Origin of the sequence: Kribbella sp. NPDC050470, assembly GCF_044458365.1 — a bacterium.
Taxonomy (GTDB): domain Bacteria; phylum Actinomycetota; class Actinomycetes; order Propionibacteriales; family Kribbellaceae; genus Kribbella.
Genome location: NZ_JBITHV010000011.1, coordinates 56,763 through 112,762, shown reverse-complemented (window position 1 = coordinate 112,762; position 56,000 = coordinate 56,763). Strand labels below are relative to the sequence as shown.

Genomic DNA, 56,000 nt, shown 5'->3' with positions numbered 1-56,000 from the left:
CCGCTCCGGATCTCGCGGTTGTTTGACGTGGGGATTGAGACTTCTTGACATTCCCCCCTGGCGGTGATCGCGGCGCTGGATGCCTGTCGCTTCGTGTTCTAGCGTCGTCGACAGGTCCGGGCGGATGGTCGCTTGCACACCGGGCCGAGTGGATGCTGCGACGGCCGTTGAGGGGCGTCCGTCGCATGCATCCCACCACAACGCCGTCCTCGGCCTTGTGGCGTTTCGGTCGGCCAACCTGGTGAATCCGCCCCGCCAGACGATGGAATGCGGAGGCGGCGCTTGACACCGACACGATGGCTCGTGCCGGCGGTACTGCTGCTGGCGGCGTGCGGCGTGCCGATGCAGTCGACGCCGGCCCCTATCGACCCAGAAGTCGTCCCGACAGTGCTTCGCAGCCCTCAACAGCCGGCCACTCCGGCGACTGCCGTCCCCGGCATGCCGGCCGTCCAGGTTGATTTCGTCCGCAACGACGCTTGGTCGGATTGTTGCGCGAGGCACCGAGCACTGCGCAGACAGACCGCATCGACACCGTCATCCAGGCGCTGCAAGCCGGGCCCAACGAGACCGAGCAGGCCAACGGAATCACCTCAGCCCTGCCGGACGGCCTGCAACTGTCGGTGGCCGAGATCCAGGGAACTCGCGTGGTGCTCGAACTCGGAGGCGAGACCGAAGGACGATCGAGCACCGAGAACGTGCTCGCGGTCGGCCAGATCGTGTTGTCCTTCACGGCGCTGCCGTCCATCGACCAAGTGACGTTCCAACGCGGCGGCGTCCCCGTCGAGACCCTGCTTGCCGACGGCGCGCTGACAACCGAGCCGCTGACCGCGGGCGACTATGCATCACTTCGTGCGCGCTGATACAACCTCAGTCCCGGCCCGACCAGTGCACCAGCGAGCGGGCCGACAGCCAGTACGCCGTGCAGCCACGCAGCCTCGGCGACTACGGCGGGTTCGTCGACTGCCGCGGCAAAGGCATCGAGCGCCCGGACCAGTTCGCGTCGCCGGTTGGCTGGCATCGACAGCGCGATCCCCGTCAGCTTTCACCTACACATGAATCCGGTCCTGCCGGGTACCAGATCGACACACAGACCCAGGTTCTGCTGCGCTGACTGCCCGTCCGCGGATGGCGCCTGGCAGGCCCGACGGCTTGGTAGCGACAGCACGGCGGTCCGCATCTCCCCACCGATGTCCGTCCAACTCCAGGAGGCACCATGACCACGACACCAGTTCCACCGCCGCCCGATCCACTCGACCCGGACCTGCCCGGTCAAGACCAGCCGGACGATCCGGACATCACGCCGTACCCAGAGCCCGAGGTCGACCCCGACGAGAACCCGGACGAGCAGCTTCCGCGGATCTGATCAGTCGCGCGGCAACTGTTGCCTATTGCAACGATTCCGCTGCCGGACGCAAGCGACGTGTCGGCAAGGTCGTGGGCGGCGACTACTACGGCCGCGCCGCCCCCGACCCGCTCGGCGAGCACGTCGTGGACATGCTGTCAACTGCGCGCACCAAGGGCCACCGACGGCTCGTCCGGCCGCCGCTGAACCAGGTCTGGGCGATCGCTAGTGGCTCGCGGCCCTCCGAGGCAGGAGTGAACGACGCTCGTTGTCTGGAGCTCGCGCAGGTCTGCCGGCCCCCGGCGGGTGATGGTCTCGATGCCCTCGAAGGTCCGCTGGTCCATCTGCATCACGACCCGCGGCTTGCCGCCCAGCTGCCCGTCCTCCCCACTCAGCGGCTCGTGCAGCACCAGGCCCGCAGCCATTTCGGCCGCTGTGCCGGGTCCTCGAGCAGCCCGACCACCTTCTCCCGCGGCATGGCGATCTCGATGGAGAATGTGTACTTGATGGGCGGCACCAAGCCGTAGAGGCGTGGTCAATGTGCGTGCAACTTCCGCATAGCTCTACAGGTCGCGGACCCGTGAATCACACCAGTCGATGACCGCGCGAGCGTAATCGGACGGAACCTCGAGCGGCGGTGCGTGGCCCACGCCGTGCAGGACCACCAGGTCCCAGTCAGGCCGCCGCGCCGTCCAGTCATCGATCGACGCGCGGGAAGTGAGACGATCCTCATCGCCCCAGACAAGGAGAGTCGGCGATGCAACCCGGCGCATCACGTCGAGCACGAGTCGCCGCCGGACGAACATCAGCGACATGAGCGAGGCATACACCCTGACCGCGCCTCCCAAACGCCTCGGCTCAACCGCCGCCATCTCATCCCGCATCAGACCGGCGATCTCCGGGGACATTCTCGTCAAGTCACCGCCCGTGCTCCATCGGCTGTCCGCAATCGACGCAGGATCATCCAGCACCCTCAGCTGCGCAGCGAGAATGCGCCGCCCTGAAACGCGGACCAACACAAGTGCGACCGGTGCGCCGATGGCCAACCCAGCTCTGCCGAGCGTTTGCCACATGCGCGCCTCGCCGTCGCTCACTGGGGGAGGAAGTGCAGGCACCACCAATACGAGCCCGGCGACCCGTGCGGGTGCCTGGTCGGCGAACAGCAAGGCAACCATCCCACCCGCGGACCAGCCGTGAACCACAACCCGATCGAGCTCGAGTGCGTCAGCAAAATCGCGCAGGAACAGTGCGCTGGTTTCGATGCTCGCCGCGCGCCGGTTCGGCGTCGCGGTGTGGCCGGCGATCGTGCCGGGCAGATCTACCGCGATCGCGTTCGAGTGTGGTCGCAGTTCCGCGAGTACGTCGAGCCAGTTCGAGGCGCTGTTGGCCGGATTGGGAACGAGCAGGTGCACGGGCACCTCCGATGCCCGCGTCTGATCAGTTGCCAGGTAGTGCACCTTCGTGCCGTGCAGATCGACCGTCTCGCTGCGAATTCCAGACCAGCGAGCGGCACGCTCACCCCAGTCGGCGTACTGCACGATCCCAGGCTATGCCCCGTAGTGGATTGCCGAAGTCGCAACGGCCTTCACCAGCGCGTGTGAGGGGTGAGTGCGTCTACTGCAGCGGGCCCTTTGGTGCGCCGAGTCCGCGCGCGACATGGCGAAGGACGGCGTTGTCGTCTGTCGAGCGCCAGCGCACGACCGCGGCACGTTCTCCCACGCTGGACCGTACGGCATCTCGCCGGAGCGGACCCGGGTCGCCGGGCGCCAGCCGCTGCCGTAGGCGACCGGTCTCAGGGCCGGTCGAGGCCGGACGCCAGGACGCCGCCACCTGTCGGTGTGGCCCCAGCGCGGCCCAGGCTGCGGCGGCCCGGCGAGCTTGGTGAAGAACAGGACCACCTTCGCGTTCCGGGTCGCCGCCGACAGGAACATCTGCAGGTCGCGGGTCCAGCCGACGCATCGCGTTGCGGGGAGTCGGTCGGGCTCGGCCGGAAGTTCGCCGTTGGCTCCAGACGACGATCTGGTGCATGCGGGTGATGCCCGCGTCGGAGGGTGCGAACTTGCCCGCGGCCTCGACGTCGGAGCCGATGACGACGGCCTCGAAACGACCGATCCTGGGCTGCCCCGGGTATCCGCTCAGCGGCGCGTTGCGGACGCCAAGCACGGCTTCCTGAACTTCTGGACCGACCTGGGCGACGCGATCGCCATTCCGGCGGCGTCGGTGGCCGGCCACGACGGCGTCGTACCGACATCTTGCGCCGAACCAGACGGCCGGATCTGGACGCGCGGCGACCATCCGGCGGATCGTCGGACATAGTGGAAGGAGTCGAAACATGAAGATCCACGCGAACTGTCTCGACCACGTCGTACTGAACGTCTCCGACCTCGACGCGAGCCGCCGGTGGTGGTCCACCCTGACCGGCTCACGGGCCACGCGCGACCACGAGGGCGAGGTGTCCTTCGTCGTCGGCGGACAGGCCATCCGGCTCCGCGAGGGCACCCCGGCACGCCGCGGATCGATCAGCATCTGTCTGATGACCGACGCGTCGATTCACGACATCTACGAGCGCGCCGAGGAACTGCACGCCGTGCACGGGGACATCCATCCCCGGACCGCGGCCACCGCCCCGGCGCAAGCACTCACCCTGGAAGACCCCGACGGCTACCAGGTCGAACTGGCGACCTACACCCCCGAAGGCGCCCCGATCCGGTAACCGTACCGGCCGTCGGATCGACTGCGAGCGCGTTCTTTTCCGGACGGCAAGCGGTTGGCATCGGCAACGATCAGCACGCGGCCGTGCCCTTGCGCAGCGCCGTACCTGCTCGCCGGGTTGGCCCCGTCGGCCGGCTCGCTCCCGACTCACCAGAAGTCGCTGACGGCCCACGCGTCGGCGGCGCGAGCCTGGCCGTCCTCACCAAGGCTGCATCCTGGACACTGCTCTACCCGGCCGGCGGCCCGACCGGATCGTCGGTAGCCCGGCCCTCGAACGCAGGCTGTCAACCTCGCTCGGCGGCACCACCCCACGACATCCTGGTGGTGGCTCGCCGTATCCGGTCCGCACTCAGGAACGCCGCTCGACCTGCTGCACACCATCGGCACAGCAGTCGCCATACTCGGCCCCTGTCTGCTTGTTGCCCGCCGCGCAGCACCCGTACTGCGGCCACTGATCGCCGCCGACAGCATGACCCTGACGCTCTACAGTTCGCACGTCGTCGCGCTCGGCGCGGCCGGAGACGGCGCGTACCGGCCAGCGCTTCTGACGATCCACATCGCCGCCGCGCTAGCGTTCGCGCTGGTCTTGCAATGCCCCTCCGCCTCACGGTGTGCTACCGAGTAGCACACCGTGTCACAGCCGAGTTATCATGATTACCATGACGGGACAGCCGGAGATCACCCAGCGCGATCTGCGCACCAAGTCCAAGGAGATCATGGACGCCGTCCAAAGCGGCCAGTCCTTCACCGTCACGCGCGACGGCCACCGAATCGGCGAGTTGATCCCGCTGCGGCGTCGGCGGCGTTTCGTCCCGCGCGCCGAATTCGCCGCCATGTCCCGGACAGCGCCAGACATCTCCGTCGACGCCTTCCGCGCCGACCAGGACGCCACGTCCGACCAGCAGTTGGACGACCCCTATGCCCGCTGAATACCAGCAGGGTCTTCTGGACACCAACATCATGATCTTGCGCAAGTGGGTTGATCCGGCCGAGCTCCCGTCCGAGGTCGCGATCAGTGCCATCACGCTGGCAGAACTGTCCGCCGGCCCCCACGAGGTCCGCGGCAACGACGAGCAGAATGACTACGACGAGCACGCCGAGCGCGCCCGACGGATGGACGTCCTCCAACGCGCCGAGAACGAGTTCGACCCCATCCCCTTCGACGCAGACGCCGCCAGGATCTACGGCAGAGTCCGCGCCGCCGTCGTCAGCGCCGGCCGCAAACCCCGGCGCCGAGTCGCCGACCTGATGATCGCCGCGACCGCCATCGCCGAGGACATCCCGCTCTTCACGACGAACCCGGACGACTTCAAGGGCCTCGACGACCTGCTCACCGTCGTCCCGGTCACCAGACCGGCACAGCACGGATAGCCGCAACGCATCGTGCACAATCACGGTGTTCGATCTACCCCGTCACCGCCGAGCTCGAGGCGTGTGGTCAAGGTGCGTGTTCCTCCTCGGACACCAAATCACTCGTTTCACTCCAGGCACGCGGCACTCAGGTGGGCCGGCGAGCGAAGTGGGCTGACGTCGGCCCGTCGAAGGATCGTCACATGGGTGCGGGCCGTGAGGTGCTCAGCGGGTGAGGTCGCGGTGGGTGAATGCTGTGGCGGCCAGGAGCAGGGCGACTGGAGGGATCACTGCGAGAACAAGCAAGTCGGCTGTGGGCGCATTCGCGGCCAGCAGGTCGATGGGCCGGAAGTAGTGGAACGGCGAGGCGAACCGCAGGCCGCTGACGTCGTCGATGAGCAGGGCGATGAAGTTCATGAAGAACCACGCGACCACGATGCCGACGGTGATGCCGATCGCCCGCCCCCGCAGACTTGACCGGGCGGACACGAGCATGGCGACCATGGCCACCGCGGTGAACAGCAACCATGACCCGGTGAAGGCGCGGAGGATGGCCCCGATCGGCAGCTCCCGGACGCCATCGATCGTCTGTCTGGCGACCAGTACGCCGGCCAGGCCACCCAGCTCGGCAGCGGTGACAGCCACGATCGAGGCGAGCGCCTTCGCCAGCAGAAAGGACACGCGACCGACGGGCCGGGCGAGCACAAGGTCGATCGTGCCCCGCTCGACCTCGGCGGCGACCGATCCGGCGGCGACCAGCAGCGCCGACGAGGTCAGCAAGGCGAGGATGACGGGATGGGTCATGCCGGCGCTCAACCATCCGTCGGCGTGGAAGAAGTCGGCTGAGCCACCGAGAAACGCCGTCATGGCCTTGGGCGGCGTCTGGAAGAAGGGCACGTTCGGCGCGTCCTTGGTGAACGACGACGAGGCGAGCAGTACCAGGTAGAAGAACGCTCCGACGCCGAGGCTGAGGACGCCGAGTGTACGGCGTACCTGCCGCAGTGTCTGGCGGAGTACGACGGAGCTCATTGCGTCCTCCCCTGGCCGGGATCTCCGTAGATCTCGAAGAATGTCTCGGCGAGATGCTCCGGCTCGGAGACGAACTCCCGCACAGGCAGTGCACCGAGCCGTCTCATCAGCGGTTCCATGTCGCCGCGGAATTCGAAGCGGTGGATCAGGCCGTCGCTGTCCAGGCCCGAGACGCCTTCGATATCGAGTCCGGCCGGCCCGATGAGCGGCTGCTTGAGCACGAGCGTGCAGTGGAGCACGCGCTCGCCGGTGAGGTCAGCGGTCGTCCCGGTTCGAACGATCCGGCCGGCCCTGAGCACCGCGACCCGCTCGGTCGTCTGCTCCACCTCGGAGAGGATGTGGGACGACAGGAAGGTGGTCCCACCGGCCTGACGGTGCTCGGCAAGCAGCCCGACGAACCGCTCCTTCATGACGGGGTCGAGGCCCTCGGTCGGCTCGTCGAGTACCAGGACGCGGGGCTCGTGCTGGAACGCCTGGATGATGCCGACCTTCTGCTTCATGCCCCGCGAATACAGCCTGACTTGTCGCCGCAACTCGGCCTGCGACAGCTCCAGCCGGTCACACAGCTCGCGCCTGCGGACAGGCGGCCGTCGCTGCAACGCGCCGAGATACTCAAGGCACTCGGCGCCGGTCGACTGAGGCCACAACCCGAACTCACCCGGTAGGTGCCCGACATCGGCCAGCACTGCGTCGAGGTCGGTGGCCACGTCGTGTCCGAGGATGCGGATCGTGCCGGCGGTCGGCCGGACCAGCCCGAGCATGCACCTGATCGTCGTCGTCTTGCCAGCGCCGTTGGGGCCGACGTACCCGAAGGCCTCGCCCTCGGCAACCGCCAGCGACACCTCACTCACTGCCAGTTTGTGGCGGTACTGCTTGGCCAGTCCCTCGACTTCGATCGCCGTACCCATCGACCGACCTCCACTCGGTCCCGAACCGCCTGGTTTCGTGCGGCCCCGACAGCGGGTCACGCGACTCCCGGGAGTGATTGCAGCGTACCGGCACCATGTCCCGGGCCTACGATGAGCGCATGGCCACCAGCTCACTGCGTGGGTGGCAGGGCGGGCTCCAGGAGGCACTCGCGGCGCGCCTTGGACAAGCGCGTGCCATCGCCACGATGGGTCGGTACGCACGGGCGTTTCCGGAGGGGTTTCACATCACGCACCCGCCCGCGATCGCCAGCGCCTGGGTGGCAGCCTTGGAGGAGTACGCCGGGGTCCGCGAACCGCTGTTGCGTCTGGTGGTGCCCGACCAGCTGGCCGCCGAGGAGCTCGACCTGGATCTGGACGACGGCACCCGGCTGCTGCTCCTGTGGCCGAGCCCGGCACCGGCGTTGTTGGCGGACGTGTTCCCGGTGCTGGAGAACCTTGCCCTCCGGATCGCCGGGCACGAGGCCTACGAGGTGCGCCCTGCCGGGCGGGCACCGGTGCGCGTCGAGGAGTTCCGGCTGCTGCCGCGTGAGGTCGCGGTGCTCAAGGCCGATCCTGCGCTCCGCAACGAAGTGGCCGACGCCTTTGGATCCGTGTGGTCAGGGCACACCGAGAACGACGCCTTCAACCAGCTGGTACTGCGGGCAGGCCTGTCCTGGCGCGAGGTGTCGGCACTACGCGCCGCCTTCGCATACCTTCGCCAGGCGGGCCTCGCCTTCAGCCAGGGCTACGTTGAGCGGACACTCCTGACGCACAGGCGTGTGACACGGCTCCTGGTTGCACTCTTCCATGCACGACTGGACCCCGCGTACGACGGCATCGCGCGGGAGGAAGAGGCGCTGGCCGACATGGAAGCGGCACTGGCGATTGTCGAGAACCTGTCGGAGGACCGGCTACTGCGCTCGTTCGTGGAGCTGGTCTGTGCGGTTCTCCGCACCAACTACTACCAGCCCGATGCCAACGGAGTCCCGAAGCCTTACCTCGTGCTGAAGCTCGACTCGACCGCCCTCTCGTTCCTTCCCGTCCCGCGGCCGATGACCGAGACCTTCGTCTACTCCACGCGAATGGAAGGGCTGCACCTGCGCACGGCCAAGGTGGCGCGAGGTGGCCTGCGCTGGTCGGACCGGACGGAGGACTACCGCACCGAGGTGCTCAGCCTGATGAAGGCACAGCGGGTGAAGAACGCGGTGATCGTTCCGCACGGCGCGAAGGGCGCGTTCGTCGTAAAGCGGCCGCCTGCCGCCACGGATGCCGAGACGATGCGGCAGGCGGTGCGAACGGCGTACGAGACCTTCGTCCGTGGGTTGCTCGACGTCACCGACAACCGCGTCGATGGAACGGTAGCCCAGCCGCCGCGGGTGCGGTGCCGCGATGATGCGGACGCGTACCTGGTGGTGGCCGCGGACAAGGGCACCGCGACGATGTCGGACCTCGCCAATGAGATCGCCCGGGAGTACGGCTTCTGGCTGGGCGACGCGTTCGCCTCCGGCGGTGCCACCGGCTACGACCACAAGGCTCTCGGAGTCACGGCCCGAGGCGCCTGGGAGTCGGTACGACGGCACTTCGGCGAGCTCGGGCTGGACCCGGCGAAGGACCAGATCACCGTGGTCGGTATCGGCGACATGTCCGGCGATGTCTTCGGCAACGGCATGCTGCTCTCGGACCGGATCCGGCTGGTCGCGGCGTTCGACCATCGGCATGTATTCCTCGACCCCGATCCAGACCCGGCGGCGTCGTACGCCGAACGGCAGCGACTCTCCCGGCTGCCCGGATCCTCGTGGGCCGACTACGAACCCGGGCTGATCTCCTCAGGTGGCGGGGTGTTCTCGCGGATGGCGAAGTCAGTGCCGCTGTCACCACAGGCGCGTGCCCTGCTGGACGTGCAAGCAGAGCAACTCCCCGCCGATGAGCTGATCCGTGCGGTTCTGCGGACCCGGGCCGATCTGTTGTTCAACGGCGGCGTCGGCACCTACGTCAAGGCCTCGACCGAGTCGCACGCCGACGTCGGCGACCGTGCCAACGACGCGGTCCGTGTGGACGCCTCCGAGCTGCGGACCCGGGTGGTGGTAGAGGGTGGCAATCTCGGCGTGACCCAGCGCGGGCGGGTGGAGTACTCACTGGCGGGTGGCCTCATCAACACCGACTTCATCGACAACTCCGCCGGGGTGGACATCTCCGACCGCGAGGTCAACCTCAAGATCCTGCTCGACGCGGCGGTCAAGGGCAGGCGGCTGTCCCGGTCCCGGCGCGACGAACTACTCCGGCAGGTTGCTCCACAAATCGTCGAGCAGGTACTGGCGAACAACGCCGCGCAAGCCCGGGCGATCAGCGTCAGCCACGCGCTGGGCGCCGGGTGGCTGGACAAGCAAACGGAGATGATCCGGCACGCCGAGGACCTGGGCTTCCTGGAGCGCGCGCTCGAGTCACTGCCGGATGAGGAGGCAGTCGCGCAGCGGCAGGCCGGCGGCCTCGGGCTGACCCGCCCTGAGATCGCGGTGCTACTCGCAGTCAGCAAGGACGTGGCCACTCACTTCCTCCTCGAGTCGGGCGTTCCGGACGACGCGTACATCGGCTCCGCCGCGCTCGCACGATACTTGCCGCCGGCGTTGCGCGCCGAGTTCAACGATCTCCTCCCCCGCCATCCCCTCCACCGCGAGATCGCCTGCAGCGTCCTCGCCAACGAGGCGTTCAACCGGATGGGCTCCGGAGCGCTGCTACGGGTGCAGGAGCTCACCGGCCGGGACCGGGAGGACCTCGTCGTGTCCTACGTCGCCGCGCGTGACGTGTTCGCTCTTCCGGCTGTCTGGACGGAGATCGACCGCCTGGACGTCGCCCGGCACGCCAATCTGCAGACCCGGCTCCTGGGCGAGACCAGGCATGTCGTCGAAAGCGCCGCCCGCTGGTTCATGCGGCATGGGCACGCCGTGGATCCCGCGATCGAAGTGGCCCGACTCCGCCCTGGCATCGACAAGCTGAGTGGCTGCCTCGACCAGCTCATGCCGCCACTCCCCCGGCGGCGCCTCGACTCCCGTATTGCCGACCTGGTCGCGGAGGGCGCACCACCCGAGCTCGCCCGTGCGGTCTGCCTCCTGGAGCCGCTCACCCTGACGCTGGGCGTGGTGGAGGCCACCGAAGCCACTGGCGCCGACCTCACCTTCCTGACCAGCATCTTTACGCTCGTGGGAGAGCAACTCCAGATCGACTGGCTGCGCGAGCAGGCCGCAGAGCGGCCCACCGACGACCATTGGTCGATCCTGGCAAGGGTCGCGTTCGGCGACGACCTGGTCGTCGAACAGCAGCACATGGCGCTCGCGATCCTCCACGAGGTCGATACCGCACCATCACCGGAGCAGGCAGTCGCAGCGTGGCTACAGCATCGCCCGCGCCGCCTCGCGCTCCTGGATCACACGTTGCAACAACTGCGCGGAGCGGCCGACGTCGGGGTACCCATGCTCGCCGTCGCCCTCGAAGGCCTACGCAGCCTTCAGGGCGCAGACCCAGGCCCAGGCGCTCGCCTCACCTGATGCCCGGGCACGCCGGCCGAGGCTCACCGACTCCGGTAGCGGGATAAGTTGCCATCAGCAACCGTACTGCGAGTTCGCAGTACGGGCCACGTCGCGGCCACCCGGGCAGCGGTTTGGGCGAGGAGGCGGCAAGGATGGCTGCCATGAAGCATCCGTACGAGTCGCTGCCCTAGAACCCGCAGCAGCCGTCACGATCATGACCACCGAGCACTTCAACCTGCAGGCGGCACGGTCAGCGGCAAGCTGACATTCGGCCTGGTGCTGTTCCCGGTGCTGTCCTTCCTCGGCCGTCACGTTCGAGCGTGTGCTGCAGTCCTCGATCGAGGACACGCTCTGCCTGCAGCGCATCAACCGGATCCGGCGCTTCTACCACGAGGCGTCCCCGGGGCTCAGCGACTACCTCGGTGTAGCAGCCCCCACCGACGACATCGCCGCGGTCCTGGCACTCGACGGCTACCTGCGGTCGCATCGCCGCCGTGGCATGGAAGAGTTCTCGACCGCGGCGTCGCGGCGGCTGGTGTCGATGGTCGTGGTCATGGTCACTCGCCTCCAGGTCCGCGCTGCCCAGCCAGCACCGGCTTGAGCGCCACGACCGCGCCGATGACGAAGATGGCCGTGGCCAGGTAGATCAGGCCGAGGTGGCCGCCGTACGCCGAACCAAGCCAGCGCAGCGGTCGCATACCCGGTCGCCGCGATGAAGCCCGCCACGGCAACGTGCAGGTGGGACACGTAACGGTAGCGGTCGTCGCTGAAGGCGCGGATTTCGTCCCGCCGTACGTCGACCTGCTCGGGGCCGATGTCGAGCTCGAGAACAGCGCCGGTGAAGTTGCGGACGAAGAAGATCACCGTGTGCCACTCGCCCCAGAAATCCAGTGCTTGTTGACGTGCAATCGTTACCATTCACCGCCTCTCGGATCGAGGACTGTACCTAAGCTGAAGGTGCCGCCTTCACCTCGAAGCCTGCGGTCCCCCTCCCTGGCTCGGTGAAGGCGGCCGGCGCTCGGGCGCAGGGAAGGTGTGGGCGACCTGGTCGGTGGGTGAACTACCACCTGCTGGTCCCTAGCAGAGTTGCTGGAGCTACCGAATACAGGCGCCGGCTACGGGGTACTGGGAAGGATCCCTGCACTGGAGGCTCCTCATGGGTGCGGCTATCGCGATTCCGCTGATCGTCATCGTGCTGGTCGCGGTCGGCTACGCACTGTGGACCCTGTATGTCGTCGGTCTCGAAACAGTGACCGCCGCCAAGTCCTCGCGACGTCATGGCCCGAGTCAGACCGCGGCGCACTACGACCCAACAGACCATCAACATGTCTCCACCAACCCACCACCGGGGTACGACCAGACACCGACAGACCGCGTCGATTGACCCTGACCTCTCCGGTGCCACCTGCCCGGCCGGCTTCCGACAGGGCAGGCTGGCCTGGCTGCTGATGCTGGCTGGTGCCGGCGCGTTGGCCGTCATGTGGCTCAGCACGGACCCGGTGGACACAGCGCAAATCATCGGCACGGTCGTGGCGGTGGTTGTCATGATTTCCGGCGGCTGCGCCGTACTGTGGCGATGGTCCAGATCGGCCGTAGCGCGGCTGCCCAGGCTCGACGAGGTCGAGCTGACCTACCTGGGGGGTGCGTGTCCAACGGGATGATCTTGCGGCTGCTCGGGGTTGACGGTGTGATCATCGTCGCCACCATCCGCGCGGCCGCGTACGAGCAGGTCAAGCCGCAAGGCACCACCGGCTTGCCGTGCCGGTCCAGCGCGACCGCCGTGCACGCCCGCACCGAGGCGGCGTTCCCGGCCGCGGCGGCCACGGTGGCCAAGATCTTGCGGGAGTGGTCATCGATCACCCGCACGATCGCGACCCCGGCATCCCAGCCCTCGACGACCAGCCGGTGATGCATCGCCACCAGCACCTCGACACATACCGCCGGCACGACTCCGTCACCGACACCGACGGATCACCCAACGCCGCGAACGCGCCGATCGCGAACCGAACCTCCATCGAGACCACCAGATCCGCCACGACCCACACCTGAGCCACGGCCATCAGGCGTCCGACATCTCCCTACACACCCTGTCAGACATGTCCCTTCAGAACACATGTCGAATCGGGTGCACGACGCTCCCCAGGTCAACGCCGTCGGCGGCGGTCGCGAACTCGAAGGTCACCTCCGTCTCCGCCTCGACCGGGTTGAACTCGGCGAACGGGGGTTCGTCTCGCCTGGCACGGAGCGGCCGGACGACGCGTGGCGCTCCTGCCCGTTCACTGGCGGCGACTACCACGGGGCTCCGCTCAGGCGAGCAGACCCGTAGTCTGGCCGACCTCGATCAGGTGGCCGTCCGGATCGCGCACGTACGCACGGATCTCGCGCCCATGGTCCTTCGGTTCGGTGAGGAACTCGACCCCCTTCGCCGTCCAGTCCGTGTAGATCTGTTCGATGTCTGCCACTCGGACGTTGAGGAAGGCGCTCGTACGGTCGGGGTCGGGCGGAGTCTCGAGCGTGACGGTGGGCTTGTCGTCCGTCGGGCCGCCACCCGCGTTGAGGATCAGCCAACTGTTGGCGACCTTCATGATGACCGGATCACGCTCGACCAGCACCTGCCCGTCGAACAGCGAGCGATAGAACTCCCGGGAACGTTCCTGGTCGGACACCACCAGAAAGTGGGTGAGCACAAAACCCTCCGCGGGAGCCGGGAAGTCGTCGGGATTCACCAGTTCCTCCTTCCGATCGGTTCAGCGGTGCCAATTGTCCTCCCACCGACTGCCGGCCGACCTACCGCGTTGCGTGTGTCATTCAGAGCGGCCGAACGCCTTGACCTCTGCGGCTTCCTCCGGCGTCAGTTCGCGAGGCACCTCGCCTTGCTCCAACTTCTGGCTCTGCACCCGGTGCCGGATGTGATCCACGATCTCGGGGTTCGCCAGCGTCGAAACATCTCCGACGTCGGCGAAGTTCGAGATCCCGGCGATCACTCGCCGCATGATCTTGCCCGAACGCGTCTTCGGCATGTCGCTCACGATCCAGACGTTCTTGGGCCTGGCGATCTTGCCGATCTCGCGGACGATCGCATCGGACACCTTGTTCTCGATGTCCTTGCTCGCCTCGTTGCCCGGCTTGAGCGCGACGTACATCTCGACCGCTCGGCCCCGGACCTCATCGACCACAGGTACGGCGGCGGCCTCGGCGATCTCGGTCACGGTCAGGCATGCCGATTCGAGCTCTTTCGTGCCCAGCCTGTGTCCGGCCACGTTGATCACATCGTCGACCCGGCCGAGGATGCGGAAGTAGCCGTCGGCTGCCTGTACGGCACCGTCGCCGGCGAAGTACGGCCAGTCGCGCCAGTCCTTGCTCTCGGGATCGCGGCAGTACTTCTCGTAGTAGATCTGTACGAACCGGTCGGGCTGACCCCAGATCGTCTGGAAGATTCCCGGCCAAGGGTTGCGGATGCAGATGTTGCCGGCCCGATCGCTGCCGGCCTCGACCACGTTGGCGTCCTCGTCGTAGATCACCGGATAGATACCGAGGACACCAGGCCCGCAACTGCCAGGCTTCATCGGCTGCAGCGCGGGCAGAGTGCTACCCAGGAATCCTCCGGTCTCCGTCTGCCACCACGTGTCGACGATCACCGCCTCCCTCTTGCCTGCGGCCTCGTAGTACCAGCGCCACACCTCGGGTTCGATCGGCTCCCCCACCGTGGTCATGTGCTTGAGGTGGTAGTCGTACTTGCCCGGTTCGTCCGGCCCAAGCTTGCGGAGCATCCGGATCGTGGTCGGAGCGGTGTGCAAGATGTTCACGCCGAGCCGCTCGGCGATCCGCCACACCCGCCCGGCGTCCGGGTACGTCGGAACTCCCTCGTACATCACGCTCGTCGTCCCGAGCGCCAACGGACCGTAGACGATGTACGAATGCCCCGTGATCCAGCCGATGTCCGCCGCACACCAGTAGGTGTCCTCAGGATGGATGTCCTGGTAGTACTTCGACGTACCGGCGACGTAGGCCAGATAGCCGCCCGTCGAGTGCTGGCATCCCTTCGGGCGTCCCGTCGTACCACTCGTATACATCAGGAAGAGCGGAGCCTCGGCAGGCATCGAGACCGGGTCGACGACCGCGCCGCGGTATTCGCGCAGCAGCTCGTCGACGAAGTAGTCACGGCCGGCGACCATCGGGGTCTGCGACGCATACTCGCCGGGGTGGCGCCTCCAGACCAGGACCTTGTCCACCTCGTGGCCGAGTTCGTGGGCGGCCGCGACCGCCTCATCGGCCTTCACCTTGTGATCGACCAATTCGCCATTGCGGTAGTAGCCGTCCATCGTGACCAGGATGTTGCTCCCGGAATCGGCGACGCGGCCGCCGCACGCCGTACCGCTGAAGCCGCCGAACACCTCGGAGTGAATGACGCCCAGCCGCGCACACGCCAGCATGGACACCGGCAGCTCCGGAACCATCGGCAGGTGGAAGGTCACCCGGTCACCACTCCGCACGCCACAGAAGTCGCGCAACAACGCGGCGAACTCGTTGATTCGCCGGTACAGCTCCTGGTAGGTGATCGCCTTCGTCTCTTCGGATTCCGGCTCGGGTACCCAGATGACGGCCGCCTTGTTGCGGCTGGTCGTCAGGTGCCTGTCGACGCAGTTGTAGCACGCGTTCAAGCGCCCACCGACGAACCACTTCCAGAACGGCGGGTTGCTGCTGTCCAGTGTCGTGTGCCAATAGGAGTCCCACGAGAGCAGGTCGGCGTACTCCCTGAAACAGTCCGGGAAATGCTGTTCGCCGAACCGCTCGCTGACATCCGGGTCGGCCGCGTTCGCCTGGCCGATGAAACGGGCCGACGGACGGTAGTACTCCTCCTCCCGCCAGTGCACGGCGATCTGCGCCTCGGACAACTGACCCTCTGGTCGTGCAGTCATCGCTCACCTCCGATAGAAGATGGCCTAGTCGTCGTCCAGCAACTGAGCGCACACGCTGAATTCATGCAGCCTGGCGGCGGCTTCAGCTTGCTGGCTGAACGACGCAGTGTCGCCCCTGGCGATCGACTCCCAGCAGATCCGGTCGGCGAGCGAAATCGCTCGACTCGCCACGGACGCCAGCGCTGTCGGTGGCAGCGTCTCCGCCTCGCGGCGCAGCACAACGACCTCCTGCGCGGAGTCTCCATCCGTGGCCACCGCCCGCAGCTGCGCCAGGAGCAGCGACAACTCACCGGCCAGGTACTGCTGAGTCATCACCATCGCCGCCCGTCCGCTCTCCCCCATCGGCAATGAACAGGGGCACACGCCGCCCTCCGTGCGGGCAAGAACCTCGCCCGTCGCAGTCCGATCGCTGACGTCACCATGTCGCGGCATACCCAAAACCCGTAACACTTCAGCGTATCCCCGCCATCAGGAATACGCGGCCCACTTGTACGGCGGGCAGAGGCGGCGCCCTGCACCACGGGCCGAAGCCGGCCGGACTCAGCGGGTCAATTCGCGGTGGTTGAACTGCGCGACAGCCGCGGCGCTGACCGTCTGCTGGCGTGGTCGCCCCGACCAGAGGCCAGGGCAGTCAGGGCTCATTCGGTTGGGGCGCAGGCTGGGGCTTTCGCAACGTCGCCCATCGCGGCCCGGTACGCCGAGATGTGAGCGGGCGCCGTACGCCAAGACTCCTCCCACAGGTGTTGTGCGTGCTCCGCGGTCATCTCTCCGGCGGCGTGCCGTGTCATGTTGGCCAGGTGGGTCTGCCAATCCGTCATGGCCGGCCGCGACGCCGCGATCGCGCGGGTCACGACCGCAGCCCGGGTCTGGCACGCGGCCGCCGCCGCCCGGAATCGTGTGTTTTCAGTGGTCGGCTCGAGTCCCGCGCACTTCGACGAGTGTGGGTTCCAGGCGCTGAGTGCCGCGGCGTACTGCTGCTGATCGCCCGGTCCGGCCAATCGGGTCCGCTTCCAGATCGCCCTCGTCACGGCCTCCGTCTGCAGTCCGGCCAGCAGGTCGGTGCGTGCTTGCACGTGCTGACTCCAATGGTCGACGCCGATCCGCGCAGCCGACAGCACCGGGTCCCCGGCCGTCAGCGAACCCGCGCAGGCAGCCAGCGCTGCACTCGGCGACAGCTCGGCCGCCGTACCCGCTGGTGTCGGTGGACCAGTCTCCGCGGCCTGCGAGGGCACCTCGGTCGCCCGAACTCCCGTCGACACGCCCTGCGCGTCGCGGCCCGCGGTACCCGAATCCCTGCCGGCCAACTGCACCGCGAGCGCGCCACCACCGGCCAAACCAAGGACCACGGCTGCCACGACGACGCGTCGCGCGGTACGCCGCCGAACGGGCCGGCTACGCCTCGCCTTCACCATCATCGTGCTCCCCTGGTCCGGTCAGTCGGCGTTAGCCCCAATAGATTGCCCGTTCCCACAGGCAGTTCGATCTGGCGTCCGCGACCCGGGATCCATGATCAACAATGCGCAATCAAACGGTTGCACGCCGCTACGACGATAGTGAAAATTCGGCGCTGTCCACAGGGTGAGCCGTCTTCGTACCCGCGGAGTAGGGACTGCGTTACGCTGCGGTTGCTGCCCTCGGGGGCCGCGGCGGCCCGCCATCGAGGGTTGTGCTTCGTGACCAACCTTGTCTTCCGGCACGCCGGATCCGGAATCGGTTCAGGAGAGGCTCAGCGTGCTCCGGCGATCCGGCTGGCGACGTGTGTCGGCTGCGCCTCGCTCGCGGCTCTGGCCGTACTGCGACCCGGCGTGCTGCCGTCCGCACCGGTTCCGGTGCTGACCGATACGGCCAGAGTGACCGGGTACGCCGGTGTCGCCTTGTTCGTTGGCACGCTGGGGTTCTGGCTGCTGGTCTGGCCGTCGGGGCGCAGCGATCGCAACCTGATCAGGCTCGCCTGGCTCGGGCTCGGTCTGGTCGCACTGTCAGGCTTGGTCGGCGTGGCCACGACGATGGTTGGCGCCGGCTTCGGTGCCGAAGCCGTCCCCCCAGCATCGACTTTGCTATTCGCCCGCCCAGCGATAGCAATGCTGGCCAGACTGGTGATCTGCGCGGTTGCACTCATGTGGCTGAGGGACCTCGCGCGGGGGCGCGGGGCCAGCGGGGCGGTCGGCGTGATGCTGGTGCTGTCGCTGGCCATGACGGTCGTCGCCGCCCGGCCAGGCCATCTTGAGGTGCCGGCGATCGCGCTCACTGAGCTCCACGTTCTCGCTTCGGCCGGCTGGGTGGGCGGGCTGGCGGCCCTCGCTGTGGCTGTAGTGCCGCGACCTGACCCGATCGTCCTGCACGGCATCCTCGGAAGCTTCTCGTGGCTCGCGATCGCCTGCGTCACGACCCTCGCACTCACCGGTACGGCGCATGCGCTGCTGCACGCCGGGGGCTTCCAGCCACTGATCACCTCCGCGTACGGCGCCGCACTGTTCGCCAAACTGCTGGCCATTGCCGGCATGCTCGGCGCCGCCACCGGCAGCCAAGCCTACGTACGCCGATTGCAATCAAGACCGGCGCCCGTGCAACTCATCGCGCTGTTCATCGGCGCCGAACTCGCCCTCGGCGCCGCGACACTCGTCCTCACCGCAGCCCTTGCCCGGGCTGCCACCTGACTCGGCATCTCGATCGGCCGCCGTGCCCAAGCCGGTCGGCGTGGCTCGCCCTCAGCTCAGTCATGGGGTACTCGCCGAGTCGGAGAGTGGGTTGGCCGCTCGGCCTTCAGTGCTCAGCAGCAGCACCGTTGCATCCGCCGGTACGGCGATGTCGTCGCGGTACCGTGTCAGGCCGACCCTGCTGGCCGCCAGGGTCGCCGCGCCGCATGGGCCGGCGTCGATGCCGACCGCGTCGAGGTCGTGGACCGCGGTGGCCGCCTGTTGATCGCTGACGGTCACGGCGGCGTCGAGGCCGGAGCGCAGCATCAAGGGCCGATTGGTACACGGTTCGGGTGAGAAGCACCACCGGCGCTCAATTTGGTACCTGAGATGTCAAATACATAGGGTCGTGGCTGTGCAGCTCACCCGATTCACCGACCTCGGGCTTCGCATCCTGATGCGGCTCGCGGTGCCGGCCGCCGATGGCTCGGCACCGACCACGCAGTGGGTGGCGGATCAGATGGCGGTCAAGTACACGCACGCCGCGAAGGTCGTGGCGCGCCTGCAGACTCTGGGCGTCGTCGAGACCCGTCGCGGACGCCTTGGTGGGCTGCGCATCACCGAGCACGGCCGAACGAGGTCGATCGGCCGGCTCGTTCGTGAGCTCGAGGGCACGGCGGAGGTCATCGAGTGCGAGGGAGCGAATCCCTGTCCGCTGCGCTCGGCCTGCCGCTTGCGGAAGGTACTGCGGGACGCGCAGGAAGCGTTCTTCAGGGAGCTCGATCCGTTCACGGTGACCGACCTCACCTGGTCGCCGACCGCGGACGTCCTGCACTCGCTCCCGGTCCGTACCGCCGGCTAGCCCACCCGTCCAACCAGCCTGTGGAGGAAATCCATGTTGTCAGCCCAGTCGACCGAGGTGGTCAAGGCCACGCTGCCGGTCATCGGCGCCGCGATCGACCGGATCACGCCGATCTTCTACCGACGGATGTTCGGCGCGCACCCGGAGCTCGAACGAGACCTGTTCAATCGCGGCAATCAGGCCCAGGGTGACCAGCAACGTGCGCTGGCCGGTGCGATCGCGGCGTACGCCAGCCTCCTGGTCGACGACAACGCCCCCGCCCCCAAGGACCTGCTCGCCCGGATCGCGCACAAGCACGCGTCCTTGGGCATCTCCGCGGACCAGTACGCGATCGTGCACAAGCACCTGTTCGAGGCCATCGTCGAGGTGCTCGGGGACGCGGTCACTCCTGAGATCGGGGCTGCCTGGGACGAGGTGTACTGGCAGATGGCCAACGACCTCATCGCGCGCGAGAAGCAGTTGTACGCCCAAGCCGGTGTCGAGCCCGCGAAGGTGTGGCGCACGGTCGTCGTGCGAGCGCGGGTCCAGGAGTCGCCGGACACGGTGTCGTTCGTGCTCGCCTCGCCGGACGGGGCTCCGCTTCCGGCGGCGCGACCGGGTCAGTACATCTCGGTGGCCTGCACCCTGCCCGACGGCGCCCGCCAGATTCGCCAGTACAGCCTGACCCGGGCACACCGGACCGACGAGTGGGCGATCAGCGTCAAGGCCATTGCCGCCGCCCAGGCCGACGACGGCTCGCCGATTCCCGAGGGCGAGGTGTCCAACTTCCTGCATCGCAACGTCTTCGAAGGCGACGAGCTCACCGTCTCGCCACCGTTCGGTGACCTGGTCCTCGACGACTCCGACGCGCCGCTGGTGCTGATCTCGGCCGGCATCGGGTCGACCCCGATCATCGGCATGCTGCACTACCTGACCCACACCGCCTCGGCGCGCGACGTCATGGTCCTGCACGCCGATCGCGCCCCAGCCCGGCATGCCCATCGCCAAGAGCTCAAGGAACTGGTCGACCGGCTGCCCGCCGCAACCCTGCACCGGTGGTACGAGGACCTCGGCGTGCGACCGGCACGCGACAACCTCCTCGCCGGTCTCGTCGACCTCGACGCCGTGGACATCCCCGCCGACGCGCAGGTCTACCTCTGCGGACCACTGCCCTTCATGGAGTCGGTGCACCGCAGCCTGATCGTCCGCCAGTTGCCTGAAGCCAACATTCGCTACGAGGTCTTCGGCCCGGACAAGTGGCTCGCCGGCGTCTGACCGCGTCAAGGACCTGACCGCGGGTCGACCTCGTTGTCGCCGAGCCTGACCCGTGGGACCTGGCCGGTCAGCGCGACCACGGCGAAGAAGAGTCCGGCGGGCCAGGCCGCCGCCGTACCGACCTCGTTGTCGGTCGTGAAGATGGCTACGGCACCCCGCCGCCGCTGATCACTGCGCCGGCCGTCGCACCGCTCGACTCCGTCGCTGTTGCGCGCTCCGCGTGACGGTTGTGCGCCGACGGCGGTGGGAGACGGTGTCGCGTTTCATGGTTGCGCTGGTGGGCCGGCCCTTCACATGCTGCGGCGCGCCTTGCTGACTGCGATCACGTCTGCTGAGCAGCTCTGGACTTCGTCGTACGGCGGTGTGAGGCTGGCGGTAAGGGGTGAACCGCGGACCAGCTGGGGCGCGGGACGGGAGTTCGCGGCACACGCATCGGACACCCGAGGGGGCGAGCATGAAGAGATTGTTGTGCGCCATCGCATCGACGGCCGGGCTGTTGGTAGCGAGCCTGGTCATCTCGAGCGGGTCGGCCGCGGCCGCACCGATCGAGCACGAACGGTTCCAGGACGTGAGCAGCGAGGTGGTCGATCCGTTCTGCGGCGACCTGAGAGTGCGGATCGACACGGACATCCGGGGATCGCTGCTGATCAAGTCGCAGGGGCCGGAAGGGCTCGTCTACTTCCTGGAGTCGCTCCACGGCACGTTGTCGTTTACGAACCTGGCGACCGGAAAGTCGTTCACGAGTGTCCTCACCATCATCAACAAGGACCTCAAGGTGATCGACAACGGTGACGGGACGCTGACGGTCCTTGCCTTGTCCACCGGAGTCGTCAAGAACTACGGACCGGACGGCAAGCTGCTGTTCGTGGACTCCGGGCAGATCAGAGTCGAACTCCTCATCGATCACAGTGGTACGCCGACTGACCCAGAAGACGACGTGATCCTGGATGAAACGCTCGTGAAGGGAAGCACCGGCCGGAATGACACCGAGAACCGCGACTTCTGCGAGGACATGCACCTCTTCACCAGTTGACCCGGCACACGAAGAGTTGCCAGGGGCACAGCTGAGCGTCGCCGCAGGTTCGTGACCGCGTCCCGCCGACGCCAAGCCGTACCCGAGATCCAGTGCGATCCGGTCGGCGTACTTCTCGACGCGCACGAGGCCTATTGCACGACAAGGCGCGGCGAGCGGTGACAGCATGAACACGATGCAGTGGTTGGACCCCAGCGCCAACCACACAACAAGCATGCCCAGCAGCAAGAACCCGATCACGCGACGGTTGCGTCTCCCGATGCACATGGCAGCAGCACATCGGCACGTTGACGGACTTCGAGCGGGCGTGGCGCCGGGAGCGGAACCCGGAGGGTATGCGACGCGCATACGCGTACTGGTCCGAGGACGAACAAGAAGTAGTCGGTGTGTCGTTTTGGGACTCAAAGGAATCGTGCGACGCGTGGCGCGCCTCCGAGGCCGAAGCGCACCGGCGTCAGGCGATGGCTCCCTACCTTGTTCACGAGGAAGAGCACTTCTACCGCGGCCGCGAGCTCGCCATCCCACCGCGGTAGACGGGCTGCGTCGACAGGACGCGTGCTCCAGCCCGGCGACGCCGGAGAGCAGCTTTGACCGTGCGAACCAACTCGAGCGTCCGATCCAACTCGGATCGCGGCAGCGGCGGACGGCGCCACGGCCGGGTGCCACACGCCACACTCACGTCTCGATCCAGGCTGTGCCGCTGGACAGGGCGCCGGTTCAGCCGGTCCCGTTCGCCAGGGTCGTCGGCTAGCGTGTAAGGGAGTCCTGCTGTTCATGACGTTATCCGATGAGCGATTGCATGCAGAACCAGCGCCGGGCACCGAAGATCACCACCTTGTCGTGGGGGCGGATCGCCACTGAGGCCGGCGTGTTCCGGGACGCCAAACTGTGGCCTGGAGGTGGGCGCAACTGGGACTGGACCGAGACCGGCACTGATCATGACGTCGGCCTGCAGCCGGCGGACATTCAGGAAGTGCTTGACCACGGCGCCAGGATCATCGTGGTCGGGCGAGGCCAGCACGAACGCCTATCGGTGCCCCGCGGGGCAGTCAGCACAGCCGAGCACGTCGGCGCACGGATGGAGGTGTTGCCGACCAAGGCGGCCGTGGAGCGTTACAACGCCCTCGCCGGACAGGGTGAGCTGGTGGGCGCGCTCATCCACACCACCTGTTGAGTAAACCCAGAGCGGCAGGTGAGTGCGTTACGACAGCACAGACCGGCGCTGACCAGGATGCGAGTGTGGGGTTCTCGATGACATGCCTCGACCGGCGGGCCCAGGTGGTCAGCCAAGGCTCGGTCGAACGCTCCGCTTCGTCGATCGCCGCCGCGATCCGTGGGTAAGTGCGGTCTGTATGACCGACCGTGCAGTACAGGCTCGCCAGTAGCTATCGTCGCGCAGGGCAGGCCGGATCTTCGACGAGCCGAACGAGTACTTGTACACGGGATCCACCATGGCACGTCGGTTGATGACCAGGAGGCTCGGTCTGCGTCATGAGAGGGCGTCTCAGGCACGCGCGTTGGCGTCGGCAGCTAGGAGGGAAAGTGCCTCCAATGCCCTTCTGACACGACCTCGACGGTGCCATCGACCACCTTGATGGCCGTCTCGTCGACGATGCCCAACGTGGTGTCGTCACCGGTCGGCGGTCTCCACTGGACGAAATCCTCAGCTCGGCTGGCGTTGCGGCTGCGGACGCAGCAGTCACACAGCTTCGGGGACAGTTAGCCGGGTCTTCAGGTTTCTGATGGTGAGGTGGCCGCCGACGACGCCGCCGACCGCGAGGACGACCACCAGCCACGCAGGCGCGCCGAGATCGATCGCCGCCACGATGACGAAACCCTCGAACAACGCGATCAGCGTGAACCCGAGGTGCTCGAGATACGCACCGGACGGCGGGCCGCCGTCCACCGGGCGCGTACGCGAGGCCTGGATGCCGCGCCACATCATGTATCCGCCCAGCACGATGAGCCCCGAGAACACCACCTGGGACGTCGTGCTCATGTCGCGCCACCCGACCGCGACCGAGATCACCATGAAGATGTCCAGGAGCGCGAGCGACCAGAAATAGTACGGAAACAGAGGCTGTCGCCGGACTGCAGCGCAACCGGTGCCGAATGCAACCACTCCGGAGGCGGCGTGCAGCACGATGAACACGGTATGCCACATAGTGCGTTCCCTACTGTAGGTGTCAACGAACTCGACCAGCGCTCCCTCGGGGGTCGCGCGCACAGCGATGTGCTCTCACAGTTGCTGCCGGGTGGCCCACTGGGCGACGTGAACCCGGGATGGCACACCCAGCTTCCGCATCGCGTGCCGGACGTGGTTGATTGCCGTCCACTCCGAGATCTTCAAGGTGCTGGCGATCTGCCGGTTGGTCATCCCCTCGGCGACCAGGACGACGACTTCGCGTTCCCGCGCCGTGAGAGCGGCCTCGAGCAGTGCATCGGCCATCCTCTGGTCCGCGTCGGCCGCCTCGCCGGCGCCCGCTTCCTTGGCAGGCGCCGGAGCTTCGACCACACCCACCCGCTCGTCGAGCAAGGCGCCGAGCGGCAGAGTCTTGCCGGCAATACAGGCGTTGTCGAACGCGACATCGCCGAGCCGGCCACGCAGGTTCTGCAACGCACGATCGACGTACGGGAGGACCTCCGCGCATGCATAGCTGTGTGTCTCCGCCCGCACGGAGCTCGCTGCCGCGATCAAGCGCACGGCAGCCAGATCGGTGTCTGGCTGTTTGCGACCGGCCAGTACCAAGGCCAGCGCCTCCAACGCGAACGGCGTATCAGGGTGCGTACCCATGTCCACGACACCGGCCGCGGCGGCCCGGCAGGTACGTTCCGCCTCCTGCTGGTCGCCGCGCCGGAAGGCGATCAGGCCCGCGAGCGCGCGAACGCTTCGGGCGCTCCGCTCGTCACCGTGCGCCTCCACCAACGGCAACGCGAAACCCACGGCCTCGTCGGCCGCCGCCACGTCACCGCGGCTCAGGGAGATCATCGCCATGTCGATCAGGACCACCGCCGCACCACGCCGATCCTTGGCCTCCCGCCACAGCGAAAGGCTCTTCCCGCACAGCTTGCGGGCTGCGGCGAAATCACCCCGGATCCGGGCCAGGTTGCCGAGATGATTGAGCGCCGCGGCCAATCCAGGCACCTCCCCGAGGGCGCGGTAGGCCTCCACGGCCCGACGCTGGTAGGCCTCCGCGGCCACATAGTCGCCAACCGCCATCGCGAGCGTTCCGGCGGCGTGCAACGCGTCCGCGTGCCGCCGGTCCTGCGTGCGGACGCACTCGTCACCCAGCGCTTCCTCCAATAGCCGAAGGCCTTCGCGCAGGTGCCCCTGTCCGAACATGAACCGCCAGAGTCCGGTGGCGAAGGCCAGCGCGCCGTTCGCGTCACCGCGGGCCCTCAGGTGCCGGTACGCGGCTCGCAGGTTGGCCTGTTCGCACACCAGCCGCGCCATGCACGCCGCGTGCCGCCCACCGGCCAGATCCTTCTCCGCTTTGGCTACCAATCCAGCGAAGTAGTCGGCGTGCCTGCTACGCACGACCTCTTCGTCGCTGGTGTCACGGAGCCGTTCGACGCAGAACGCCTGGATCGTATGCAGTGGCTGAAACCTGGGCTCACCGTCGACGCCGACCGACGCTGCCAGCATCCCCTTGTCCAGAAGGGATTCCAGCAGGTTTTCGACACGGTCCTGGGGCAGCCGCGCGACCGCCATCGCGGCGGCGACACTGAACCCGTCGACGAAGACCCCGAGACTGGTGAGGAGTTTGCGTTCCGGCTCGGTCAGCAGCTGGTAGCTCCACAGGATGGCCGCCCGCATCGTCTGCTGGCGCGGCGGCACGTCGGCGAGTCCTCGACGCAGGATGTCGATGCCGTCGCGCAACCGTGCAAGCAGCGCGCGGGGACTGAACAGCCCAAGCCTGGTCGCGGCAAGCTCGATCGCGAGCGGCAGTCCGTCGACCAGCCGGCAGATCTCGGCAACGTCGCCGACGTTCTCCGCTGTGAGCGAGAAGTCCGGTACGACGGCACGGGCCCGCTGGACGAACAACGCGATGGACGGGATCTCCGCGATCTCGGCCAGCGGCACGTGCAGCGAGCTGACCAGGGACAGCGGCCGGACCGGATACAACCGCTCCCCGTAGATCTGCAACGCTTGCCGGCTGGTCGCGAGCACTTTCAGACCGGGGCAGTCCGGTAGCAGGAAGCGCAGCAGCTCGGCCACCCCGTCGGCTACATGCTCACAGTTGTCGAGCACCAGCAGCAACTCGCGGTCGCGCAGGCGGTCGCGCAGATCGATCGCAGGCTGGGTGTCGCTCTCCGAGACGGCACGGCACGCAGCCGCGACAGCGCCGGCGACCTGGGTGGGTTCGGACAGCGGGGCCAACTCCACCGGCCAGACGCCGTCGCGGAATCCTGACCGTACGTCGCCGACGACGGCCAGCGCGAGCCGGGTCTTCCCAGTACCGCCTGATCCCGTCAGCGTGACGAGCCGGGCGGAGCCAAGGATGATCCGCTGCAGAGCGGCCCGTTCGCTGTCGCGACCGACGAGCAGTGTCGGCGAATGGAGGCCTGCCGCCCAGCGCGCCGCGGACGCCGTCTCCATGGCAGGCGAGCGTCCCAAGCCTGGGACCTGCCGGTCCCCGTCCTGCCGATCCTCACCAGTCGTACTACGCCCCCCGGCCAAAGTCCCTCCCATTTCGCACAACAGATGGAACTGCTGAAGCGCCTTCACACTAGGCTCGGCCGCTGCCCGTCACCAACGCTCGTGTGCATCGCGTCTGTGAATGCTGGGAAAACGCCAGGTTCAGCTCGCCAGGCCGTTTCACGGCTTCGACGTGCGGGTGTACCTGCCGTGAAATCCGAAGGGTATCGCATGCGGAACGTGGGCACGGCCAAGCTCGGCGAAGGTTCCGGCGGCCAGGATCAGCAGGAACGACCGTCCGCTGTTCGTGTCGAGGACGACCGACAGTACGACACCGGCATCCTCTGCGGCGCTGTCTTCGGCGGCGTCCGTGGGCATCGCGACGAAGACCGGCTCACCCGGGTAGCAGCCGTCCTGATGCCAGCTTTCGGTGGTGCCGGTCGTGGTGTCGAGCTTCACCAACTGATCGATGAAGTTGTGCCCGCTACGGTCACGAGCGCCGACGCCGTACGCGAACCGGTACGGGCGGCCGTTGCAGCGCGCGTAGGCGATGTTCGGCAGCTCCATCGGTTCGTCGGCCAAGGCCTCGCGGGTCACGGTGCCGCTCGCGAGCTCGACCCGGAACCGGGTCGGCACGGCGAGCGGGACGCCACGGTTGCCCCGCAGCGAGTCGAGGTAGAGCGCATCGACAACACCCGCGTCCGGGTAGCTGCAGAGGTCGAAGACGACCGCGTCGCCGTCGTCCCAGGCATTGATGTGATGGAACGCGAAGCAGGCTTCGGTCTGGTAGCTCCCGCGGGTGCTGCCGTCAGTTGTGTCGATCACCACGATGCGGGTGCCGAGCTCCGGCCGCCAACGGTAGTTCTCGATGAACGGCCGGCCGGACAGCAGCAGCGACAGCGGATTGACAACCAGCGGGAAGATGACCAGCACCACATATCGCTGGGTAATCGCGAAGCTGTGGACATAGCCTGGCTGCTCGACAGGGACCGAGCCGATGAGCCGGCGACCGCGCTGATCGGCGTCTTGCCGGTACACCTGGTAGCTGCTGCGCCGGCCGAACTTCAGGAGGTAGTTGACCAGCGAGCCGGTGGTCGGGTCAGCGTGCGGATGCGCAGTCGTGACAGCGCCCGTAAGCCCGTCGCGCTGGTCGGTGACCCGCAGCGTCGCGAGCGTGGCGGGGTCGAACTCGACCGCCAGCGGCGTCTCTGTCACCGCCGCCGCGGACTCATCGAAATCCACGATGTTGACCGCCGGATTGACACCGGGCCCGCCGAAGAACCGCGTGAAGAAACGGCTGAACAGGTTGCCGCACGGATCGGTCGCGAACTCGGTGTATCCGATCCGGCCCTTGTCGCGCAGCGATCGGTAGTTGGGCGTGTCGACGAACCGGTTCGCGTACGACACGGCGCCACCCGCGATCTCGAAGCGGTGCAGCATCGCCTGGCCATCGAACCAGTGCCGCAGCGACCGTCCGTTGCCGGCGGCGTAGCGGGCCGGGCCGTTGCGGACCAGCGTGCCGGACAACCACTCGGGCAGGTCGCCTTCCACCGGCAACTGATCGATGGTGACCTCATTGTCGAGGTCGGCAAATCCGATGGCGTACGGCGTGTGCGGCGGTGCGTCGGCCCCACCCATGGCGTCACGTCCACTCATGCGGTCACTTCCGAAGCTGTCGATGGGGCGTACTGCGGTCGTACCAGAGCCATCGCCTCCCGCCACACCTCGACGGCCGCGTCCGGCGTCGACACCGTGGCGAGGATCGCGGCGATGAGGGTGTCTCGGTACGCGTCTGTGCGCCCTGGCCTGACCGAGATCGGAATGACCGCGCGGACTGCCGGTAGCGCGGCAACCTCGTCGAGGCCTTCGACCTTCTCGATCTCAACGCCGACCGGATGCTGCGGACTCACGAACACCGCGTGCCCGGTGAACGAAGGCAGGTCGCCGTTGTCGATGCCCAGCGCCGCTTGACCTGCCCGGGCGATCAGGTTCACGCCCGACACCATCGGGAACAGGTACGGCAGCGCTCCGCCGGCGCGACCGTTCACTTCGATGATGCGCGGTCCGTCGGCGGTGAGCATCAGCTCGGTATGAGCGAGGCCGCAGGAGAAGCCCAGCGCGCCGAGCGCCTGATCGGCCATCGCAAGCACGTCGGCGACCTGGTCGGCACCAAGTCCGGACGGCAGCATCATGCCGGTCTCCAGCACCGGGGGCGCGGTCGGGAACCGGTCAGTGACTGCCAAGTGGGTCACCACGCCGTCGACGGCGACCGACTCGACGCTGACGTACGGCGCGAAGCCGGGTGTCGCCCTTCCAGGGTCGCCAACCAGCACTTCCTCCACGATGAACGCGGTCCCCGGGTCCACTGCTCCACCGGCCCGGGCCGCGTCGTCGAACGCCTCCGCCACTCGACGAGCCAGCTGGTCCGGCGCGGTGATGATGGACGCCAGGGCGCCACCACTCCCCCGGGTCGGTTTGAGGATCGCCGGCAACGGGACCTCGGCCAGGGCCGCCGGTACGTCGTCGGCGCTCGCGAGCCGAAAGAAGCGCGGCGTCGGAACGCCCGCGCCGGCCAGCGTGCTGCGCTGGACGTACTTGTCGCGGAAGGCCGCCATGGTCTCGGGCGGCTGTCCCGGCAGGCCGAGCCGGTCTGCAACCACGGCCGCCGCCTCGACCAGGTCGTCGGAGAAGGTCAGCACGCCGTCGACCGGATACTGGGTCGCGTGCGCCACCGCATGGTCGATCAGGCCGTCGCTGTGTTCGGCGACGGCGACAGTGGCCGGTAGGTCGTCGTCGAGCCGATCGGCCCGGGCGTTCAGGATGTCGGTACTGGTGACCACGACGACATCGCCGACCGGCCGTAGGTGCTGCACGGTGTCGGTGATCCGGATCCCCCGGGTACCCACCAGGAGCATCACAACAGGTCGCACGAAAACCTCCTGATCAGGTTGCTGGTCTTCCATCTCACTCGGCCGGCTCAGGGAGGAGCTGCCGGCCGGAGTCCGCGTCGACGATGGTGATCGCCGCCATCGGGCAGCACTCCGCTGCATCGGCGATCGTCGTCGCCGCATCGTCGTCCGGGTCGCTCGCGTCGACCAGCGCTGCGCGCGGCCGCGACCGTCGGTCCGAGCCGAACTCGAAGTGGTCGGGTGCCGTGCCGAGGCACAACCCGCTTCCGGTGCACGCGTCCGGGTCGACCGTCACCTTCCACCTGGCCATGCGACCTCCCCTCCTGCTCGCCGGTGATCCATCACTCACACCGAGACCATGAGCTTGACCTCGTACTGCCGCAGCCACAGCTCGATCTGGGTGAGGTAGGCCAGTGCCATCCGCTGCATCCACGCCGGACGCCGGCTGTCGCCGTCGACCAGGGCGGTGACACGTTCGACGTCCAGCAGCGGCCCGATGGCCGAGTCGCCGGCGAGCAGCGCCCTCGCCGCCGCGCGCACGGCCGCGTCGTACGTCGGATCGGGCACGGTCGGGTACATCGTCTTGGGCCGGTCGACGAGTTCGCGCGGCAGCAGGTCGGCGGCGACCCGCCGGAGCAGGCCCTTCGGCGTGCCGTCGATCGCCTTGAACGCCCACGGCACGTTCCAGAGGTACTCCACCAGCCGGGTGTCGCAGAACGGCACCCGGACTTCCAGCCCGACCGCCATGCTCATCCGGTCCTTGCGGTCGAGCAGCACCGGAAGGAAACGGGTCAGCGCGAGATACGACACCTCGCGCATCCGCCGATCGGAGCCGTCCTCGCCGGCCAGCCGCGGCACCTCCGCGAGCGCCTCGGCGTACCGGTCCGCCGCGTACTCCTGCGGACGCAACCGTTCCTTCAGCCCCGGCGCCAGGACGTTGGCGAACCCGGTGTCGTCGAGGTTCCAGGGGAACCCGTTCCGGGCCACTGCCTGCTCGTCGTGGAACCACGCGTAGCCGCCGAACACCTCGTCCGCGGACTCACCGGACAGCGCCACCGTCGAGCGGCCCGCGATCGCGTCGAACAGCAGGTACAAGGAACCGTCGAGGTCACCGAGGCAGGGCAGGTCGCGCGCGCGAGTGGCGCGCTCGAAGGTGCCGAGCAGGTCGGGTACGTCCAGCACGACGTCGGTGTGGTCCGACCGGATGTGCTCAACCAGGGTTCGGGCGTACGGCGCGTCCAGGGTGGGCCGGTTCGCGTCCGCCCGGAAGTCGGTGGCGCTGCCCGCGAAGTCGACCGCGAAGGTGGACAGCGATCCGGCTCCGGTCGCGCGGCCGGCCAGCACACCGATGAGGCTGGAGTCGAGGCCCCCGGACACGAGGGCACACAGTGGTACGTCGGAGACGAGCTGGCGGGTCACGGCGTCCGCGAGCAGCGTGCGAACAGTCTCGACCGTGGTGTCGAGGTCGTCGGTGTGCGGCGCGCTGGCAAGACTCCAGTAGGTGCGGGTCTCGACGCCGTTTCGATCGAACTCCAGCAACGTGCCGGGACGCAGCTCGCGCAGGTCGCGCAGCACACCGCTGCCCGGTGTATGTGTACCGAACATCGCGAACAGCTCGAGCACGCCCTGGTCGTCCAGCGCAGCATCGAACACCGGACTCGCCAGCAGCGACTTGGGCTCGGAACCGAAGACGATGCCTTCGGGATAGTGGTGGTAGTAGAGCGGCTTGACGCCGAGCCGGTCTCGGGCGAGCAGCAGCCGCTGGGCTTCGGCGTCGAAGACCGCGAAGGCGAACATCCCGTCCAGGCGCTCGACGCAGTCCGCGTCCCACTCGAGGTAGGCCCGAAGCACGACCTCGGTGTCCGACCTGGTGGTGAAGCGATGGCCTCGGGACTGCAGCTCGCTCCGCAGTTCGGCGAAGTTGTACACCTCGCCGCTGAACGTGAGGACGACCGGCCGGCCACCCGGCTGCCGGTACGCGAGCATCGGCTGCGCTCCCCCCTCCAGGTCGATGACGGCCAGCCGACGGTGACCGATCACGGCGTGTTCGCCGAGCCAGGTTCCCCGCGCATCCGGGCCACGGCAGGCGAGCGTGTCCGTCATGGCCTGCAGGACGCCCGGCTCGTCGGCGAGGCGCCGCTCCCAGTCGACCCATCCGGTAATGCCGCACATGCCCTACAACCTCCCCAGGTCTGTCACACGATGTTCGGTACGGTCCGCGGCGCGATGGGCAGCGAGCCGGTCGCGGCGGTACGCCGTCATCAGGTCTGGCGACCACTGAGCGTCCTGATCGATCTCGACCCGTACGTCGGTGACGCCGCCGATCTCGCCGACCCGGTGCTCGATCGCCCGCATGATGGTCGCGACGGCCAGGCAGTACGCGACTGTCTCGCCTGCCGCCGTCGTCCTGCCGTTCACTCGTCGGGAGACGGGGGCGGTCATGCGGTCACCGACTCGGGGACTAGTTCACGCCAGTGGGTCCAGGCGGGCCGGCGACCACCGTCGCGGCGGGCCTGGGCGAACTCGTCGTCGGCGATGCCGTTGCGGAGCTCGTCGACGTCGAGCCCGGCCATGCGCGCGAAATTGCCGCCCAAGATGGCGGCCCGGTCGGCGGCGGTCAGCGGTTCGATCCGGTAGCGGTTCAGCAGCTCGTCGGAGATCTCCCAGCCGAGCAACCGTTCGATGATGGGCTGCGGATGGAAATGCATTCCACCCGAGGCGTACACCAGTTTGTGGACGCCGGCGAACCCGATGAAGGCCGCCAGCGCCTCCTCGACCACGCCGAAGCCGCGCTCCAGGAACGCCGAGGTGATCTCGAGGTTGGCGTACACGTTCGGCAGGCGGGTCAGCGCCATCGTCACCTCGTCGACGAACGGCGGCAGGCCCGCGTGCACGATCTCGAACGACAGCTGCGGATAGCTGATCGCCGCGCGTTCGAGGTCGTCGATCCGGTACGGCTCGAGCGGGACCAGCCCGTTCGGCACCACCTTGTGGCAGGCGACCACCTTCAAGCCCCGCTCGATTGCCAGCTCGAACAACGGCGCGTACGCCGGGTCGTCCATCCGCCAGCTGCGGTCGGGCGTGCCGGCGTCCGGGTAGACCTTCAGCCCGATCGTGCCGGGCAGCCGGTCGAGCTGATCGGTCAGCGACGCGACACACGCGTCGGGCCCGTCGACCGGATTCACGCCCGCATAGGTCAGGAACCGCTGCGGCCAGCGCTTCGCGAGCTCGTCGTTGCGGAAAACGATCGCGTGCCTGCCGGGCCGGCCGGCCGGGCCGAGCAGGTTGGCGTCGGACAGGTTGTACGTATGCGTCGTGGCGTCGATGACGAAGATGTCGTCGATCATCGCGGTCACCTCCTCGTCCTACTCAGGGGTTTCATCGGGCCGCATATCCGCCGTCGACCAGCAGGTCGGTCCCGGTGATGAAGGACGCGTCGTCGGACAGCAGGAACAGCACGGCGGCGGCGATCTCGCGCGGTGTTGCCATCCGCCCCATCGGCGTGGCGGCCACGAAGTCGCTGACGAACTGCTGGGGCAGACCGGTGGTCATCGGCGTCTCGACCATTCCGGGCGACACGGCGTTGACCCGGATACGGGCGGGCGCCAGCTCGACCGCTGCGGCCCGCGTCATCGCCCCGACCGCGCCCTTGGCGCCGTGGTAAGCGAACGCCGCACCGGAGCCGATCTGCCCGAACACCGAGCACACGTTGACGATCGCGCCGCCACCGGCCAGATGCATGCACGGCACCGCGGCCTGCAGGCCCAGCCAGGTGCCGCGCTGGCAGACGTCGACCACGTGGTTCCACTCGGAGTCAGTGACGCCTTCCAGGCCATGGATCCCGAGCACGCCGGCGTTGTTGACAAGCAGGTCGGGGTAGCCGAAGTGCCGGCGGGCGGTCCGGGTGAAGCGGGACCAGGCTCCGGCATCGGTGACGTCCAGCTCGGTCGCAATGACCCGGCCCGGCAGATCGGCCGCACCGAGCTCCTTGGCCACCGCCTCGCACCGGCCACGGTCGATGTCGCCCAGTACGACGCCCGCGCCGGCGCCGACCAGGATCTCCGCCACGGCACGGCCGATGCCGCTGGCCGCGCCGGAGACCAGGGCGATCCGGCCCGCCAGCCGGGTCGTCCGCGCCGACGGGTCGGTTGCGGGCGTGTCCACCCTCACCAGCCGGCCTCCACGTCGTCTCGGCGCCCCGGCAGCCAGGCGAGCGCGGCGGCGTACCCCGCGGCATGGCTGAGCGAGACCCGCGGCACCGGCAACCGCATTCGGCGTCGCCACCGCTCGACCGCGCCGCTCAACCGGACCGTCGGCCCGCCGGGCGGCATCCGCAGGATTTCGATGCCTGACCACGGCACCGGTCCGGGCCAGCGCAGCGCCTCGGCGATCGCGCGTTTCGCCACCACCCGCGCCGCCACGTGCTCGCCGACCAGGCCGAGCTCGAGGCAGTACGCCAGCTCGGCCGGGCTCACCAACTGGCGCCAGCCTGGATGTCCGGGTGATCCGGTCGGCGCCCGCATCGCGGACACGTACAGGACCGCCGGGCCCGCCGAGTCGTCAGCGGGTTCCCCGTCGAGATGCTGGGCAGCCCCGGCCGGGTTCACTGTGACGGCCATGGGGTCAGCAGCACCGAGGCATACGTGCCGCCCCAGTTCGCCGCTGTCACGAGCGCGGCTCGGCCCGTGGGGTCGTGGTCCGACCCGACGTACGCCTCGAGCCCCGGCAGCGGATCGCGCAGCCCGGTGATCGCCGGAACCCAACCGGTCCGCATGCTCTCCACCGCACTGAGCACCGACATCAGCGCTGTCGTGGCGTGGATGTGACCAACCTGCCCGCTGAGGTTGGCGAGTCGCGTCGAGTTGGCCGGGAACACCGCGCCGACCGCCTGGGCCTCGGCCCGGTCGATCGCCGCCGTCCCTCGGGCGTCGCCGTACACCACACCGACGTCGCCCGCGGTCAGGCCCGCATGGGCCAGCGCGTTGCGGTGACACTGCGCCCAGGCGTCGCCGGACGGCTCGTTGCCGGCGACCCGGTATGCGTCGCCGGTGCCGCCGTGGCCGCGGATCTCCGCGAGGATCGTTGCTCCCCGCGCTTGCGCGTGCTCCAGCGACTCCACCACGAGGGCCGCCGCGCCCGCGCCCAGCACGCATCCGCTGGACTCGCGGTCGTACGGGCGCACCTCGTCCGACGCCAGCAGTCCCAGGTGGTCGTAGCCGAGATGGAGCAGCGGCGTGAGTTCGTCCGCGCTGACCGCCGCCATCACTTCGGCCTCACCGCGGCGCACCAGGTCCGTGGCGTAGCCGAGGCCCGCGACACCCGACGCGCAGCCGATCGCGAGCGTCGACAGCGGGCCCTTGATCTGCAGTGACAGACAGGCGTGACCGGGTGCCGCGTTCATCACCGAGTTGGGGAACAGGCGCGGGTTGACGCGGTGCGGACCTTCGGTGCCGATCGTCTCGGTCAGCTGCGCCACCGTCTCCAGCGGTCCGGTGTAGGTGCCGAAGACCATGCCGACCTGCGTGGCGTTCTGCCGGGTGATCTGATAGCCCGCGTCGGAGAAGGCGCTCCGGGTCGCGGCGAGGACAAGCAGACCGAGCTGGTCGAGCCGGCGGGCGTACGCCGGGTTGATCCAGCGCCGGTAGTCCTGATCGCTGATCTCCGCCGTGAGTTGGCTCGCGGCCTGGCTGGTGTCGACGCCCGTCGCCGGTCCGATGCCGACTGTGCCCGCCTTCAGCGCGGCGAGGAACCCGTCGCGCCCCAGGCCGATGGGCGAGACGACTCCGGCACCGGTCAGCACCACCCGCCGGTCCGGCCGGGCCGGAGCCGGTCCGGGCGCACGACCCAGCACGAGCGCACAGTTGTTGCCACCGAACGCGAACGAGTTCGACACCACGACGTCAATCTCGGCGGGCCGGGACTGGTTCGCCACAATGTCGTACGTCGGCTTGGCGCCGGCACTGTCCAGCAGCGCCGCCTCGTCGACATTCACCGTCGGCGGCAGCACCTGGTCGTGCAACGCCATCGCGCACACCGCGGCCTCCAGCGCGCCGGCCGCACCCAGCATGTGCCCGACCTGCGACTTGGTACTGCTCATCGGCGGACCGCCGGTCGCGCCGAAGAGTGCGATGACGGCCTTCCGCTCGGCGCTGTCGTTGGCGGGCGTACCCGTCCCGTGACCGTTGACATAGTCGACATCGCCGAGCGTGAAGCCGGCCTGCTCCAATGCCCGGCGCATCGCGCGCGATGCACCGCCGCCCACCGGATCCGGTGCTGTCGCGTGGTGCGCGTCGCTGGTGAGCGCATAGCCGAGGACGTAGGCCAGAACCTGTGCTCCACGTTCCCGGGCGACCTGCTCGGACTCGAGCACCAGCATGGCCGCGCCCTCACCGATATTGAGGCCGCTGCTGCGGGAGTACGGCGCGCAGGGCTGCTCGTCCAGCGCCTTGAGGCTGTCGAAGCCGGCCAGCGAGAGGATGTCGAGCACGTCCACGCCACCGGCCAGCATCACGTCGGCCCGGCCGTCGCGGATCGCGTCGACTGCCCAGCCGATCGAGTTGGCCCCGGCCGCGCACGCGTTGGAGATCACCACCTTCGGACCCTTGAGCCCGAACGCCGTGCTCACCGCGTCGGTCGAGGTGTAGAGCGGGTAGACGAGCAGGTGGTGCCTCGAGGCGGCGTCAACCCGGCCACCGCCGCGCAGCAACTCCCAGTGGTACTGCTCCCCCGCGTCCAGGCCGCCGACCGACGTACCCATCGCGATGCCGACCCGGTACGGGTCGAACGAGCCGATGTCCAGCTTGGCGTGCTCGACGGCCTCGGCCGCCGCACCCAGCGCAAGGCCGATCGCGCGGTCGACCCGGCCCCGGCCCCGACGCGGCGGCACCGGTACGTCGGCGACCTCGCCCGAGTACTGGCAACTCAAAGTGGACGTGTCCAGGCGGCGGGTCCGGCCGATCCCGGTCGCACCGTCGCGTACTCCGGTCCAGACGGACTCCGTGCCCGCGCCGAGCGCGCAGGTCATCGCGACGCCGGTGATGGCGACGCCTGTGGGCGGTACTGTCTCATCGGCTTGGCTGCTGCCCGTGCCGCTCCTGCTGTTCATGGGTTCCTCCTCCTGCGGCGGGTGCCGCTACTCGAGCGGTACGCCGAAGCTGGTCGCGACGAGGAACGGCGCGGAGGCGGTCTGGACCGGGTGGTTGAGCTCGTCGAGCGTGAACTCGAGCCCAGCTGCCGCCACCTCGGACTCGACTCGCGCGGTGCCGATCACCCGGGAAAGGCGCGGCGAGTAGACCGCGTGCGTGACGGCGCCCAGCTGCTCGCCGCCGATCGCGAGCGGAGTGCCGGCGTCGGGTGCCGCGTCGAGCCCGTCGGCCGCGATCCAGCAGACCGGGCGCCGGGCGGGTCCGGCGTTCCAGTGCGCAGTCAGGGCTTCCTTGCCGGTGAACTCGTGGCCGAAGTCGACCATCCACTGCAGGCCGATCTCGAACGGCGTCGCTCCGCCGGCTTCCTGCTCGAGGTTGGCGAACCGCATCTCCATCCGGCAGACGTCCAGCGCGTCGAGCCCGACCTCGGACGCACCGAGGCTCAGCAGGTGCTCGCGCAGCTCAACGCCGGCGGCGGCCGGGACGTGCAGCTTGTAGCCGTACTCGCCGCTGACGCCGGTGCGGCTCAGCAGCAGCTCCAGGTCGTCGCGCCACGGCGCCGTGACGAAGCTGGCGTACGACATGGACGAGATCGGGAACGGCAGGAACTTCTGCGCGATCGCCGGCGACTGCGGACCCTCGATGCCGTAGACCCGGAACTCGTCGCACACCTCCTGCACGGTCACGTCGTGGGTCCCGGCGGCGCCGGCCGCGGTCAGGTGCTCCACCGCCGCGGCGGCCTGCGCGGGCCACACCTCGACGAGGTAGTCGGTGCCGCGGCAGTGGATCAGCGCCTCGGCCACGACGGTGCCGTCCTGGGTCAACAGCAGGGACGCCGAGATCTGCCCCTCGAGCAGGAAGTCGACGCTGCGGGTCGAGACCTGTCCCAGGAACGCGGCCGCCTCGGGTCCAGCGACCCGGACCAGGCCCATGCCGGTGTAGTCGACGAGACCGCACGCGCCGCGCAGCAGCTCGTACTCGGCGACCGTGTCGGAATAGACGTTCTGCATCGTACTCTCCTTCATTCGCTTTCATTCCGTTCGGTCACGACAAGCCGAGTCGTCATCACGACGTCACGGCCGACCGACGCCTGTCCGGTCACCGACATGAGGCTGCCCATCCGAGGTCCGGTGTGGGCGCGGACGATCACCTGGTCGCCGGGCAGCACCGTGCCCAGGAACTTCGCCTGCTTGATCTCGGCGAGGTAACCGACCCGGTCCGCGACGTCGGCGACGAGCTCTCCGGTGGCCCGCGAGGCCGCCGCGCTGCCGTAGATCACGGCGGCCAGCTGGGCGACGCATTCGACCAGGAGGACGCCGGGATAGAGCATTCGGCCAGGGAAATGCCCGGCGAGCACGGGGTCGGACGACGTGACGTTCTTGATCGCCTCCGCACGGACGCCCGGCTCGACCGACACCACCTTGTCCAGCAGGAAGAACGGGTACCGATGCGGGAGCAGCCGAGCGATGTCGTCGGCGGACAGGCTGGCCGGCCGACCGTCGGCAGCCAGTTGCTGGTCTGCGGCCGGGACGCTCATGATCGGTTGGCCACCACGTGGTCGACGAGGCGGTTCAGCGAGAGCAGGCTCTCGGTGTCGTCGTCGGTGATCACTACGCCGAACTTCTCCTCGACCGCCATCGCCAGCTCGAGCGTGTCGATGGAGTCGAGCTCCAGTCCGCGCCCGAACAGCGGCTGGTCGTCGCCGATCTTGTCGGGATCGACCGAGAGGGCGAGCCGGTCCACCAGCAGGTGCTTCACCTCGCCGCACAGCTCCCGGCGGGCCTTGGCCGCCAGCTTCGTCTCTTCCAGCGTTGCCACCATGTGGCTTCTCCTGTCGTGGGTCCAGTGTCGGAATGTCGGTCAGTGGCTCAGGTCAGTGGCTCAGGTCAGTGGCTCAGGTCAGTGGCTCAGGTCAGTTGCTCAGGTCAGTGGCTCAGCAAGTCAGGCCGCCGTCGATCACGACGGAGGCTCCGGTCACGTACGCCGCCTCGGCACCGAGCAGGAACCGCACCACCGGCGCGACGTCGTCGGGTGCGCCGATCCGGCCCAGCGGTACGCGCTCGACGAAGGCGTTGAGCTGGTTCTGCGGCATGGACCGGGTCATCGCGGTGTCGATGAAGCCGGGGACGACCGCGTTGACCCGTACGCCGTAGCTGCCGAGCTCCTTGGCCAGCACCCGGACCAGCGCGAGCAGGCCCGCCTTGGACGCGGCGTAGTTCGCCTGCCCTTGGGGGGCGTTCACGCCGCTGGTCGAGGCCACCGCGACGATCGCGCCGGAACGTTGCGACGCCATCTGCCGCGCGGCCGCCCGGCACACCAGGAACGATCCGGTGAGGTTCGTGTCGACGACCGTGCGCCATTTCTGCTCGCCCATCATCAGGGCATAGCCGTCGTTGGCGATCCCGGCGTTGCTGACCAGGCCGTCCAGCCGGCCGTGATCGGCGCGGATCTGACGGAACATCTTGTCGACCTCGGCCGCCTGCGCAATGTCGGCCTGCACCAGCTCGGCGTCAGGCTGGTGCTGGCGAACCTGGCGGAGCGCCTCCTTGGCCTGCTCGGTGTCGCGGCGGTAGTTCAGCAGAACGCGGGCGCCGGCTTTCGCCAGGTCGATCGCGATGCCGAGCCCGATGCCCTTCGTGGCGCCGGTCACCAGCACGACCCGTCCGTCCATGCTCGTGGCCGTGCTCGTGGCCGCGCTCATGACCCTTGCCCCGCCGCGACGGCCCGGACGGGAGTCCCCAGGGCTTCGATTCCAGCGAGGTGTTCGGCCGCTCGCAGCATGTTCCGGCCGAGCCCGGTGAGCACCCGGCCCGGGCCGACCTCGACGAAGATGCCCGCGCCCGTCCGGCCGAGCGTCTCGACCGTGTCCGACCACCTGACCGGGTGAGTGATCTGGGTGGCGAGCAGCTGCCGGTACCGCTCGATGTCGTCGACGACGGTCCCGGTCACACTGGACACGAACGGCACCTGCGGCGGGCGCAGGTCGGCCGCCGCGATCAGCGGAGCGAGCTCTCGTTCGGCCTCGGCCATCAGCGGCGAGTGGTACGCGCCGCCGACCGGCAGCCGCTTCACCCGGAGCGCTCCGGCGGACCGCGCGGCGTCGGCTACCTCCTCCACCTGCGCGCTGGTCCCGGAGATCACCACCTGGCGTGCCGCGTTGATGTTCGCCAGGACGACGACGCCCGCACCGTCCGCGCGCTGCTGGCAGAGCTCGGTGATCTGGTCCGTCGAGAGGCCGACGATGGCGGCCATAGCGCCAGGTTGCCGGCGCGCGGCGTCGGCCATCGCCCGGCCGCGGCGGGCCACGAGGACGAGTGCCGACTCCCAGCTGAGGCAGCCGGCCGCGACCAGCGCCGAGTATTCGCCGAGGCTGTGTCCGGCCACCGCGACCGGCCGGAACCCGGCTGTGGCGAGCTCCGCAGTCAGCACACTCGACCACACGAAGATGGTGAGCTGCGCGGCCTCGGGATCGGCCAGGGTCGCCGCGTCCGCGTGGGTCATCAGCTCACCGACCGGCACGCCGGACAGCTCCTCCGAACGGTCGATCAGCGCGCGTGCCTGCTCGCCACACCTGGACAGCTCCCGACCCATCGCAGGCCGCTGGCTTCCCTGCCCGGGGAAAACGAACGCTGTGCCCCGCGCGCTGTCGCCCGCACCGTCTCTCATACTCACCGTGCCACCCCCGCTGCCTCGGACCCACCAGACGTCGCGGCTGCCCAGCACAGGTCAAGGTGCGGCGTGGACGGATCGCCGGTAGGCAGCACCCGGCCGGCGGGCAGCACACCACCGATCAACGTCACCTGGTGGCGTCCGGCCCAGCGGGCCAGCTCACCGCGCAACTCGATCGTCCGGACGCCGTCGTCGCCGGCCTCCCCGACCACGATGTCGCGATAGCCGGCACCGGCGGGTAGACCACCCGCGACCTTGACGACGCTTTCCTTGATGCCGAACAGGCGACCCAGCCGCGCGAGCTCCGGTGCGCTGCCGTCACGACATTCGTCCGTACCGGACCGCTCGCTGTCGTCGAAGACGCGGCCCAGTAATGCGGGACCGGTACGCCGGATCGCAAGCGCGAAGCGGTCGTGGTCGATGACGTCGACTCCGGCACCCCACAACTGCCCGGCCGGCACCCGTGTCAACGTCAGCACCTCACCCGCCGTGGCGGCGAACCCGTCCTCCCAGGCCACTGTGCCCGGATCGCGGGCGCCGATTGAACGACTCATGAATAAGCTCCCAACACGCACCTGTTTTCGGCGCACCGACAGTTAGGCGAAGAATTTCGACCACAACATATTCGTAGGGGACGGCGCCGACGCTACGAATGCCGAACCTGACCTGTCAAGGACTTCTCCGGCATTGGCTGATCCTAGCTGGTACGAAATGCGAGGAATCCAATTCTGGTCAGTGACCCGGCCGGCCCAAAATCAGGTTGAAATATCTACCGCAGGCGACCAAACCCGAGATAGCAGTAATCAGCCACGATCCGGCGTACACCTTGACACCGCAACTATCCGGCCAGCAGCCTGGGGCCCGGCGAGATTCGCGCAGAGCTGACGTGACCATCACCATGCTCTGGCCGGCACGTGAACCGCGTGACCGCGTGAACCGTGAACACCGACTGGAAGGAATGACGGTCTATGCCCCGCTGGGTCGAGACAGCGCCTCGAGTGATGCGCTGGGGGTACGTCGAGACGGCCGCCCGGGTGCGATGGTCGGAGTGCGACGGTCAGCGCCATGCCTACTACGGCAACTACATGGCATGGTGCGACCTTGGCCGGGAGGCGTTCGCCCTGGCAGCCGGGGTCGACTACTGGAACTACCAGATCACCACGACCGAGTTCCACGTCCGCTTCCACAGCCCCGCCCTCTACCTCGACGACCTGCTGATCCGCACCTGGGCGACGACGCCCACGGCGCGACTGGACTGCTACTACGAGATCTACCGCAAAAGGGGCGGCCAGCTGATCGCGGAGGCAAAGTCCGGCCATGCGTTGGTCGACCTGAAAAAGGGTCTCCGCATGCGGGCGCCGGATTCCTTCCATGAAAAGTTCGAGGCATTTCTCAGCAGCCAGCAAGTACGCCAGGGAAACCCCGCGCGACCACTGGCCGTCACCAGCGAGACAGTGAGCTGAGATTTTATACAGCTCAGCGAAAGCGAACTGCAGGCCAACAAACACCGACGACTTCGCCAAAATCGGTCGGACAAACACCCGCGGCCCGACGACAGGGATGATGATGAGCGGCCAGATCAAGTACCAGCTCGACGAGAACGACATTCCCACCCAGTGGTACAACATCGTCGCCGACCTGCCCGAGCGCCCGCCGCGGCCACTGCACCCGCGCACCCACCAGCCCATGTCGGCCGCCGAGATGGGCTCGCTGTCGGCGGCCGAGCTGTTGCGCCAGGACGGCTCGACCGAGCGGTTCATCGCCATCCCCGACGAGGTGCGCGACGTCTACCGGAGGTTCCGGCCGAGCCCGCTCTACCGCGCCCGCAACCTCGAACGCGAGCTCGACACGCCGGCCCGCATCTACTACAAGTACGAAGGGCTCGGCCCGACCGGCTCGCACAAGGTCAACACCGCCGTACCCCAGGTCTTCTACAACGCCGCCCAGGGCATCAAGAGGCTCACCACCGAGACCGGCGCCGGCCAGTGGGGTACTGCGCTCGCCTTCGCCTGCGCCCAGTTCGGTGTCGAGTGCGAGGTCTTCTGGGTGGGTGCGTCGTATGACCAGAAGCCCTACCGCAAGACGATGATGGAGGCGTTCGGCGCGACCGTGCACCGCAGCCCGACCACGCACACCGACGTCGGCCGCAAGGCCCTGGCAGCCGAGCCGCCTGGCAGCAAGCCGCTCGGCAGTATCGGGCTGGCGGTCAGCGAGGCGGTCGAGGTCGCTCTCGCCGACGAGAGCGTCGGCTACGCGCTCGGCAGCACCGCCGGCCATACTCTGCTGCACCAGACCGTCATCGGCGAGGAGGCGCTCAAGCAGTTCGAACTGGCCGAGGACTATCCCGACGTCCTGATCAGCTGTGTCGGCGGCGGCTCGTCGATGGGCGGGCTGGCCTTTCCGTTCCTGCGCGAGAAGCTGACCGGCACCCGCGACGTCCGCATCGTCGCCGTCGAGCCGACCGCCTGCCCCGCGATGACCCGTGGCCGCTATGCCTGGGACTACGGCGACATGGAAGGCCTGACGCCGCTGATGAAGATGTACACCGTCGGCCACTCGTTCGTACCCGCCGCGATCCACGCCGGCGGGCTGCGCTACCACGGTGTCTCGTCGCTTGTCTCGTACGCCGTCCACAAGGGGCTGATCCAGCCGGTGGCCAAGCCGCAGACCGAATGCTTCGCGGCCGGCCTGCTGTTCGCCCGCACGGAGGGGATCATGCCCGCGCCCGAGGCCACCCACGGCCTCGCCGCCTGCATCGACGAGGCCGTCCGCTGCCGGGAGACCGGCACCGAGCAGGCGATCCTGGTGCTCGTCACCGGCCACGCGCACTTCGACCTCGGCGCGTACACCGCGTTCCAAGCCGGAGAGATCACCGACGACGAGCTGTCCGACGAGCAGCTGGAGGTCTTCTTGAGCCAGCTCCCCGTCGTCTCACCCCGCTGACACCACCACCGTTCTGGGAGGCTCTCGAATGACTCACCTACCGACCGACCAGCTGGACATGGCTCTGCGCGGTGAGCTGGTCGTACCCGACCATCCCGACTACGACCGCGCCCGGCGGGTCTACAACGGCATCATCGACCGCCGGCCTGCGCTGATCGCCCGCTGCCAGGGCGTCGCCGACGTGGTGAAGACCGTGCAGTTCGCTCGCGAGCACGGCCTGCCCGTCGCGATCCGTGGCGGCGGCCACAGTGTCGCGGGGCACGGCACCTGTGACGGCGGCGCGCTCGTCGACCTGTCGTTGATGCGTGGTGTCCGCGTCGACCCGGCCGGCCCGAATGGCCCGAGCGTGCGGGTCGCGGGCGGCGCCACCCTCGCCGACCTCGACGGCGACACCCAGCTGTTCGGTCTTGCCACCCCAACCGGTCAGGTCTCGATGACCGGGATCGCGGGCCTCACCCTCAACGGCGGCATGGGGATGCTCCAGCGCAAGTACGGGCTGACCTGCGACAACCTGCTGTCTGCTGATGTGGTGACCGCCGACGGCAGCCTCGTCACCGCCAGCGCGGACAGCCACCCGGAGCTGTTCTGGGCGCTGCGCGGTGGCGGCGGCAACTTCGGCGTCGTGACCTCGTTCGAGTTCCGCTGTCACCCGGTGGGACCGACCATCCTGGCGGGTCTCGTCGCCTACCCTGTCGACCAGGCGCCCGAGGTGCTCGCGTTCCTGCGGGACTTCATCGCAGACGCGCCGGAGGAGCTCAGCGCGGACGCGATCTTCCAGTTCGCCCCGCCGCTGGACGTGATACCGGAGGAGCATCGAGGCAGCCGGCTGATCGGGATCTTCCTGCGGTACGCCGGCCCGCCCGAGCAGGGTCAGCAGGTCGTCAAGCCGGTCCAGGAGTTCGGATCGCCGGTGCTCAACTTCGTCTATCCGATGCCGTACGTCATGGTGCAGCAGATGCTCGACCCGCTGAACCCGGACGGCAACCTGCACTACTGGACCGGCGAGTATCTCCCCGAGCTGGGCAGCAAGCAGATCGAGACATTGGCTTCGTACGGCAGCACGCTGCCGGACCGGCACTCGATCATCGAGGTCATCCCGTTCAACGCGGCGGTCACCCGGGTGCCGCCGGACGCGACCGCCTTCAGCCACCGGCAGGAGAGCTGGCTGATCCACGTCCTCGGCCAGTGGACCGACCCGGCCGAAACCGACCGCTGCCGGTCCTGGGCCAAGCAGGCCGGTGCAGACCTGCGTGCGCTCGGATCGGGCGACACCTACCTCAACCTGGTGACCGACGACGAGGACACCGACCGGGTGAGCGCGTTCTGGAACGACGCGCGGATGCGCCGGCTGGCCGCGGTGAAGGCGGACTACGACCCCGACAACACGTTCCGCTTCAACCACAACATCAAGCCCGCGAGCGATGCCGGAGGCCGGTCGTGAACGCGCCGACGAGTACCGAGGTCTTGGTACACCCCGACACCTACGTTGCCGGCGTACCGCACGAGCTGATGGGGCGGCTGCGGCGCGAGCACGGTGTGGTGTGGGTGCCCGAGCCATCTGTCGACAACTGGCCGGCCGGACCGGGTTTCTGGGCGGTGCTGCGGTACGCCGACGTGGAGACCGTGCTGCGGTCGCCGCAGGTCTACTCGTCCAGCCGGGGGCTCACGCAGATCTACGACGCGCCCCCGCCACTCCTGCCGCCGCTGCGGCAGATGATGATCAACATGGACCCGCCGGACCATTCCCGACTGCGCGGGCTGCTCACCAAGGCGTTCGCGCCACGCGCGGTCGCGAAGCTGGAGGAACGGATCGGCGGCTATGCCCGCGACCTGGTCCGCGCCGTCGTCGAGCGTGGCAGCTGCGACTTCGCCCGCGACATCGCCGCCGATCTTCCGTTGCTGACGCTCGCCGACATTCTCGGCGTGCCGGAGAGCGACCGGTGGCTGATGTTCGACTGGAGCAACCGGGTCATCGGTGTCCAGGACGCCGAATACCAGGCGAGCAGCGAATTCGACACCACCGGCGCGACCGAGATGGCGGTCCGGGCCTTGCAGGTCCGGCCCGATCCGGACGAGAACGGCCGGATGCCGGACTCGCGGCTGCCCGCCGGCATGGCCGACCTCTACGCCTACGCCCGCGAGCTGGCGCAGTACCGCCGCGAGCACCCCGGAGACGACGTCATGTCGCTGCTCATGCAGCAGGTCGACAGCGACGGCGGCCGGGTCAGCATCGATGAGTTCGAAAAGCTGTTCTGGCTGTTCTCGGTCGCCGGCAACGAGACCGTCCGCAACGCACTGCCCGGCGGCATGCACGCGCTGCTCAGCCACCCCGAGCAGTACGCAAAGTTGCGCGCCGACCGCTCGCTCGTCGGTCCGGCCGTCGAGGAGATGCTGCGCTGGTGGAGCCCGGTGACCCAGTTCCGCCGCACGGCGGTGCAGGACACCTCGCTCGCCGATGTGGAGATCCGCGAGGGTGACAAGGTGGTCGTCTACTTCGCCTCGGCCAACCGAGACGAGACCGTGTTCTCCGATCCGGACTCCTTCGACATCACCCGGGATCCCAACCCACACCTCGCGTTCGGCCACGGTCCGCACTTCTGCATCGCGGCCCAGTTGGCCCGGGTGCAGATGCGGGCGCTGTTCGGCGCGGTGCTGGAAGTGCTCGGCGAGGTGGCGCCCGACGGCGAGCCGGTGCGGCTGCGGTCCAACTTCCAGAACGGCATCAAGCACCTGCCGATCCGCTGGACCGTGCCGAAATGACGTCCGACACGGCCGGAAGCAGCCTGCCGACGCGGACCGCCGTCTGACCTGACCACTCAAGACCGGAGACCCGAGAATGTGGACGTACGAGCACAGCACGGAGGCCACCGCGACAGCGGAAGCAATCTGGAGTTGCTATCAGGACGTCGCCACCTGGCCTGAGTGGAACGCGGCAGTGGGCAACGTCGAACTCGACGGCCCCTTCGTCACCGGCACGGTCGGCCGGCTGAGCCCGCCCGGCTCCGGCCCGCTGCCGTTCAAGATCGTCGAGGCGACCGAAAATTCCGGGTACGTCTCCGAGACCGAGATCGCCGAGACCGTCACGCTGCGGTCGACCAATCGACTGACCCCGCTGCCGGACGGCCGCACGCGGATCCAGCTCCGGGTCGACCTGGTCGGTCCCGCGGCCGAGCACTTCGGCAAGAGCTTCGGCCCGCAGCTGACGGCGGGGGTTCCGAAGACGGTCGAGACGCTCGCCCAGCGGGCCGAAGCGCTGGCCGGCCAGCCGTGACCGGTTTCGACGGAACCGCATTGCTGGTACTGACCAGCAACGGCGTCCTCGGCGACACCGGCCGGCCGACCGGCGCGTACGCGGCCGAGGTGGCCGAGTCGTGGCAGGTGTTCGCGTCGGCCGGCTTCCGGGTCGAGGTGGCCTCGATCCAGGGCGGGCGGCCACCGCTCGAGGCGGTCGACACCACGGATCCGGCGCAGCAGGCGTTCTTCGCCGACGACGCGATGACCGCCGCGATGGCCGCGACCCGGCCGGTGTGTGAGGTAGACCCCACGGCGTACGGGATCGTCTTCACCGCAGGCGGACACGGTGCGGTCTGGGACCTGCCGTACGACGAGGACCTGGCAGCCTTGCTGCGCGACGCCTACGAACACGACGCCGTGATCGCGGCGGTGTGTCACGGCCCGGCCGCGCTACTCGGCGCCCGTCTGTCGAACGGCGAGTACCTGGTCGCCGGACGGAAGGTCGCCTGCTTCACCAACGACGAGGAACGCGCCGTCGGCATGACCTCGGTTGTGCCGTTCCTGCTTGCCGACGAACTGGTCAAGCGCGGCGCCAAGCACCACGCGGTGGGACCCTTCCTGCCCCATGTCGTGGTCGACGGCCGACTGGTGACCGGCCAGAATCCCGCATCGACCGAACTCGTGGCCAAGCAGGCGGTCGCCGTCGCCACGGCGACCGGTGATAGGTGTCGGTGAAAACGCGCGAAGGAGAGTTCGGATGCTGACGAGGCGCTCGCAGGTGATTGCCGGAGTCCTGCTGCTGATGATTGTCACCATCGAGATCGGCGGGGTCTTCATGACGCAGATCTCGAACGGCAATGTGGCGACGACGGATTTCCAGGCCTCGTTCTGGCGCGCGGGCCACGGTCACGCCGGAGTGTTGGTCATCCTGAGCCTGGTTGCGTTGTTGCTCGCCGACGGGGCCAGGGTCGCCTGGGGTGCTGTGGGCTGGCTGGCGCGCCTGGCCATTCCCGTGGGCGGCGTGCTCATGTCCACGGGTTTCTTCCTGTCCGCCTTGGAGGACGGCGCGACCGGACCCAACGGCTTCGTGGTCATCCTGGGCCTAGGCGGCGTCAGTCTCGCGGTCGGCGTCGTGACACTCGCCGTGACCCTGCTGGTCCCCAGCCTGCAATTACCCGCCGGCGACCGCTCCGCAGCCCACACCAGCGATGCCCGGGCTTCGTAGCACCTCGTAGTCGGAGCTGAGCACCGTGGGCGCAGCCGCCCCCGGACACAACGTTCTCGGACGCGACCTGACACAATGGGATGTCTAGGCATCGATCCTTCCGGGAGAACGCATGACCCGCACGCTCAACGCCACCGCCGCGTCGCTGCTCGGCTTCCTGCACGAGGGCCCGCTGACCGGATGGGATCTGGTCGCCACCGCCCAGCAGCGCATCGGCGACTTCTGGTCGTTGACTCAGAGCCAGGTCTACCGGGAGCTGACAGCGATGGCCGAGGCCGGGCTGGTCGAGGCGGGCGATCCGGGACCGCGCGCCCGGCGCCCGTACGCGCTGACGGACGCCGGGCGGGCGGCCTTCGCCGAGTGGCTCGAGGGCGATGTGACCGAAGAGCTGATCCGGTTCCCACTCCTGCTCGTCGTGATGTTCGGCCGGCACGTACCACCGGACCGGCTCGCCGAGGTGATCGCCACGCACCGGCACGTCCACGCCCAACGCCTTGCCCTGTACGAGAAGCAGCTCAGCGAGCCACCGACCGGCGAGCCCGACCCTTACGCGGCCGCAACCCTTGACTTCGGCGTGCGATATGAGCGCGCGGTGCTGGGCTGGTTCGATGCGCTGCCCGCGGTGATCCGGGGCGCGAACGGCTAGGGCACGCCCCTGCATATCCGTTGGAGACCCCTACCCGATCGCTTCGGTGTCCTCTGCGGGTACGGCGATCGTTGCCGGCGACCGAGGCATCACTCCGGCGACCACGACGGCGCCCAGGAGCAGGATCCCGGCGGAGACGCCGAACGCCCACCGGAAGCCAGCGGTCATCGCCGCCTGTGCGGGTCCCCCCTCGGCGAGCACCGCACCGCTGTGATGCACTGCGATGGTCAGCAGCACCGCGATCCCGAGCGCGTTGGCCAACTGCTGCACAGAGCTCTGCACACCGGCGCCGAGCCCCGCGTCCCGCTCAGACACGCCGTGCAAGGCGGCCGCCTGTAGCGCCGGCAATCCGAGGCCGAAACCGGTCGCCAGTACGGCCATGTCGGGCAGCAGGTCCCAGGTCCACGAGCCGGCGACCGGAAGCCTGCTCGCCAGCAGCATGCCGGCGGCCGCAACGAGGAACGACACGGTCAAGACGAGCCGAGGACCCCAGCGCCCCAGCAGCAGGGCACCCAGCGCGGCACCCACCACGAAGAAGACGCAGAACGGCAGGTAGGCCAGGCCGGTACGCAGCGGCGAGTACCCCACCACGTCCTGCATGTACAGGGTCAACAGCAGGAACAGCGCCGACAGCGTGCCGAGCATGAACACCGACACGGCGTTCGCGGTAAGCCGGGTGCGGTTGGCGAGGAACCGCAGTGGCACCAGCGGCTCGCTGGCCCGTGCCTCGACCACCACGAACGCGACCCAGGACAGGACGCTGACGGTCAGCGGGATGACAACGGCGGCATCGGCCCAGCCGGCCCGTATCGAGGCGAGGATGCCGTAGACCAGGCTGACCGAACCAGCGGTGGCCAGGCCCGCGCCGAGCCAGTCCACCTGGCCCGGCCGGGGCCGGTCGAAGGCCGGCACGAGCCGCGGTACCAGGATCACGGCGACCAGCACGCACGGCAGGTTGAGGAAGAACAGCCAGCGCCAGTCGAGAAGCTCGGTGATCACCCCGGACAGCAGTACCCCGACCGTGGCCCCCACGCCCGACAGCCCGCCCCAGATGCTGAGCGCCTTGCCGCGCGCGCCGGGCTCGGGAAACAGTACGGCGATCAGCGACAGCGCGGCCGGGGAAGCGAGGGCCTCGCCGACGCCCTGCGCGAAGCGGCCCGCGACCAGCGTGGCGGCGTCGGACGAGAAACCGCAGACGAGAGACGCGCCCGCGAAGACCACCGCGCCGGTCAGGAACATCCGCCGGCGACCCCACAGGTCGGCCAGGCGGCCACCGAGCAGCAGGAGCCCTCCGGCGGTTAGGAGGTAGCCGTTGACCACCCAAGACAACCCCTCGACGCTGAACCGCAGCTCCCGCTGGATTGACGGGAGCGCCACGTTGACCACGGTGTTGTCCAGCACGATGACGAACTGCACGAGCGCGAGTGCGGCCAGCGCCCACCAGCGACGCGGGTACGGCGTGGTCACAGCCGGCCGGCGATAGTGTCGAGGTGCGGTCGGAACGCCTGGAACCAGATCCGGTACCCGACGCTGTTGACGTGCGTGAAGTCCGGGGCCCACACGTCCAGACGGCGGGCGGCGCGGAAGGCGCCGGCGAAGTCGGCGTGGGCCACACCGCGGGCGTCGGCAAGCTCGGCCAGCGTCCGCTGATAGTTGTCCCGACCACGCTGCAGCGGTACATCGGACAGCACGGTCCGGTCCGCGGGCAGCGCCTCGAGCAGCTTGGTGACGTTCGCCCGGTAGGTGTCCGGCGGCACCTTGGCGCCGGTGTCGTTGGAGCCGGCGATCACCACTACCACGTCCGCGCTCGCCACGTCGGCCCGGTGCAGCTGGTCGGTGAGGATGCTGCCGAAGGTGCCGCCGCCAATGGAGTAGTTGGCGACATGGACCGGCCGCTGGGTGCGCTCATGCAGGTGGCCGACGATCCGGCCGACCACGCTGTCCTCCGGCTTCCAGGCGCCGATGCCCACCCCGGCGGAGTCGCCGAACACGACCAACCGCACGGCCCCCGGAGCTGCGGGCTCGGCCGCCCGGTCGGCCCAGTACTTCGGGTAGGTCCGGGCCTGCCGCAGTTCCAGCAGCAGCCCGGTGGCCTCGGCCAGGACGAGTAGCCCGACTCCGACCGCTATCACCCGCAGGACGATCCGCCGTCGGCGCCTGCGCCGGGGGCGACTCGGGTCCGGCACGGCGGCCCCGGTGGGCTCGGCGACCGCCGACTCGGGAACGTCCCCGGCCACGCGATCCGCGGGAGTCGAGTCGCTCACCAGGTCACCGGTAGCGTCCGCGGACCCGCCACCGTGAGTCGGTAGTCCCACGGGATCTCCTCGACGGCCATGGTGAGGGCGAGGTCCGGAAAGCGCCGCAGCAGCGTTCCGATCCCGATCTGGAGCTCCAGCCGGGCCAGTGCGGCACCGAGGCAGTGATGCGGCCCATGCCCGAACGCGTTGTGCGCCCGGGCCTCCTCGCGGCGGATGTCGAAGCGCTCCGGATCGGGGAACTGCGCCTCGTCCCGGTCGGCCGACTGGCGGATGACCAGAACGGTGGCGCCCTTCGGGATCGTGACGTCGCCGACCTGTACCTCCTCGGTGGCGTACCGGGGCGAGCCGAAGCCGCTGTCCAGGGCGGCGAAACGCAGCATCTCCTCCACCGCCATGGGTACCGCGTCGAGGTCGGCGCGCAAGGCGGCGAGCTGGCTGGGGAAGCGGAACAGGGCCAGGATGCCCTTGCCGAACTGGTTGACGGTGCTCTCGTACCCGCCGATGAAGATGGCCAGGATGGTGGCGACCAGCTCGTCCTCCGACAGCCGGCCGTCCTCCTCGTCGTACGCCGCGATCAGCTGGCTGAGCACGTCGTCGCCGGGGTGCCGGCGCTTGGCCGCGATCAGGTCCCGGGAGAACTTGCCCATCGCCTGGTGCGCGGCCATCTGCTCCTCCGGCGAGGAGTCGTTGATCGTCAGCGCGGTGTTGGCCAGGCTGCGGAATGGTTCGTGCTCCGCAGCGGTGATACCGAGCAGCTCGCAGATCACCGCGTTGGACAGCGGGTACGACAGGGACTGCACGAGATCGGCCGGCGCTCCTGCCTTCTCCATGTCGTCGAGCAGCGCGTCGACGATCTCCTGGATCCGCGGTCGCATACCTTCCACGTGCCGGGGGGTGAACGCGCGGGACACCAACTTGCGCCAGCGGGTGTGCGCGGGTGGGTCGACGAAAGGAACGCTGACCTGCCGCACGGGTACGCCGGGGAGCAGCCGGGCCGCGTCGGCACGGAAGATGTTGCGGGAGAAGCGCCGGTCGGACAGCACCGCGCGCACGCTGGCGTAGTCGCTGACCAGCCAGACCTCGTCGCCGGTGGCCGCGTGCACCATGCTGACCGGGCGGTGCTCCCGGAGCCACGCGAACTGCTCGGGTAGCCGGAAGGGGTCGGTGATCTCGAACGGGTACGTGCTGGTGTCGGTAATCACGAGTCAGCTCCGGTGTGTTCCAGGACCGCTGGGTCGGGGGACGGCGAAGCGGGCGGGGTGGCGGGCGTCTCTGACGCCCGGCTGAGCCGGCCCGGCCACCACATCCGCCGGCCGACATCGAGAGTGAGCGCGGGTACCAGCAGGGAACGCACGACGAACGTGTCGAGCAGTACGCCGAACGCGACCGTGAACGCCAACTGGACAAGCAGTACCAGCGGGATGACCGCCAAGGCGGCGAACGTCGCGGCCAGTACCACACCGGCCGAGGTGATGACACCGCCGGTGACGGTCAGGCCGATAACCATGCCCCGCCGGGTACCGACCCGCGCGGACTCCTCCCGCACCCGGGTCATCAGGAAGATGTTGTAGTCGATGCCCAGGGCAACGAGGAACACGAAGGCGTGCAACGGGAACGTCGCGTCTACTGCGGAGAAGCCGAACACGTCGCGGAACACCAGTGCGGACAGGCCGAGCGAGGCGAGGTAGGACAGCGCGACCGTGGCGAGCAGCAGCAGCGGGGCCACGATCGAGCGCAGCAACAGCGCCACGACGAGCCCCACCACGAGCAGCAGCAGTGGGATGACCTTGCGGTCGCTGGTCGCGGCGTCGTTGAAGTCCACGAGGACCGCCGTGTACCCACCGGCCTTGGCGTCCGCCTGCGGTACCGCGGTGAGTGCGTCGCGCAGCCGCTCGAGCGTGTCCAGTGCCGTCTTGCTGTCCGGCGGATCGGCGAGGGTGACATCGACGCGGGCCAGCCCGTCCACGACGACCGGCTGGGCGCCCGGGTCCGGCGCTCCGGCCTGGGCACCGACGTAAGGGTCGACGGCCGCCACCCCGTCGACCTGGCGAGCCGTGGCGGCCACGTCGGCGATGCGGTCTGCGTCGGCGATGACGATCACCGGGCTGCCGCTGCCGCCGGGGAAGTGCCGGGTCAGTTCCTGCTGGCCGTCCACCGACTCGACGTTGTTCGAAATGATCATTTCGTTCTGCGGGATACCGGTTGCGTCCAGCCGGACTACGCCCAGCGCCAGCACGACGAGTCCCAGCGCGGTGCCGATCCACAGGATCCGCGGCCGGCGTTCGACGTACCGGGCAACCCGCGACCACACACCGGCCAGCTCGGCGGCCTCGGAGCCGTACGCCGGGCGGCGAGGCCAGAACGCGGCCCGTCCGAGCAGCATCAGCACTGCCGGCATCAGGGTCAGCATCGCCAGCAGTGCGCATCCGATGCCGATCGCCCCGGCGGGGCCGAGGTCGCGGTTGAGGCTCAGATCGCTGATCAGCAGGCAGAGCAGGCCGAGGGCGACGGTACCGCCGCTGGCCGCAATGGGGCCGAGCGAGTTGCGCCAGGCGACGCGCATGGCGTCGAAGCGGCTCCGGTGCCGGCGCAACTCCTCCCGGTACCGAGCGACGAGCAGCAGCGCGTAGTCGGTTCCGGCGCCGAGCACCAGGACGTTGAGGATGCCCTGTACCTCGGCACCCAAGGACAATACGTCCTGCTTGGCGAGCAGGTAGATGACGCCCTGGGTGGCGCCCAGGGCCAGACCCGCGACGAGCAGGACCAGGAACGGCAGCAGCGGGCTGCGGTAGACCACGATCAGGATCACGAGGATGACTGCCATCGTCACCAGAACCAGCATCAGGTCGATGGCGCCCAGCGCGTCCTTGAGGTCGGCCTGGACGCCGGCCGGTCCGGTGACGTGCACGGTGAGCCCCTCGCCGCCGCTGACCAGCGCGCGCACGGTGGGCACATACCCGGAGATCTTGTTCGAGTCGGTGCCCGCGAACGGCACGACGACCATGGCGGCGCGCCCATCCGGGGCGACCAGCGGTCCGGTGGCCGGCTCGGTCAGGGTGCTGCCCAGGTCGCGGTTGATCGCAGCGGTCTGGTCGGCGATCGCACGGCGGTCGGCGTCGGTCAGGGCGGCGTCACGGCTGTACACCACGATCGCCGGCAACGTCTCCGCCTCGCCGAAACGCTTGTTGAACGCAGCGACCTCGGTGGCCTCGGCATTGCGGGGCAGGTAGGTCGCGGCACCGCTGGAGACCTCCTCGGCGAGCTTGCTGCCGACCACGCCGAGCCAACCACCGGCACCGAGCCAGACGATGATCAACAGCGAGGGGACCAGCCAGCGGACGACGCGGACGCGGTTCGAGTCGGTGGCTGACATGGTCACCCATTCCTCACGATGTGCGGACCTCTCACATTGACATTCCAATGTGGAATGTAGTCCTTCCACATTGGCATGTCAATCGGACTCGATCCGCTGCGTCAGGGCGTGCAGGGTACGGCGAATGCCGTCGTTCAACGCCGGGCTGAAGTCGTGCCCGAACAGGTCGAGCGCGGCCCGGGGTACGTTCACCCGGTGGGTGATCCGGGTGCCGCCGCCGGGCAGCGCCGCCAGAACATGCTCGATCCGCAGGCGGATCCCCGCACCCAGCTCCGTCTCCGAGACATATCCCTGGCCCGGGTCGGCCGACACGATCCGGTACGGCATCGCCGGCCGATCCGTCACGACCAGCCGCCCGGTGGTACCCGCGGCGAACGGCCCGTCCAACTCGACCCGCTCGATCCCGTGCTTCCACTCCGGCCAGCTCGCCACGTCGTCGTACTGGTGCCACACCGCGTCCGGCGCGGCGGTGGTCTGCACGCTCGGCGCGTAGTCCCACTCCTGGATGACGGCCCGCACCTCGATGCTGCCCAGCCCCTCCGGCATCGGGTAGCCGCCGGCGAGCTCGATCGCCTCCGCCTGGTCGGCGCAGTCGATGAGGTAGAAGCCGGTCAACGGTGGGTCGGTGACGACGGCAGGCCCAGGCGTCACGCCGCGCGGCCCGACGGTCGTCGCGGTCCCCGATGGTTGCAGCGCCCGGTTGGCCAGCATCGTGCAGCGCTTCCGCAGGAAGTCGTGGTCGTACGCGACGTGCGCCTCGATCAGCCGGTTGCGTTCGGTCGCCGACATCGCGGCGATCGCCTTCTCGTCGCTGTAGAACAGCAGCATGAAGATCACTTCGGGTTCTCCTCCAGGGCGTGGTGGCGGGCGATCTCCGCGAGCTCCGCCACACCACCGCTCATGATGGTGGCGATGTTCTGGGACACCACTTCGATCGGCCAGTTCCACCAGGCCAGGTCGACCAGCCGGGCGATCTCGTCCGCCTCGAACCGGTACCGGATCAGCCGAGCCGGGTTGCCTCCGACCACCGCGTACGCCGGCACGTCGGAGGTGACCACGGACTTGGCCGCGATGATCGCGCCGTCACCGATCCGGACGCCGGGCAGTACCGTCGCGTCGAAGCCCAGCCAGACGTCGTTGCCCACCACGGTGTCGCCCGGAAAGTCCCGCTGCGCGAACAGCGGCATATGCTCCAGCCATTCCCCGCCGAACATCGGGAACGGAAAGGTCGAGACGCCGGCGCGCTGATGGTTGGCCGCACCCATGATGAACCGCACGCCCCGCGCCAGCGCGCAGAACCGGCCGATGACCAACCGGTCCGGCCCGTAGTGGAAGAGCACGTTGTGCCGCTCGAACCCGGTCGGGTCGACCGGATCGGCGTAGTAGCTGTAGTCGCCGACCGAGGTCAGCGGCGACTGCACCAGTGCCTTGAGAAACACGACCTGTGGGTCACCCTTGATCAAGCCGGCGTTCGGACCGTAGGCGTCCGGGTACAGCCGAGTCGGGTCCGGTGCGGGCAAGCCAACCTCCTTGAGGGGTGAGAATCTGCGACCACAGTGCGACCTCTTCCGGGGTGAGCGGGAGGTGGCCGGCCGGCCGTTCGGGATGACCCGGCGGCGAACCGTCATCGGCCGGCCAACACGCGGGTGCGATCACGGATACCGCGAGCAACGATTCGCCGTACCGGGCAAGAAGCTCCAGCAACCGCCGCCGCACCACTACTCCCCCGGCCCCGCGCCCAGCGCCTCTGTCACCGTGCCGATCACCCGATCGCCCCTTCCATCGGGAAACCCCTGGCCTTCATCGCCGCTCCTGGGCCGAAACTCGCGCTGACATCGAGGTAAACAAAACGCGGATGATATGTAGCGCATGCAGCATTTATCTACATCCCAGCCTCGTTCATACTTTGACATATGCTACAGACGGGAAGAATCAAATACTGCTAACAGATGGCAAATGACAAGGATTTGCCAGCCAACTGCCATCGGTCAGCTCACCTCGGACCAGGCGTCAAGCCTGGCAGGGCGGTGCCGCCGTGGCCATCATGCCCTCGGGACAGGTGAACCGCTCCACCCGCGACGTCGGAGCCGCCCCACCCTTCGTCAACGAGAGCATGCCTCCGAACACTTCAGCACTACTCTTGCCGGCCAGCTCGCAGCAACCTTCCTGCAAGACGCGGCAAGTATGCGCTACTACGCCGACGAACTGCCCCAGCCCAGTGACCATGACGCATTAGATTTACTGACCAGTCACGTTGGTAAGCGGGTTGAAACGCCGGGGACTGATCATTGCCATGCTCAACGACCTCAGCATGAAATCCGCGGCGGCGGGCGGCAACACTCCTTGTGCTCAAGGTAGCGCCGAGACGTTCGGCTTGATGTATGTGATTA

57 protein-coding genes are annotated in these 56,000 nt (G+C 68.6%); 24 read left to right on the top strand and 33 right to left on the bottom strand.

What is annotated here, in order from left to right; all coding sequences use genetic code 11:
- Window positions 1–488 precede the first annotated feature (488 nt).
- The 3 genes from ACIBGM_RS31945 to ACIBGM_RS31935 all read left to right on the top strand — a co-directional run bounded on the left by ACIBGM_RS31945 (window position 489) and on the right by ACIBGM_RS31935 (window position 1,869).
- On the top strand, window positions 489–860 hold the full coding sequence (locus tag ACIBGM_RS31945; RefSeq protein ID WP_396387650.1) for a GerMN domain-containing protein: 372 nt from the start codon (window positions 489–491) through the stop codon (window positions 858–860).
- Window positions 861–1,213: 353 nt separating this feature from the next.
- Complete coding sequence (locus ACIBGM_RS31940; RefSeq protein ID WP_360520354.1) at window positions 1,214–1,363, top strand: hypothetical protein; 150 nt, start codon at window positions 1,214–1,216, stop codon at window positions 1,361–1,363.
- Between the two features lie 71 nt (window positions 1,364–1,434).
- Window positions 1,435–1,869, top strand: a complete 435-nt coding sequence (locus ACIBGM_RS31935; protein WP_396387649.1) for a hypothetical protein — start codon at window positions 1,435–1,437, stop codon at window positions 1,867–1,869.
- Between the two features lie 36 nt (window positions 1,870–1,905).
- On the opposite strand, the gene ACIBGM_RS31930 is transcribed toward ACIBGM_RS31935, so the two are convergent.
- The gene (locus ACIBGM_RS31930; RefSeq protein WP_396387648.1) at window positions 1,906–2,880 is read right to left on the bottom strand and encodes an alpha/beta fold hydrolase; all 975 of its coding nucleotides are present in this window, start codon (window positions 2,878–2,880) and stop codon (window positions 1,906–1,908) included.
- A gap of 343 nt (window positions 2,881–3,223) precedes the next feature.
- Between ACIBGM_RS31930 and ACIBGM_RS31925 the strand changes: the two genes are divergently transcribed.
- The 4 genes from ACIBGM_RS31925 (at window position 3,224) to ACIBGM_RS31910 (ending at window position 5,425) form a co-directional block, all read left to right on the top strand.
- A complete protein-coding gene (locus ACIBGM_RS31925; protein ID WP_396387647.1) occupies window positions 3,224–3,658 on the top strand; it encodes a hypothetical protein in 435 nt (144 codons plus the stop codon).
- 16 nt (window positions 3,659–3,674) lie between these two features.
- The gene (locus tag ACIBGM_RS31920) at window positions 3,675–4,055 is read left to right on the top strand and encodes a VOC family protein (RefSeq protein WP_360520366.1); all 381 of its coding nucleotides are present in this window, start codon (window positions 3,675–3,677) and stop codon (window positions 4,053–4,055) included.
- Window positions 4,056–4,713: 658 nt separating this feature from the next.
- Window positions 4,714–4,983, top strand: a complete 270-nt coding sequence (locus ACIBGM_RS31915) for a type II toxin-antitoxin system Phd/YefM family antitoxin (RefSeq protein ID WP_396387646.1) — start codon at window positions 4,714–4,716, stop codon at window positions 4,981–4,983.
- A gap of 31 nt (window positions 4,984–5,014) precedes the next feature.
- A complete protein-coding gene (locus ACIBGM_RS31910; RefSeq protein WP_396387645.1) occupies window positions 5,015–5,425 on the top strand; it encodes a type II toxin-antitoxin system VapC family toxin in 411 nt (136 codons plus the stop codon).
- A gap of 204 nt (window positions 5,426–5,629) precedes the next feature.
- On the opposite strand, the gene ACIBGM_RS31905 is transcribed toward ACIBGM_RS31910, so the two are convergent.
- Both ACIBGM_RS31905 and ACIBGM_RS31900 read right to left on the bottom strand, forming a co-directional pair.
- Window positions 5,630–6,433 carry an ABC transporter permease gene (locus tag ACIBGM_RS31905; RefSeq protein ID WP_396387644.1) on the bottom strand — a complete coding sequence of 268 codons (804 nt, stop codon included), beginning with the start codon at window positions 6,431–6,433 and terminating at the stop codon, window positions 5,630–5,632.
- Window positions 6,430–7,341 carry an ABC transporter ATP-binding protein gene (locus ACIBGM_RS31900; RefSeq protein ID WP_396387643.1) on the bottom strand — a complete coding sequence of 304 codons (912 nt, stop codon included), beginning with the start codon at window positions 7,339–7,341 and terminating at the stop codon, window positions 6,430–6,432. Before ACIBGM_RS31900 ends, ACIBGM_RS31905 begins: the two co-directional genes overlap by 4 nt.
- 119 nt (window positions 7,342–7,460) lie before the next feature.
- Here ACIBGM_RS31900 and ACIBGM_RS31895 point away from each other — a divergent pair, with 119 nt between their 5' ends.
- Together ACIBGM_RS31895 and ACIBGM_RS31890 are read left to right on the top strand one after the other, a co-directional pair.
- Entirely contained in the window at window positions 7,461–10,883 is a 3,423-nt protein-coding gene (locus ACIBGM_RS31895; RefSeq protein ID WP_396387642.1) for an NAD-glutamate dehydrogenase domain-containing protein, read from the top strand.
- Window positions 10,884–11,187: 304 nt separating this feature from the next.
- Complete coding sequence (locus ACIBGM_RS31890) at window positions 11,188–11,466, top strand: hypothetical protein (protein WP_396387641.1); 279 nt, start codon at window positions 11,188–11,190, stop codon at window positions 11,464–11,466.
- Here the strand turns inward: ACIBGM_RS31890 and ACIBGM_RS31885 are convergent.
- Entirely contained in the window at window positions 11,423–11,563 is a 141-nt protein-coding gene (locus ACIBGM_RS31885) for a hypothetical protein (protein WP_396387640.1), read from the bottom strand. The genes ACIBGM_RS31890 and ACIBGM_RS31885 overlap by 44 nt on opposite strands.
- Window positions 11,564–12,021: 458 nt before the next feature.
- On the opposite strand from ACIBGM_RS31885, the gene ACIBGM_RS31880 reads away from it, so the two are divergent.
- Together ACIBGM_RS31880 and ACIBGM_RS31875 are read left to right on the top strand one after the other, a co-directional pair.
- The gene (locus tag ACIBGM_RS31880; protein ID WP_360520390.1) at window positions 12,022–12,249 is read left to right on the top strand and encodes a hypothetical protein; all 228 of its coding nucleotides are present in this window, start codon (window positions 12,022–12,024) and stop codon (window positions 12,247–12,249) included.
- Window positions 12,250–12,522: 273 nt separating this feature from the next.
- Window positions 12,523–12,774 (top strand): hypothetical protein, encoded by a 252-nt coding sequence (locus ACIBGM_RS31875; protein WP_396387639.1) that lies wholly within the window; start codon window positions 12,523–12,525, stop codon window positions 12,772–12,774.
- Between the two features lie 397 nt (window positions 12,775–13,171).
- Here the strand turns inward: ACIBGM_RS31875 and ACIBGM_RS31870 are convergent, their stop codons facing one another.
- From ACIBGM_RS31870 to ACIBGM_RS31855, 4 genes are all read right to left on the bottom strand, one after another.
- A complete protein-coding gene (locus ACIBGM_RS31870) occupies window positions 13,172–13,591 on the bottom strand; it encodes a VOC family protein (protein WP_360520396.1) in 420 nt (139 codons plus the stop codon).
- Between the two features lie 78 nt (window positions 13,592–13,669).
- Complete coding sequence (gene acs, locus ACIBGM_RS31865) at window positions 13,670–15,784, bottom strand: acetate--CoA ligase (RefSeq protein ID WP_396387638.1); 2,115 nt, start codon at window positions 15,782–15,784, stop codon at window positions 13,670–13,672.
- Window positions 15,785–15,808: 24 nt separating this feature from the next.
- Complete coding sequence (locus ACIBGM_RS31860) at window positions 15,809–16,126, bottom strand: hypothetical protein (RefSeq protein ID WP_396387637.1); 318 nt, start codon at window positions 16,124–16,126, stop codon at window positions 15,809–15,811.
- 296 nt (window positions 16,127–16,422) lie between these two features.
- Complete coding sequence (locus tag ACIBGM_RS31855) at window positions 16,423–17,196, bottom strand: hypothetical protein (RefSeq protein ID WP_360520405.1); 774 nt, start codon at window positions 17,194–17,196, stop codon at window positions 16,423–16,425.
- A 261-nt stretch (window positions 17,197–17,457) separates the two neighbouring features.
- Here ACIBGM_RS31855 and ACIBGM_RS31850 point away from each other — a divergent pair, with 261 nt between their 5' ends.
- Entirely contained in the window at window positions 17,458–18,441 is a 984-nt protein-coding gene (locus ACIBGM_RS31850; protein ID WP_396387636.1) for a CopD family protein, read from the top strand.
- A gap of 60 nt (window positions 18,442–18,501) precedes the next feature.
- Here the strand turns inward: ACIBGM_RS31850 and ACIBGM_RS31845 are convergent, their stop codons facing one another.
- Window positions 18,502–18,747 (bottom strand): hypothetical protein, encoded by a 246-nt coding sequence (locus tag ACIBGM_RS31845; protein ID WP_360520411.1) that lies wholly within the window; start codon window positions 18,745–18,747, stop codon window positions 18,502–18,504.
- A gap of 88 nt (window positions 18,748–18,835) precedes the next feature.
- On the opposite strand from ACIBGM_RS31845, the gene ACIBGM_RS31840 reads away from it, so the two are divergent.
- The 4 genes from ACIBGM_RS31840 (at window position 18,836) to ACIBGM_RS31825 (ending at window position 22,743) form a co-directional block, all read left to right on the top strand.
- Complete coding sequence (locus ACIBGM_RS31840) at window positions 18,836–19,282, top strand: Rrf2 family transcriptional regulator (protein WP_360520414.1); 447 nt, start codon at window positions 18,836–18,838, stop codon at window positions 19,280–19,282.
- Window positions 19,283–19,315: 33 nt separating this feature from the next.
- The gene (locus ACIBGM_RS31835; protein ID WP_360520417.1) at window positions 19,316–20,536 is read left to right on the top strand and encodes a globin domain-containing protein; all 1,221 of its coding nucleotides are present in this window, start codon (window positions 19,316–19,318) and stop codon (window positions 20,534–20,536) included.
- A gap of 454 nt (window positions 20,537–20,990) precedes the next feature.
- Window positions 20,991–21,569 carry a hypothetical protein gene (locus tag ACIBGM_RS31830; protein WP_396387635.1) on the top strand — a complete coding sequence of 193 codons (579 nt, stop codon included), beginning with the start codon at window positions 20,991–20,993 and terminating at the stop codon, window positions 21,567–21,569.
- A gap of 799 nt (window positions 21,570–22,368) precedes the next feature.
- Window positions 22,369–22,743 (top strand): Mth938-like domain-containing protein, encoded by a 375-nt coding sequence (locus tag ACIBGM_RS31825; RefSeq protein WP_360520423.1) that lies wholly within the window; start codon window positions 22,369–22,371, stop codon window positions 22,741–22,743.
- A gap of 525 nt (window positions 22,744–23,268) precedes the next feature.
- Here ACIBGM_RS31825 and ACIBGM_RS31820 read toward each other — a convergent pair.
- The 17 genes from ACIBGM_RS31820 to ACIBGM_RS31740 all read right to left on the bottom strand — a co-directional run bounded on the left by ACIBGM_RS31820 (window position 23,269) and on the right by ACIBGM_RS31740 (window position 40,485).
- Window positions 23,269–23,796 carry a hypothetical protein gene (locus tag ACIBGM_RS31820; RefSeq protein ID WP_396387634.1) on the bottom strand — a complete coding sequence of 176 codons (528 nt, stop codon included), beginning with the start codon at window positions 23,794–23,796 and terminating at the stop codon, window positions 23,269–23,271.
- Window positions 23,797–23,808: 12 nt separating this feature from the next.
- The gene (locus tag ACIBGM_RS31815) at window positions 23,809–26,169 is read right to left on the bottom strand and encodes a LuxR C-terminal-related transcriptional regulator (RefSeq protein ID WP_396387633.1); all 2,361 of its coding nucleotides are present in this window, start codon (window positions 26,167–26,169) and stop codon (window positions 23,809–23,811) included.
- Window positions 26,170–26,388: 219 nt separating this feature from the next.
- Entirely contained in the window at window positions 26,389–27,864 is a 1,476-nt protein-coding gene (locus tag ACIBGM_RS31810) for a carotenoid oxygenase family protein (RefSeq protein ID WP_360520432.1), read from the bottom strand.
- Window positions 27,861–29,138, bottom strand: a complete 1,278-nt coding sequence (locus ACIBGM_RS31805) for a hypothetical protein (RefSeq protein ID WP_360520435.1) — start codon at window positions 29,136–29,138, stop codon at window positions 27,861–27,863. Before ACIBGM_RS31805 ends, ACIBGM_RS31810 begins: the two co-directional genes overlap by 4 nt.
- Window positions 29,139–29,172: 34 nt before the next feature.
- The gene (locus tag ACIBGM_RS31800; protein ID WP_396387632.1) at window positions 29,173–29,427 is read right to left on the bottom strand and encodes a ferredoxin; all 255 of its coding nucleotides are present in this window, start codon (window positions 29,425–29,427) and stop codon (window positions 29,173–29,175) included.
- A gap of 35 nt (window positions 29,428–29,462) precedes the next feature.
- The gene (gene asnB / locus ACIBGM_RS31795) at window positions 29,463–31,289 is read right to left on the bottom strand and encodes an asparagine synthase (glutamine-hydrolyzing) (protein WP_396387631.1); all 1,827 of its coding nucleotides are present in this window, start codon (window positions 31,287–31,289) and stop codon (window positions 29,463–29,465) included.
- A gap of 3 nt (window positions 31,290–31,292) precedes the next feature.
- Complete coding sequence (locus ACIBGM_RS31790) at window positions 31,293–31,559, bottom strand: hypothetical protein (protein ID WP_360520443.1); 267 nt, start codon at window positions 31,557–31,559, stop codon at window positions 31,293–31,295.
- Entirely contained in the window at window positions 31,556–32,464 is a 909-nt protein-coding gene (locus ACIBGM_RS31785; protein ID WP_396387630.1) for an amidohydrolase family protein, read from the bottom strand. Before ACIBGM_RS31785 ends, ACIBGM_RS31790 begins: the two co-directional genes overlap by 4 nt.
- A 31-nt stretch (window positions 32,465–32,495) precedes the next feature.
- On the bottom strand, window positions 32,496–33,281 hold the full coding sequence (locus tag ACIBGM_RS31780; RefSeq protein WP_396387629.1) for an SDR family NAD(P)-dependent oxidoreductase: 786 nt from the start codon (window positions 33,279–33,281) through the stop codon (window positions 32,496–32,498).
- Window positions 33,282–33,283: 2 nt separating this feature from the next.
- Window positions 33,284–33,736: a hypothetical protein gene (locus ACIBGM_RS31775; RefSeq protein ID WP_360520449.1), complete on the bottom strand. Its 453-nt coding sequence runs from the start codon at window positions 33,734–33,736 to the stop codon at window positions 33,284–33,286.
- On the bottom strand, window positions 33,721–36,222 hold the full coding sequence (locus ACIBGM_RS31770; protein ID WP_396387628.1) for a beta-ketoacyl-[acyl-carrier-protein] synthase family protein: 2,502 nt from the start codon (window positions 36,220–36,222) through the stop codon (window positions 33,721–33,723). Before ACIBGM_RS31770 ends, ACIBGM_RS31775 begins: the two co-directional genes overlap by 16 nt.
- A 27-nt stretch (window positions 36,223–36,249) precedes the next feature.
- Window positions 36,250–37,272 carry a glycine cleavage T C-terminal barrel domain-containing protein gene (locus tag ACIBGM_RS31765; RefSeq protein WP_360520455.1) on the bottom strand — a complete coding sequence of 341 codons (1,023 nt, stop codon included), beginning with the start codon at window positions 37,270–37,272 and terminating at the stop codon, window positions 36,250–36,252.
- 11 nt (window positions 37,273–37,283) lie between these two features.
- The gene (fabZ, locus tag ACIBGM_RS31760; RefSeq protein ID WP_360520458.1) at window positions 37,284–37,799 is read right to left on the bottom strand and encodes a 3-hydroxyacyl-ACP dehydratase FabZ; all 516 of its coding nucleotides are present in this window, start codon (window positions 37,797–37,799) and stop codon (window positions 37,284–37,286) included.
- Window positions 37,796–38,083 carry a phosphopantetheine-binding protein gene (locus ACIBGM_RS31755; protein ID WP_360520461.1) on the bottom strand — a complete coding sequence of 96 codons (288 nt, stop codon included), beginning with the start codon at window positions 38,081–38,083 and terminating at the stop codon, window positions 37,796–37,798. Before ACIBGM_RS31755 ends, fabZ begins: the two co-directional genes overlap by 4 nt.
- A gap of 112 nt (window positions 38,084–38,195) precedes the next feature.
- Entirely contained in the window at window positions 38,196–38,963 is a 768-nt protein-coding gene (locus tag ACIBGM_RS31750; RefSeq protein WP_396387627.1) for a 3-oxoacyl-ACP reductase family protein, read from the bottom strand.
- A complete protein-coding gene (locus tag ACIBGM_RS31745) occupies window positions 38,960–39,928 on the bottom strand; it encodes an ACP S-malonyltransferase (protein WP_360520619.1) in 969 nt (322 codons plus the stop codon). The genes ACIBGM_RS31750 and ACIBGM_RS31745 overlap by 4 nt, the downstream gene beginning before the upstream one ends.
- A 2-nt stretch (window positions 39,929–39,930) precedes the next feature.
- Window positions 39,931–40,485, bottom strand: coding sequence for a 4'-phosphopantetheinyl transferase superfamily protein (locus ACIBGM_RS31740; RefSeq protein ID WP_396387626.1), 555 nt, complete (start codon window positions 40,483–40,485; stop codon window positions 39,931–39,933).
- A 414-nt stretch (window positions 40,486–40,899) separates the two neighbouring features.
- Here ACIBGM_RS31740 and ACIBGM_RS31735 point away from each other — a divergent pair, with 414 nt between their 5' ends.
- From ACIBGM_RS31735 to ACIBGM_RS31700, 8 genes are all read left to right on the top strand, one after another.
- Window positions 40,900–41,394, top strand: a complete 495-nt coding sequence (locus ACIBGM_RS31735) for a thioesterase family protein (protein ID WP_360520469.1) — start codon at window positions 40,900–40,902, stop codon at window positions 41,392–41,394.
- Window positions 41,395–41,497: 103 nt separating this feature from the next.
- Window positions 41,498–42,874, top strand: coding sequence for a TrpB-like pyridoxal phosphate-dependent enzyme (locus tag ACIBGM_RS31730; RefSeq protein WP_360520472.1), 1,377 nt, complete (start codon window positions 41,498–41,500; stop codon window positions 42,872–42,874).
- Between the two features lie 28 nt (window positions 42,875–42,902).
- Window positions 42,903–44,315: an FAD-binding oxidoreductase gene (locus tag ACIBGM_RS31725; RefSeq protein ID WP_396387625.1), complete on the top strand. Its 1,413-nt coding sequence runs from the start codon at window positions 42,903–42,905 to the stop codon at window positions 44,313–44,315.
- A complete protein-coding gene (locus ACIBGM_RS31720; RefSeq protein WP_396387624.1) occupies window positions 44,312–45,634 on the top strand; it encodes a cytochrome P450 in 1,323 nt (440 codons plus the stop codon). Before ACIBGM_RS31725 ends, ACIBGM_RS31720 begins: the two co-directional genes overlap by 4 nt.
- A 76-nt stretch (window positions 45,635–45,710) precedes the next feature.
- Window positions 45,711–46,145, top strand: a complete 435-nt coding sequence (locus ACIBGM_RS31715; protein ID WP_396387623.1) for an SRPBCC family protein — start codon at window positions 45,711–45,713, stop codon at window positions 46,143–46,145.
- Complete coding sequence (locus tag ACIBGM_RS31710; RefSeq protein ID WP_396387622.1) at window positions 46,142–46,843, top strand: type 1 glutamine amidotransferase domain-containing protein; 702 nt, start codon at window positions 46,142–46,144, stop codon at window positions 46,841–46,843. Before ACIBGM_RS31715 ends, ACIBGM_RS31710 begins: the two co-directional genes overlap by 4 nt.
- Window positions 46,844–46,865: 22 nt before the next feature.
- Window positions 46,866–47,333: a hypothetical protein gene (locus tag ACIBGM_RS31705; RefSeq protein WP_396387621.1), complete on the top strand. Its 468-nt coding sequence runs from the start codon at window positions 46,866–46,868 to the stop codon at window positions 47,331–47,333.
- A 112-nt stretch (window positions 47,334–47,445) separates the two neighbouring features.
- On the top strand, window positions 47,446–47,979 hold the full coding sequence (locus ACIBGM_RS31700; protein WP_396387620.1) for a PadR family transcriptional regulator: 534 nt from the start codon (window positions 47,446–47,448) through the stop codon (window positions 47,977–47,979).
- Between the two features lie 30 nt (window positions 47,980–48,009).
- Here the strand turns inward: ACIBGM_RS31700 and ACIBGM_RS31695 are convergent, their stop codons facing one another.
- From ACIBGM_RS31695 to ACIBGM_RS31665, 7 genes are all read right to left on the bottom strand, one after another.
- Window positions 48,010–49,446, bottom strand: a complete 1,437-nt coding sequence (locus tag ACIBGM_RS31695) for an MFS transporter (RefSeq protein WP_396387619.1) — start codon at window positions 49,444–49,446, stop codon at window positions 48,010–48,012.
- The gene (locus tag ACIBGM_RS31690; protein ID WP_396387618.1) at window positions 49,443–50,243 is read right to left on the bottom strand and encodes an SGNH/GDSL hydrolase family protein; all 801 of its coding nucleotides are present in this window, start codon (window positions 50,241–50,243) and stop codon (window positions 49,443–49,445) included. Before ACIBGM_RS31690 ends, ACIBGM_RS31695 begins: the two co-directional genes overlap by 4 nt.
- Window positions 50,240–51,439 carry a cytochrome P450 gene (locus tag ACIBGM_RS31685; RefSeq protein WP_396387617.1) on the bottom strand — a complete coding sequence of 400 codons (1,200 nt, stop codon included), beginning with the start codon at window positions 51,437–51,439 and terminating at the stop codon, window positions 50,240–50,242. Before ACIBGM_RS31685 ends, ACIBGM_RS31690 begins: the two co-directional genes overlap by 4 nt.
- Complete coding sequence (locus ACIBGM_RS31680) at window positions 51,436–53,610, bottom strand: MMPL family transporter (protein WP_396387616.1); 2,175 nt, start codon at window positions 53,608–53,610, stop codon at window positions 51,436–51,438. The genes ACIBGM_RS31685 and ACIBGM_RS31680 overlap by 4 nt, the downstream gene beginning before the upstream one ends.
- 78 nt (window positions 53,611–53,688) lie before the next feature.
- Window positions 53,689–54,438 (bottom strand): YciI family protein, encoded by a 750-nt coding sequence (locus tag ACIBGM_RS31675; protein ID WP_396387813.1) that lies wholly within the window; start codon window positions 54,436–54,438, stop codon window positions 53,689–53,691.
- A 5-nt stretch (window positions 54,439–54,443) separates the two neighbouring features.
- Window positions 54,444–55,130 (bottom strand): CatB-related O-acetyltransferase, encoded by a 687-nt coding sequence (locus ACIBGM_RS31670; protein WP_360520505.1) that lies wholly within the window; start codon window positions 55,128–55,130, stop codon window positions 54,444–54,446.
- Window positions 55,060–55,326 (bottom strand): DUF6059 family protein, encoded by a 267-nt coding sequence (locus ACIBGM_RS31665; protein WP_396387615.1) that lies wholly within the window; start codon window positions 55,324–55,326, stop codon window positions 55,060–55,062. The genes ACIBGM_RS31670 and ACIBGM_RS31665 overlap by 71 nt, the downstream gene beginning before the upstream one ends.
- Window positions 55,327–56,000 lie beyond the last annotated feature (674 nt).

Bases quoted from the DNA above. Each gene is read 5' to 3' on its own strand.
- ACIBGM_RS31765 (WP_360520455.1), bottom strand. From the start codon at position 37,272: ATGCAGAACGTCTATTCCGACACGGTCGCCGAGTACGAGCTGCTGCGC.
- ACIBGM_RS31680 (WP_396387616.1), bottom strand. From the start codon at position 53,610: ATGTCAGCCACCGACTCGAACCGCGTCCGCGTCGTCCGCTGGCTGGTC.
- ACIBGM_RS31845 (WP_360520411.1), bottom strand. From the start codon at position 18,747: ATGCTGCGCTCCGGCCTCGACGCCGCCGTGACCGTCAGCGATCAACAG.
- ACIBGM_RS31770 (WP_396387628.1), bottom strand. From the start codon at position 36,222: ATGAACAGCAGGAGCGGCACGGGCAGCAGCCAAGCCGATGAGACAGTA.
- ACIBGM_RS31755 (WP_360520461.1), bottom strand. From the start codon at position 38,083: ATGGTGGCAACGCTGGAAGAGACGAAGCTGGCGGCCAAGGCCCGCCGG.
- ACIBGM_RS31725 (WP_396387625.1), top strand. From the start codon at position 42,903: ATGACTCACCTACCGACCGACCAGCTGGACATGGCTCTGCGCGGTGAG.
- ACIBGM_RS31715 (WP_396387623.1), top strand. From the start codon at position 45,711: ATGTGGACGTACGAGCACAGCACGGAGGCCACCGCGACAGCGGAAGCA.
- ACIBGM_RS31885 (WP_396387640.1), bottom strand. From the start codon at position 11,563: ATGCGACCGCTGCGCTGGCTTGGTTCGGCGTACGGCGGCCACCTCGGC.
- ACIBGM_RS31860 (WP_396387637.1), bottom strand. From the start codon at position 16,126: ATGGGGGAGAGCGGACGGGCGGCGATGGTGATGACTCAGCAGTACCTG.
- ACIBGM_RS31905 (WP_396387644.1), bottom strand. From the start codon at position 6,433: ATGAGCTCCGTCGTACTCCGCCAGACACTGCGGCAGGTACGCCGTACA.
- ACIBGM_RS31915 (WP_396387646.1), top strand. From the start codon at position 4,714: ATGACGGGACAGCCGGAGATCACCCAGCGCGATCTGCGCACCAAGTCC.
- ACIBGM_RS31910 (WP_396387645.1), top strand. From the start codon at position 5,015: ATGATCTTGCGCAAGTGGGTTGATCCGGCCGAGCTCCCGTCCGAGGTC.
- ACIBGM_RS31875 (WP_396387639.1), top strand. From the start codon at position 12,523: ATGATCTTGCGGCTGCTCGGGGTTGACGGTGTGATCATCGTCGCCACC.
- ACIBGM_RS31825 (WP_360520423.1), top strand. From the start codon at position 22,369: ATGCAGAACCAGCGCCGGGCACCGAAGATCACCACCTTGTCGTGGGGG.
- ACIBGM_RS31920 (WP_360520366.1), top strand. From the start codon at position 3,675: ATGAAGATCCACGCGAACTGTCTCGACCACGTCGTACTGAACGTCTCC.
- ACIBGM_RS31855 (WP_360520405.1), bottom strand. From the start codon at position 17,196: ATGGTGAAGGCGAGGCGTAGCCGGCCCGTTCGGCGGCGTACCGCGCGA.
- ACIBGM_RS31730 (WP_360520472.1), top strand. From the start codon at position 41,498: ATGAGCGGCCAGATCAAGTACCAGCTCGACGAGAACGACATTCCCACC.
- fabZ (WP_360520458.1), bottom strand. From the start codon at position 37,799: ATGAGCGTCCCGGCCGCAGACCAGCAACTGGCTGCCGACGGTCGGCCG.
- ACIBGM_RS31785 (WP_396387630.1), bottom strand. From the start codon at position 32,464: ATGATCGACGACATCTTCGTCATCGACGCCACGACGCATACGTACAAC.
- ACIBGM_RS31815 (WP_396387633.1), bottom strand. From the start codon at position 26,169: ATGGAGACGGCGTCCGCGGCGCGCTGGGCGGCAGGCCTCCATTCGCCG.
- ACIBGM_RS31790 (WP_360520443.1), bottom strand. From the start codon at position 31,559: ATGACCGCCCCCGTCTCCCGACGAGTGAACGGCAGGACGACGGCGGCA.
- ACIBGM_RS31675 (WP_396387813.1), bottom strand. From the start codon at position 54,438: ATGCTGCTGTTCTACAGCGACGAGAAGGCGATCGCCGCGATGTCGGCG.
- ACIBGM_RS31800 (WP_396387632.1), bottom strand. From the start codon at position 29,427: ATGGCCAGGTGGAAGGTGACGGTCGACCCGGACGCGTGCACCGGAAGC.
- ACIBGM_RS31735 (WP_360520469.1), top strand. From the start codon at position 40,900: ATGCCCCGCTGGGTCGAGACAGCGCCTCGAGTGATGCGCTGGGGGTAC.
- ACIBGM_RS31700 (WP_396387620.1), top strand. From the start codon at position 47,446: ATGACCCGCACGCTCAACGCCACCGCCGCGTCGCTGCTCGGCTTCCTG.
- ACIBGM_RS31835 (WP_360520417.1), top strand. From the start codon at position 19,316: ATGTTGTCAGCCCAGTCGACCGAGGTGGTCAAGGCCACGCTGCCGGTC.
- ACIBGM_RS31940 (WP_360520354.1), top strand. From the start codon at position 1,214: ATGACCACGACACCAGTTCCACCGCCGCCCGATCCACTCGACCCGGAC.
- ACIBGM_RS31880 (WP_360520390.1), top strand. From the start codon at position 12,022: ATGGGTGCGGCTATCGCGATTCCGCTGATCGTCATCGTGCTGGTCGCG.
- ACIBGM_RS31740 (WP_396387626.1), bottom strand. From the start codon at position 40,485: ATGAGTCGTTCAATCGGCGCCCGCGATCCGGGCACAGTGGCCTGGGAG.
- ACIBGM_RS31895 (WP_396387642.1), top strand. From the start codon at position 7,461: ATGGCCACCAGCTCACTGCGTGGGTGGCAGGGCGGGCTCCAGGAGGCA.
- ACIBGM_RS31745 (WP_360520619.1), bottom strand. From the start codon at position 39,928: ATGAGAGACGGTGCGGGCGACAGCGCGCGGGGCACAGCGTTCGTTTTC.
- ACIBGM_RS31775 (WP_360520449.1), bottom strand. From the start codon at position 33,736: ATGGCCGTCACAGTGAACCCGGCCGGGGCTGCCCAGCATCTCGACGGG.
- ACIBGM_RS31750 (WP_396387627.1), bottom strand. From the start codon at position 38,963: ATGAGCGCGGCCACGAGCACGGCCACGAGCATGGACGGACGGGTCGTG.
- acs (WP_396387638.1), bottom strand. From the start codon at position 15,784: ATGACTGCACGACCAGAGGGTCAGTTGTCCGAGGCGCAGATCGCCGTG.
- asnB (WP_396387631.1), bottom strand. From the start codon at position 31,289: ATGTGCGGCATTACCGGATGGGTCGACTGGGAGCGGCGCCTCGCCGAC.
- ACIBGM_RS31900 (WP_396387643.1), bottom strand. From the start codon at position 7,341: ATGGGTACGGCGATCGAAGTCGAGGGACTGGCCAAGCAGTACCGCCAC.
- ACIBGM_RS31810 (WP_360520432.1), bottom strand. From the start codon at position 27,864: ATGAGTGGACGTGACGCCATGGGTGGGGCCGACGCACCGCCGCACACG.
- ACIBGM_RS31705 (WP_396387621.1), top strand. From the start codon at position 46,866: ATGCTGACGAGGCGCTCGCAGGTGATTGCCGGAGTCCTGCTGCTGATG.
- ACIBGM_RS31830 (WP_396387635.1), top strand. From the start codon at position 20,991: ATGAAGAGATTGTTGTGCGCCATCGCATCGACGGCCGGGCTGTTGGTA.